At 62.1% G+C, this 45,254-nt stretch carries 35 protein-coding genes and 5 pseudogenes; 18 read left to right on the top strand and 22 right to left on the bottom strand.

What is annotated here, in order from left to right; genetic code table 11:
• Positions 1 to 306: 306 nt before the first annotated feature.
• From B5520_RS22870 to B5520_RS21030, 5 genes are all read right to left on the bottom strand, one after another.
• Positions 307 to 576, bottom strand: a complete 270-nt coding sequence (locus B5520_RS22870) for a hypothetical protein (RefSeq protein ID WP_079599011.1) — start codon at positions 574 to 576, stop codon at positions 307 to 309.
• 305 nt (positions 577 to 881) lie between these two features.
• Positions 882 to 1,862, bottom strand: a complete 981-nt coding sequence (locus B5520_RS21045; RefSeq protein WP_079599010.1) for a zinc-binding dehydrogenase — start codon at positions 1,860 to 1,862, stop codon at positions 882 to 884.
• Positions 1,863 to 2,048: 186 nt separating this feature from the next.
• Complete coding sequence (locus B5520_RS21040) at positions 2,049 to 2,321, bottom strand: hypothetical protein (protein ID WP_079599009.1); 273 nt, start codon at positions 2,319 to 2,321, stop codon at positions 2,049 to 2,051.
• 264 nt (positions 2,322 to 2,585) lie between these two features.
• Positions 2,586 to 3,701, bottom strand: a complete 1,116-nt coding sequence (locus B5520_RS21035; protein ID WP_079599008.1) for an NAD(P)-dependent alcohol dehydrogenase — start codon at positions 3,699 to 3,701, stop codon at positions 2,586 to 2,588.
• Between the two features lie 38 nt (positions 3,702 to 3,739).
• On the bottom strand, positions 3,740 to 5,200 hold the full coding sequence (locus tag B5520_RS21030) for an aldehyde dehydrogenase (protein WP_079599007.1): 1,461 nt from the start codon (positions 5,198 to 5,200) through the stop codon (positions 3,740 to 3,742).
• A 1,149-nt stretch (positions 5,201 to 6,349) separates the two neighbouring features.
• On the opposite strand from B5520_RS21030, the gene B5520_RS22865 reads away from it, so the two are divergent.
• The 12 genes from B5520_RS22865 (at position 6,350) to B5520_RS20970 (ending at position 20,938) form a co-directional block, all read left to right on the top strand.
• Positions 6,350 to 6,574 (top strand): hypothetical protein, encoded by a 225-nt coding sequence (locus tag B5520_RS22865; protein WP_176156946.1) that lies wholly within the window; start codon positions 6,350 to 6,352, stop codon positions 6,572 to 6,574.
• Positions 6,571 to 7,128 (top strand): hypothetical protein, encoded by a 558-nt coding sequence (locus tag B5520_RS22860; protein WP_176156945.1) that lies wholly within the window; start codon positions 6,571 to 6,573, stop codon positions 7,126 to 7,128. The genes B5520_RS22865 and B5520_RS22860 overlap by 4 nt, the downstream gene beginning before the upstream one ends.
• A 116-nt stretch (positions 7,129 to 7,244) precedes the next feature.
• Entirely contained in the window at positions 7,245 to 7,931 is a 687-nt protein-coding gene (locus B5520_RS21020) for a TetR/AcrR family transcriptional regulator (RefSeq protein ID WP_079599006.1), read from the top strand.
• A gap of 659 nt (positions 7,932 to 8,590) precedes the next feature.
• Positions 8,591 to 10,426, top strand: a complete 1,836-nt coding sequence (locus tag B5520_RS21015) for a flavin-containing monooxygenase (protein ID WP_079599005.1) — start codon at positions 8,591 to 8,593, stop codon at positions 10,424 to 10,426.
• Between the two features lie 236 nt (positions 10,427 to 10,662).
• The gene (locus B5520_RS21010; protein ID WP_079599004.1) at positions 10,663 to 11,055 is read left to right on the top strand and encodes a nuclear transport factor 2 family protein; all 393 of its coding nucleotides are present in this window, start codon (positions 10,663 to 10,665) and stop codon (positions 11,053 to 11,055) included.
• Between the two features lie 55 nt (positions 11,056 to 11,110).
• On the top strand, positions 11,111 to 12,094 hold the full coding sequence (locus B5520_RS21005; protein WP_079599003.1) for an alpha/beta hydrolase: 984 nt from the start codon (positions 11,111 to 11,113) through the stop codon (positions 12,092 to 12,094).
• Positions 12,095 to 12,460: 366 nt separating this feature from the next.
• The gene (locus B5520_RS21000) at positions 12,461 to 14,029 is read left to right on the top strand and encodes a class I adenylate-forming enzyme family protein (RefSeq protein ID WP_217700359.1); all 1,569 of its coding nucleotides are present in this window, start codon (positions 12,461 to 12,463) and stop codon (positions 14,027 to 14,029) included.
• Positions 14,030 to 14,356: 327 nt separating this feature from the next.
• Positions 14,357 to 15,943 (top strand): carboxyl transferase domain-containing protein, encoded by a 1,587-nt coding sequence (locus tag B5520_RS20995; protein WP_254865661.1) that lies wholly within the window; start codon positions 14,357 to 14,359, stop codon positions 15,941 to 15,943.
• Positions 15,944 to 15,978: 35 nt separating this feature from the next.
• Positions 15,979 to 18,075 carry an acetyl/propionyl/methylcrotonyl-CoA carboxylase subunit alpha gene (locus B5520_RS20990; RefSeq protein ID WP_102974182.1) on the top strand — a complete coding sequence of 699 codons (2,097 nt, stop codon included), beginning with the start codon at positions 15,979 to 15,981 and terminating at the stop codon, positions 18,073 to 18,075.
• 4 nt (positions 18,076 to 18,079) lie between these two features.
• Positions 18,080 to 18,592 carry a MaoC family dehydratase gene (locus tag B5520_RS20985; protein ID WP_079599001.1) on the top strand — a complete coding sequence of 171 codons (513 nt, stop codon included), beginning with the start codon at positions 18,080 to 18,082 and terminating at the stop codon, positions 18,590 to 18,592.
• A gap of 17 nt (positions 18,593 to 18,609) precedes the next feature.
• Positions 18,610 to 19,446, top strand: coding sequence for an HpcH/HpaI aldolase/citrate lyase family protein (locus B5520_RS20980; protein WP_079599016.1), 837 nt, complete (start codon positions 18,610 to 18,612; stop codon positions 19,444 to 19,446).
• Positions 19,447 to 19,885: 439 nt separating this feature from the next.
• Positions 19,886 to 20,938, top strand: coding sequence for an MBL fold metallo-hydrolase (locus B5520_RS20970; protein WP_176156944.1), 1,053 nt, complete (start codon positions 19,886 to 19,888; stop codon positions 20,936 to 20,938).
• Positions 20,939 to 21,350: 412 nt separating this feature from the next.
• Here B5520_RS20970 and B5520_RS20965 read toward each other — a convergent pair.
• The 6 genes and pseudogenes from B5520_RS20965 to B5520_RS20950 all read right to left on the bottom strand — a co-directional run.
• Positions 21,351 to 21,637: pseudogene (locus tag B5520_RS20965) on the bottom strand (helix-turn-helix domain-containing protein); the annotation flags it as partial.
• 402 nt (positions 21,638 to 22,039) lie between these two features.
• Entirely contained in the window at positions 22,040 to 22,375 is a 336-nt protein-coding gene (locus B5520_RS23320) for a hypothetical protein (protein WP_368483734.1), read from the bottom strand.
• Between the two features lie 88 nt (positions 22,376 to 22,463).
• A complete protein-coding gene (locus B5520_RS23200) occupies positions 22,464 to 22,586 on the bottom strand; it encodes a hypothetical protein (RefSeq protein ID WP_258006652.1) in 123 nt (40 codons plus the stop codon).
• Between the two features lie 235 nt (positions 22,587 to 22,821).
• Positions 22,822 to 22,989, bottom strand: a complete 168-nt coding sequence (locus B5520_RS22855; RefSeq protein ID WP_176156943.1) for a hypothetical protein — start codon at positions 22,987 to 22,989, stop codon at positions 22,822 to 22,824.
• Positions 22,990 to 23,722: 733 nt separating this feature from the next.
• Positions 23,723 to 25,126, bottom strand: a complete 1,404-nt coding sequence (gene pntB / locus B5520_RS20955) for a Re/Si-specific NAD(P)(+) transhydrogenase subunit beta (RefSeq protein WP_079599014.1) — start codon at positions 25,124 to 25,126, stop codon at positions 23,723 to 23,725.
• A 71-nt stretch (positions 25,127 to 25,197) separates the two neighbouring features.
• Positions 25,198 to 26,754 carry a Re/Si-specific NAD(P)(+) transhydrogenase subunit alpha gene (locus B5520_RS20950; RefSeq protein ID WP_079598998.1) on the bottom strand — a complete coding sequence of 519 codons (1,557 nt, stop codon included), beginning with the start codon at positions 26,752 to 26,754 and terminating at the stop codon, positions 25,198 to 25,200.
• Positions 26,755 to 28,445: 1,691 nt separating this feature from the next.
• Here B5520_RS20950 and B5520_RS20940 point away from each other — a divergent pair.
• Positions 28,446 to 30,026, top strand: coding sequence for an AMP-binding protein (locus B5520_RS20940; protein WP_217700357.1), 1,581 nt, complete (start codon positions 28,446 to 28,448; stop codon positions 30,024 to 30,026).
• Between the two features lie 1,254 nt (positions 30,027 to 31,280).
• On the opposite strand, the gene B5520_RS23130 is transcribed toward B5520_RS20940, so the two are convergent.
• The 9 genes and pseudogenes from B5520_RS23130 to B5520_RS20905 form a co-directional block, all read right to left on the bottom strand.
• A complete protein-coding gene (locus tag B5520_RS23130) occupies positions 31,281 to 31,523 on the bottom strand; it encodes a CoA transferase (protein WP_258006653.1) in 243 nt (80 codons plus the stop codon).
• Between the two features lie 35 nt (positions 31,524 to 31,558).
• Positions 31,559 to 31,738 (bottom strand): annotated as a pseudogene (locus B5520_RS23315) (CoA transferase); the annotation flags it as partial.
• Positions 31,696 to 31,938 (bottom strand): annotated as a pseudogene (locus tag B5520_RS23310) (hypothetical protein); the annotation flags it as partial. The pseudogenes B5520_RS23310 and B5520_RS23315, both read right to left, overlap by 43 nt.
• Positions 31,844 to 32,269, bottom strand: coding sequence for a CoA transferase (locus tag B5520_RS23305; protein ID WP_180987472.1), 426 nt, complete (start codon positions 32,267 to 32,269; stop codon positions 31,844 to 31,846). The pseudogene B5520_RS23310 and the gene B5520_RS23305, both read right to left, overlap by 95 nt.
• A gap of 368 nt (positions 32,270 to 32,637) precedes the next feature.
• On the bottom strand, positions 32,638 to 32,853 hold the full coding sequence (locus B5520_RS20925) for a CoA transferase (protein ID WP_079598994.1): 216 nt from the start codon (positions 32,851 to 32,853) through the stop codon (positions 32,638 to 32,640).
• A complete protein-coding gene (locus B5520_RS20920; protein ID WP_079598993.1) occupies positions 32,850 to 33,707 on the bottom strand; it encodes a MaoC family dehydratase in 858 nt (285 codons plus the stop codon). Before B5520_RS20920 ends, B5520_RS20925 begins: the two co-directional genes overlap by 4 nt.
• A 157-nt stretch (positions 33,708 to 33,864) precedes the next feature.
• The gene (locus B5520_RS20915) at positions 33,865 to 35,298 is read right to left on the bottom strand and encodes an MFS transporter (RefSeq protein ID WP_176156941.1); all 1,434 of its coding nucleotides are present in this window, start codon (positions 35,296 to 35,298) and stop codon (positions 33,865 to 33,867) included.
• Positions 35,299 to 35,389: 91 nt separating this feature from the next.
• On the bottom strand, positions 35,390 to 36,562 hold the full coding sequence (locus tag B5520_RS20910; RefSeq protein WP_217700356.1) for a thiolase C-terminal domain-containing protein: 1,173 nt from the start codon (positions 36,560 to 36,562) through the stop codon (positions 35,390 to 35,392).
• Positions 36,562 to 36,963, bottom strand: coding sequence for a Zn-ribbon domain-containing OB-fold protein (locus tag B5520_RS20905; protein WP_079598990.1), 402 nt, complete (start codon positions 36,961 to 36,963; stop codon positions 36,562 to 36,564). The genes B5520_RS20910 and B5520_RS20905 overlap by 1 nt, the downstream gene beginning before the upstream one ends.
• A 321-nt stretch (positions 36,964 to 37,284) precedes the next feature.
• On the opposite strand from B5520_RS20905, the gene B5520_RS20900 reads away from it, so the two are divergent.
• The 4 genes and pseudogenes from B5520_RS20900 (at position 37,285) to B5520_RS20885 (ending at position 40,166) form a co-directional block, all read left to right on the top strand.
• On the top strand, positions 37,285 to 37,899 hold the full coding sequence (locus tag B5520_RS20900; protein WP_079598989.1) for a TetR/AcrR family transcriptional regulator: 615 nt from the start codon (positions 37,285 to 37,287) through the stop codon (positions 37,897 to 37,899).
• Between the two features lie 254 nt (positions 37,900 to 38,153).
• A complete protein-coding gene (locus B5520_RS20895) occupies positions 38,154 to 39,074 on the top strand; it encodes an SDR family oxidoreductase (protein ID WP_079598988.1) in 921 nt (306 codons plus the stop codon).
• 256 nt (positions 39,075 to 39,330) lie between these two features.
• Positions 39,331 to 39,408 (top strand): annotated as a pseudogene (locus tag B5520_RS23300) (MBL fold metallo-hydrolase); the annotation flags it as partial.
• The gene (locus tag B5520_RS20885; protein ID WP_368483733.1) at positions 39,405 to 40,166 is read left to right on the top strand and encodes a nitroreductase; all 762 of its coding nucleotides are present in this window, start codon (positions 39,405 to 39,407) and stop codon (positions 40,164 to 40,166) included. The pseudogene B5520_RS23300 and the gene B5520_RS20885, both read left to right, overlap by 4 nt.
• Before the next feature lie 1,154 nt (positions 40,167 to 41,320).
• Here B5520_RS20885 and B5520_RS20880 read toward each other — a convergent pair.
• Positions 41,321 to 42,013 (bottom strand): annotated as a pseudogene (locus tag B5520_RS20880) (PrpF domain-containing protein); the annotation flags it as partial.
• 22 nt (positions 42,014 to 42,035) lie between these two features.
• Positions 42,036 to 42,947: an NAD(P)-dependent oxidoreductase gene (locus tag B5520_RS20875; RefSeq protein WP_079598985.1), complete on the bottom strand. Its 912-nt coding sequence runs from the start codon at positions 42,945 to 42,947 to the stop codon at positions 42,036 to 42,038.
• Positions 42,948 to 43,091: 144 nt separating this feature from the next.
• Between B5520_RS20875 and B5520_RS20870 the strand changes: the two genes are divergently transcribed.
• Entirely contained in the window at positions 43,092 to 44,462 is a 1,371-nt protein-coding gene (locus tag B5520_RS20870) for an MFS transporter (RefSeq protein WP_079598984.1), read from the top strand.
• Positions 44,463 to 45,254 lie beyond the last annotated feature (792 nt).

Below are 45,254 nucleotides of genomic sequence, written 5' to 3'. Positions count from 1 at the left end.
AAAGCCCACCAATTCCTCCAACTCGCCCTCGACACCGACCCCGCCTACCGACTCGCCCGCCTCAGCGACCAAATGATCGGCTCAGGCCTGGTCGCAGGCTGGAACATGAACAAGAACACCGCATACAAAACACTGCCCTACGACCTCCCGTAAGCCACTTCGGACTGGCCGCGTTGGCGCAGGTTAACAGAAGGTCCACTGTGGGCTCTTCAAAACTGCCAAGGGAGTACCTATGAAAAGGGGTCTTCGGGACTAGTTCAGTCGTCGAAGCGCAGGGAATCGCCGGGCGTTACGCCCAGGTGAGTCCTACCTGCAGGAGAACGCGCGGAGAACGGCCAGCGGGTCGTCGCGTTCACCTGACCGGTCTTCGGCGCCGGCGACCCGGTATACAGGGGCGTGGACATCCCGCCTCGCTTTTTCAAGGTCGCCGCTTTCCTCCACCAGGGCGCGCTGGCGGCCACCGGCTACGTCGTGGACCAGACACCCCAGCTGGATGACCTGCCGGAGATCCCTCCGCCAGGAGTCAGCGATGACGCTCCCCGCGCTCGGGCCGTGCCGGACCTTCCAGGTATCCATCAGGGTCGTTGCCCTGCTCCCTGGCTTGGGCCAGGAACTGCTGCGCTAACTCTTGCTAATCCACAGTGACTCTTCACCGCAAGCGGCTTTCAATGCCTTCCTCTCCCGCTGACAGCGATGTTTTGAAAGTCGTCTTGCCCGAGAGTACGCGCAACATGGAGACGGCCGACTGGTACCTGGCGTCGGTGGTGTGTTCGTTTAGGCATCTGTGGAAGGGAAGCTAATTGACTAGGGGCGTGGTGACCAGGTTTCGCCCCCCCAGGATCTTTCAGGATGATGTGCTCAGCACACAGCGATCGTGCCACTCATGTGATGTCAGGATTGACCCTTACAACGAGGCGTCCGGTTATCCTGCCTTCTGACAGCATGTCCACAGCGTCCGGTACTTGGTGAAACGCGACTTCGGTTATGACGTTGTCGATGGCTCCTGTTGAGATCAACTCAAGGACCCGTTGGAGGTCCTCCTTGCTCCCCCCGAGTGATCCAACGAGACTGACGTTCTTGAGGATCAACGCGTTCGTGGAGATGGTCGCCTCGGTCTTGCCAAGTCCAACCAGAACCACACGGCCGCCCGGGCGAACCACTGCGACGGCATCGGCGGTGGTCTGGCCGACCCCCGCGAAGTCGAGCACGACCTCGGGCTCGAATGGTTCGAGTTCTGTGACGGCGGCGTGAACGGACGTGGCTCCGAGTTCGAGTGCCCGCTGCCTGGCGGCTTGGTTGATATCCACGGCATGGACTACGCCACCCAAGTATCGGGCTATCTGGACGGCGTTCAGCCCGAGGCCACCCGTGCCAATGACCCCGACGACGGTGCCTTGGGTGATCCCGCCGGTCGTCACGACTGCGTGGTAAGCGGTCGTGACCGAGTCTGTGGCAGCCGCACCCTGCACCATGGAAACATTGTCCGGCAACTTCACCAGTTCAATGTCATCGGCGACAGCGTGCTGTTCGAACCCACCATTTCGGGACAGCCCAGGGGCGATCGGGCCTCTGAAGCCCACCGGATGCGAAATCAGGGCGACGGCGACGCGATCACCAATCTCGAAATCAGTAACCTCCGCGCCGAGCTCGCTGATGACGCCCGCGACTTCGTGCCCCAGGACAATGGGTCGCTGCGAAATCCAAGCGGCGCCGGAACCATCGATGATCCCGAGGTCTGAGTGACAGAGCCCAGCTGCCGCCACGTCAACGACTACCTGCCGAGGCCCGGGCTGGGGGTCCCCCACGTCAACCAGGCTTAGAGGCTGCTGGAACTCGCTAAATAACCATCCCTTGTTCGTCATGGCTGTTTGCTTCCTTAGTTTTAGTTCGTGGCTATTTCGCCGCTAGTTCACCCAGAAGGAGTCGGCAGCATCGAGCAGGTCCAGGTCCAGGTGACGGACCCTATGTAGTGCAGATCCGCTTAGGTAACTGTCGTTCGGTGGATTTTGGACTTGAACATCGAGCGTTTCGTGGCGAACTGCTTTGCCTCACTGTGTTTCTGCGCTTATTCCGTGCAGGGCGGATGACGTCATGCGGTAAGCAACCTCGCCCTCCAGCTGCTGGGGTTCAACCCAGACTTCATAGCCTTCTGCCTTGTCAACAAAAGTCCTGCCGTCGAATCCATCGGCAGAAAGCCATATGGCAGAAGAATCTGGCATGGCGTCGTCAACGAATCCACGTCTGAGACTACGTTTGCCCTTTCGAACTTCCACAAAGGCGCCAACCAACTGGTTCCAATCCTCGTGGCGGTAACTAGGCATCAGAGGTCTCCTTTTGTTCAGCGCAGGTGCACTGCCGCAGCTTGGGTTTGTGAATCTGGCTGTCGTAGCTTCTTGTAGATGTAGTGCGACAACACCCGAAACCTGGGTATTGCTACAGCGGGAATCTGCAGGTGAGCGTCTGCACTACCTCTTCAGGGTGCCTCGGTCTCGGAAAGCTGCACGAGGCACCCTGACGACTGCGTCCGTGCGGCACCTTGCCTGTTTTTTGGGCAAGGGCCTCCGGCTGCTCAGCCCGGCTTGCTGTTAGGCGCCGGGTAGAAGTACCGGTTTGACGATCTCTCCGGCGAGGACACGCTCCTCGGCGGAATTGATTTCCGAGAGTGGAAGGGTGGTGATGAGCCGGTCGAAGGGGAACTTGCCGGCCTGCCATAGCGTGATGAGGCGAGGAATGAACGTCTGCGGGTTCACGTCGCCTTCGAGAATGCCGGTGAGTGTCCGGCCAGCCGTCAACGCCAATGGTGCGATTGCCAGATCACCTTGCTGGACGCCTACCATACCCAGGGTGCCACGCAGTGCGAGGGCGTCAAGAGTGGCCGCGATGACGTGGGGCAGGCCGGTGGTGTCCAGTCCGTAGCGGACGCCGGCAGGGGCAATTGCGCGGATTTGCTCAGTGAGATTTCCGGTACCGGCTGTGATGGTATGCGTGGCGCCAAGTTCCCGCGCGAGGTCGAGTCGCACAGGGTTAAGGTCCACGGCGATGATCGGATGAGCGCCGGCGACTTTGGCTGCCATAATGGCGGACAGCCCGACGGCGCCGACTCCGACTACGACGATGCCTTCTCCCGTACGAACATCCAAGACTTCGAGAACGGAGCCCGCGCCGGTCTGCACCCCACATCCGAGGGGTCCGAGCAGCTCCAGGGGAAGGTCCTTGTCTACCACGACGACGTTTTTTGCGTCTACGAGTGAGTGCGTGGCAAACGACGATTGACCGAACCAGCGGCTCGCCACCACGCTTCCCGTGTCGTCGGTGAGCGGAGTGGATCCGTCGATTCCGTGGCCGCCCAGGTTCCGGGCCAGGAACGTGTCGCAATATGCCGGGTGGGCGTCGCGACAGTTGTGGCACTTTCCGCAGGAGTCAAAGCTCAACACCACATGGTCTCCGACGGCGACCGTGGTTACCCCCGCGCCCACCGCCTCAATGACGCCGGCTCCTTCATGGCCCAGCACGATGGGGGGCGTGCCAAACGCAATTGGGGGAGTGTCACCGGCTCCAGCGCGCGGCAAGACATCTGTGTGGCAGTGACCGGCGCCAACAATACGGACCAAAACCTGATCCAGTGCCGGGTCGGCCAGCTCAAGTTCTTCGATGTCCAACGGTTTGTCTTCACTGCGAAGTACGGCTGCGTGAATTTTCATGCTCTACCTGATTGTCTTTCTATTAGGGGGATGAAGTGTCAGACCGTGGTGTCACTTGCGGGGAGATAAATGGACTTGGTCTGCTGGTAAGCGGCCAATCCCTCCGGTCCAAGCTCGCGACCAAGCCCGCTTCCTTTGATACCGCCGAACGGGGAGCATATGTCTAGGACATAATTGTTGATCCCGATGCTGCCGGTCTTCACACGACGTGCGACATCCAGTCCGCGCTGCTGATCGCTGGTCCATACCGTACCGCCGAGGCCAAAGTCCGAGTCGTTGGCTATCTTGACCGCCTCGTCTACGTCGCCGTAGGGAATCACCGCCAGTACGGGACCGAATATTTCCTCACGGGCGATGGTGTGGGAGTTGTTTACGTTGTCAAAAATGGTGGGCTCAACGAACCACCCCGAATCCAGGCCGGCCGGCCTGCCTCCGCCGGTGGTGATACGGCCACCGTCTGCAACGCCTCGCTCAATATACTTTTGAACCCGCTGCTGCTGCGTAGCCGTGGCCAGCGGGCCAATCTGGGTGGCCGGGTCCAGTGCGTTGCCGACGGTTAGTGAACGGGCGAAGTCGGTGAGTATGTCCACCGTCTCGCTATAGCGGCTCCTAGGCGCGAGTACGCGTGTGCCCAGGAAACAGGTTTGGCCGTTATTCATTAGAGTGGCGTCAAAGAACTGCTCCAGCGAGGATGCAAGGTCGGCGTCATCGAGGATGATCGACGCCGATTTGCCGCCGAGTTCAAGGGTGACCGGACGGATAAGCCGTCCGCAAGTCTCGCCGATGGCACGTCCGGCGGCAGTCGATCCGGTGAAGGAGACTTTATCGATACCCGGGTGCGCAACGAGGTAGGCGCCTATCTCGCGGCCACCGGGCACAATGTTGATTACACCCGCAGGGATATCGGATTCGGCAATGGCCTCAGCAAGCACGTATGAGTCCAGAACGGTCTCGGGTGAGGGCTTGAGGACAACGGTGCACCCTGCAGCAAGCAACGGGGCAAGCTTGAAAAAGGTCAACGACTGAGGGAAGTTCCAAGGCACAATCGCGGCGACAACCCCGATGGGTTCACGGCGCACCAGGGTGGTCCCGCCGACAAAGCTGCTCCGGCGTTCCTCCGCGGGCTGCGCCGCCGCAAGGTCCGCGTAGTAACGCAACAAGAGGGCCGGAAAGACTGCTTCGGTAGCCGAGGAGACCGAAATCGGCATACCGTTCTGAGTACTGACCGCTTGGGCAGTGGCACCGCCCCGCGCCTCGAGGGCGTCAGCAAGGGAGTAGATCGCCTTCGCCCGATCTTCCGCAGTCCACGCCGACCACTCGGAACTATCGAATGCACGCCGTGCTGCCTGGACCGCAGCGTCAACGTCCGGCTCAGCCGCTTCTGGGACTGAAGTTACGATATCGCCGGTGCTCGCCTCGATGATGTTGATTCGCCGCGGCGTGGACGGAGCGGCCCAATCATTATCAATAAAAAACCCGGCTGGTGCGGTGGTGGTCATGGTGGCTCCTGGAATGTCGTGTGGAAATGATGATGTGGAGAGGATTCTGCGGCAATGAGACCAAGGGTCAGAAGTGGCGACAGGCTGGAGTATCTCTCGGGAATCTAGGCCGCTTAAGGCTGGCGCTTACCGGCGGGCCATCGAAAGACAACTTGGGACTGATATCGAACTCCTTCGTTCGGTCAGTGGAATGACGAGCGGCCGAGCGAGAAGGTGATGCCGTGAATGTTCTTCCCCGCCCCGATTGGGGCCCAAAAACTCGACGCTGCGTCAATTACCATAGACAAGATGTCATAAAGTGGCGGGAAACACAATAGGCAGACCAATGCGATGCCTTCGCCAATCGTGCCAGCCGCAGAGCGCTGATATTGGCGGATGGATACGTTCGGGCATAATGACAACCTGTTGAAAAGCGAAGACGCTATGTCTTGATGTTGCTTGGCTCACATTCCACGGAAACACGACGGGCACCTCCCACTCCTGCCCGGATACCGGGCGGACGCAGAAGATTGCTGTTCCATCCGAGTCGATCGTGCCGGCCGAATCGACGCATATCGGTGCGTTCCCATGAGTTCTGACCTGGGCCGTTGTCCTGGCCGTTGAGGAAACGCCGAGGGGTCCCGGCAAGCGACACCCTGCACCATCCGCATAGCGCTTACTCCCCTGCCCCGCGTCAATCACTACAGGAGCACACATGTACCTCCGGCCTGGACCTCACGGTCTCAGCCACCGACTGTGGGGATGGAAAGGGAGCTTTCGCGGACCTGTCGCGGGTGAATCCCTGGCCATGATTCCGGCATTGATCCTCAACCTTTCCGGCAGGATCAGCCGCCGGGCTGCGCTCCTGAAGGCGTTTCAATCGACCCGGCCCAAAGCTCCGATGACTTGGCCGCCCTCACCTGGATTCAGCGATCCCTGGAAGATGTTGTGAAGCTACCTCACTGGGCTCGGGAGCAGACTGCCGTCGTTCTGGCGTTCGGCGGTCCTGCCCCTTCTTCAGCCGGCAGCCTGGTTCCCTGGGTTCCGCCGGGATCGCAGGGATTTGGCCTTGGTTTGATCACGCCGGCGGGCTGCCGCTCGTCCCTCCACGCCAAGACATCTGCGTGTCCCAAAGTACTGACCACCGCAGCGCCCTCAGAGTAAGGATTAATGACCATGCACACAACAACCCGTTGTCTCGTCGTCGCCGTTCACACCCGAAAAGAACTAGACGCCGCCCTGGATGAAGCGGTGCATCTCCTGAAACCGGCGGCGAGGGCTGAACAGGTCGGTATCTTGGTGACCCGGCTCGCCCCGGGCCGCTATGAAGCGCGCCTGGACAGCGACGTTCCACGCGGTGTGACACTCGAAAGGTGGGAGACCGAGCTGCGATGAACGGACGGCAGAGCGGTCTCTCCGGCGCACCGGCCGGCAGCCTGTTTAACCTGATCTGCCCCGCCGCCCGCGGGGACGGCTGTTCCCTGCGCAGGGCGACTCTGGACGCAGGCTCGAGGTACGGGTTGAAAGAGTCTCTGACAGAATGCGAAACTGACGTCTTCCTGTCCCTCGCCCTTGGCCACCGCATCGCTGTCAGGGATCCTGAAACCGGGGCCTTGTGGACCGGGCGCGTTGACATGACGTTTCCCGAAAACGGATTCGTCTGGGTGACCACGGACGTCGGTGAGCGGAAGTTGCTCGATATCGGCGTGCACACAATCTGGGCGGCCCTGAATTTCTGCACGAACTGTTACTGCAGCCCGTGGATAGCTACGGGAAAGACCCAGGATCCCTTGGAAGCTAAGGAACGTCTCTCCCAGGCTGTTGCCTCATTTATGACAGCCAGGCCTGCTGCCGTGGACCGGCTCATACTTCTCAAAGACATTACTGTCCAGCAAAGATGGTGCAACAGGGAGCGGGATAACCCGGTTTGGCTCGCGGCCGGGAGGTGAACCTGAACTGCCGGCCGTCGCCGCATAAAGGCCCGGGTTTGGCCAGCGCTACCCCCCGTGGAGGATGGGTCCGGAGTATCGCAGTGAATCAACACCGCGTAGGGAATAATGGACACATGACCTCCGTACCGCTTACCCCTGTGGCAGGAGATCGCCGCGCCCAATTAAGCAAGGGTGAACGGCAACGACGCGCCATTCTTGACGCACTGCCTCCCCTACTGAGTAAGCAGCCATTGTCCTCGCTGTCGGTCAGCGATATTACGAAGGCGGCCGGGCTGAGCCGCTCAGGTTTTTACTTCTACTTTGATACTAAAGAAACTGCGCTCACGGTGGCCGTCGCGGATGTCTGGTCGGAGCTCAAGTCACGCAGCGGTATTTGGCGGCCAGCTTTACAGGGTGATTCCTTGCACGACCACGTGCGGCGTTCGCTCTCCACCACGGCTGAGGTGTGGCGTAATCACGCAGAGCTCCTCATCGCCTTTACACAAGTCCGCGACATCGACCCTTCCATGGAAGCCATGTGGGCTGAGTCCATGCAGGAGTTCACAACGCAGCTTTCCGAGTACATCCGTCTCGAGTGCGATCTGGGTCGAGCGGAGCCAGTAAGTAGCGACTATGAGGATCTTGCCGGGACGCTTCTCCATGCCACCGCCGACGCCTTTTACCGAGCAGTACGCGCCGGGTCAGATCAGCAGGAGATGAATCGACACGTCGATCTGCTCACTCGAATGTTCCTGGCCGCAATATGGGGTCCGCGCAGCGGACTCTGGCCGGCCGTTGGTCAGGCGCCCGCTCCTCGCTAGCCCAACCTATGTGAAGGCCCGCCCCTGCCAAGGCTGCAACCCCTGGCCTGATGGGCGTCTTCCCGAAACCCCTGCGGTATACCCTCCCACCGTTCGTCAGGAGCGGCACACTCCTCCTGTCCGCCTAGCACGCCAGGCACGCACGCCAGGATGGCAATTACCTCGGACCTGCCATCCTGCGTCCTTCCGGGACGCCACGCAGACCCGCCGGCTCCCCCGCTGCCCGGGACACCTGCCAGTTGCGGCTTTGACGGCCCGCTGAAACGTTCCCTGACTCGCGTACACGCATTCAGGGGGTGCCGGGTCTCGCACAACGCCGTTATGTCGGAGTTGTGCGGGAACAAAACCTTCAACCACCTCCCGCGATCGACGGCAGGGAATTCTCGGTTGAAGCAACCCCTTGTGATGCAGGCAACAATATGACATCCTGTCGAAGGAACCTGACAATCTGTCGATTATGGATCTGCAATGCAGCAGCTGCCACCCCGCCTTAACCGGCGGACTTCGATCAGAGGGTTGGGCAACACCCCTAGCCGGTCGGCGGGGCCGCCGTCACCACTGGTCGTCCCGCCCACATCGCCACTACCGAATACCGGCAAGGGCAGACGCGCTTACGCCTCTTGGGACGGCCCGTCCCCCTCTTCTGCCAAAGGATTATCATGACTGTTGACCTCCCCATCTCCGGAACCCCGGTCGCTGTCGGCTTCGACCCAAACGAAGTCCGTCAGCGGTATGCCGTCGAGCGGGACGCCCGCCTCAAACAGGAAACCTTGGCCCAGTTCCAGGGCTTGTCCGACACAAGGGAACTCGAGGATCTCGATCCGTACTCATCCCCGATTCAACGCGATGCCATTGTCGAGGAACTCGAAGTTGTCGTGCTCGGTGGCGGTTTTGGTGGCCTGCTGGCTGGTACTCATCTCACAAAAAACGACATCACGGACTTCCGCATCATTGAGCAGGGGGGGGACTTCGGCGGTACGTGGTATTGGAATCGTTACCCGGGCGTCCAGTGCGACGTCGAATCGTACATTTACATGCCCCTCCTCGAAGAGACCGGCTACATCCCTTCCAAGCGCTACGCTGACGGCGCCGAGATTTTTGAACACGCGCAGCGCATTGGCAGGCACTACGATCTCTACCGCGCCGCGCTGTTCCAAACAACTGTCACGGAAACCCGCTGGATCGAGGATGCCAAGCGCTGGGAGGTGCGGACCAACCGGGGCGACGTGCTGCGTAGCCGGTTCCTCCTGCGCGCCAACGGACCTTTCAACAAGCCCCAGCTCCCCCGCGTTCCAGGGATCGGTGAGTTTAAGGGCAAGATCTTCCACACGAGCCGGTGGGATTACGACTACACGGGAGGCAGCCCCAAGGGTGACCTCGTGAACCTCCGCGACAAGCGCGTTGCGATTGTCGGAACTGGTGCGACCGCAATCCAGGCCGTGCCGTACCTGGCTCAGGAGGCGAAGGAGCTGTTCGTTGTCCAGCGCACTCCGAGCGTGGTCGGGCCCCGTAACAACCGACCCACCGACCCGGAGTGGGTGAAGTCACTGAAGCCCGGTTGGCAAGACGTCCGACATGACAACTTCCTTGCCTGGCTGCACGGCCACCCACGTGAAGAGGACCTCGTCGATGACATCTGGTCGCGTCTGTTTCCTACGCTCAGAGGGCACCACCTTGTCGACGTGCCTGCGACGGAGCTACCTGTTGAAGACCAGATGGCGCTGGCCGAAATTTCCGATATGCAGATGGTGCAGGAGATCCACGCCCACATCGAGTCCAAGGTCAGTGACCCCGAAACCGCTGAGGCGTTGAAGCCCTGGTTCGGTTACGTCTGCAAGCGTCCAACCTTCAATGACGAGTATCTGGACGCTTTCAATCTTCCTTCGGTTAAGCTCGTTGCCGCAAGGACCGGCATCGAGGCGATTACAGAGACAGGCATTGTCGTCGCAGGCACGCACTACGACGTGGACTGCATCATCTTCGCCACCGGATTTGAAACGGGCAGCTCCGCCGCGGACCAATACGGATACGACGTCATTGGCCGGGACGAACTGTCAATGCGGGCACACTTCGCTGACGGTGCTAAGACATTGCACGGCTTTTTTTCGCACGGCTTCCCGAACTTCATCGAGCTTGGCATGAGTCAGAACGCCTACCTGGTCAACTACACATATATGTTGGACCGGAAGGCCCGGCATGCTGCACGCATCATCGCCCACGCACGGGCTACCGGCGTCTCCACCGTCGAGCCAGACCTGAATGCCCAGGACGTTTGGGTAGAAAAGACCCGCCAAACAGCGGCCCCTCGCATGGCCTACCTGGCGGCTTGCACCCCCGGCTACTATAGCGGGCAAGGCGACATCTCACATGGATTCTGGAACGACGTCCACAGCGTCAGCGAAATCGATTTCTGGAACATGATCGAAGACTGGTGGAATTCCGGCACATTCGACGGCCTTCTCCTCGAAAAAGACACAGTCTCCGTCTCCAGCTAGGGACACGTCAACTAGGGCGCAGGTGCGAACGGGACCGCCCCTGACACCCGCCCCCTTCCGGCAGGAGGTCCTGCCGCCGATGCACGTCCGTGAGTTCCTGGACCCGATTGCTGTATTCAACGCCTTCCGCGAAGAGAAGCACACGGCTGCCATAGACCCTTTTGCCGCCTGACCTAATCACCCACTGAACCGCCGGGTGTGTGAAGAAGCACACCCGGCCCCTGCAAGGAGACAACATGACCACAGCCCTTGAACTGCTTCCGTACATGTCCTACCCCGCAGTCCTGGACCATCTTGCCGACGATGTGGAATGGCACCTTCCGGTGAGCCTTTGGGAAGGCGTTGGCGGGGCACACGTCGGACGCGAGAACGTCGAGGCGATGCTCAAAAAAGTGATGACCGAGTTTTACGATCCGGAACAGATGACGCCGGAGATCCTTGCCGCGTTCGGTACTGAGACGCACGCCAGCATGGTCTTCACGATGAACGCCATCACCCGGTGGGGCCAGCAGTACCGCAACAGCTACTCGATCGTCATCGAGGCTGCTGAGGGCAAGATCACTAAGGTCCTCGAGGTCTTCGACACGAAGAATCTATTCGACACGATGGACAACAGCAAGCTGGGCTGACAAGCCAGTCCTGACCGCGGGACCCTGTGTCCGCCAACCGATGAGGAGAACTATTATGCCCACCAACCACACCAGCGCCCCGCTCGACTCCGACGCCCAGGCGGTCGCCGATATGTTCGCTGTTGCCCTTCCGGCTGGCCTGTCCGGATTGGGCGTCGAAGGCGTCCGGGCGTTTGCTGCACAAACAGAAGCACAAACGCCGCCGGCCCCGGAGGTCAACCAGGTGACCGAACACGCAGCACCCGGCCCCCACGGAGACGTGCGGGTACGGCTCTACCGGCCCGATTCGAAGCTCCCGGTGCCAGTCCTGCTTTACATTCACGGCGGCGGCTGGACGATGGGGTCCATCGACGGGGGGGTCGACTACCTCTGCCGCGACATCGTGCGGACGAACAACATTGCCGTGGCGTCCGTCGATTACAGACTGGCACCCGAGCACAAATTCCCGGTCCCGTTTGAGGACTGCCAAGCAGCCTTGGCCTGGCTCCGTGGCAATGCGGGGGAACTGGGCCTGGATTCGGCGCTGATTGCAATAGGCGGTGACAGCGCAGGCGGCAACATCTCAGCTGCTATCACACATTCAGACCGCGGCCACGACAAGCCCCTGGTTGCCCAAGTGCTGCTATGTCCCGCCACGGAGTACGCAGTTGAGCGGACCTCCTGGATCCAACATGCCAACGCGCCTGTGTTGACTGCCGCCGACACCCTCTGGTTTTGGGACCAATACCTAAGCACGGAAGCCGACAGGATCGACCCCCGGGCCACCCCGGCAAACGCGGAGTCATTCGCCGACCTCCCCCAGGCCCTCGTCATCGTCGCCGGACATGACCCGCTGCGCGACGACGGGCTTCACTACGCGGAACTCCTCAACAGCGCCGGAACGTCTGTGGAGGTCGCCCAGTTCGACGGGTCATTCCACGACTTCTTCGTCCTGCCCGCGCTGGCAGCGTATGCAGGCGCCCGCGACACAATCACCGGGTTCCTCGATAGAGCGCTGGTTACCCGCAACGCGTTAGCAACGGAAGGTGCCACTTCCTAAGCCGTCTCCCTTAGGCCGCCGTCTCGACCTGGCACCCAAAGTACGAGCAAGGCCCAGTGTGGTCGGTCCCGTAGCCAACCGGCTGCGGGTCCGGCCGGGACGAAGACCACCAGCAGCCCAACCATCTCTGAACCACCGTTTGCAGCTCACTGAGCCGAGCATCAGGAGTGCAGGGCTCAGAAGATGCCGGGCGCTGGTGGCGCAGGAATACAACCTCCAGCGACGTAGCTCGGACGCGGGGTACAAATGCTGTTGTATATCATTCGGCATTCTGTAGCCACCCACCGCCGGTGACGCGGGTGAGGAATCACCTATTAGAACGGGGATGCGTTAAACAACGCCCCATTACAACGAAGGAGTTGTGCCATGACTTCCACGAGCACGACGCAAGAGCGTATGTTCCCGCCGCTTGATGGGCTTGGCCAGATGCTTCCTCGCCTTGCGAAGCGGTGGCCAGACAAGACCGCGCTGGTAACCGATGAACGTCAGCACACTTTCGCGCAGCTTGATAGCGAGTCCAGCAATGTGGCGGTAGGTCTCCTCCGTCGCGGGATTGATCCCGGTGATCGTGTCGCAATTTTTGCCCCGAATCGCTGGGAATGGATAGTGGCTTACCACGCCGTGCTGAAGATCGGTGCGGTTGTGAACCCGCTCAACGTAATGCTCACCGGCGAAGAGGTGAATTTTGTCCTCAAGGACTCTGGGGCCAAAGCCCTGATCGCCTCGGGCGACCGGCTCGAAGCCGTCAGTGCCGCCCTGGATGACGTTGACACACTTGCCCTCGTAGTCACCTTCGAAACTGGTGTGAAAGACGCGGTGTCGTTCTCTGTCCTGCTCGCGGAAGACGGGTCGCAGTTTTCGCCCTACCCGGTGGACTCCGACGCCCTTGCGTGCATCGCATACACATCAGGGACAACGGGCCGGCCGAAGGGGGCCATGCAGTCGCATCGGTCGCTTGTCCTCAACTGTGCTTACACTGCCGCGATGCATGGTCGCAGTGCAGACGACGTTGTAGTTTCGGCCCTTCCTGCGGCTCATGTTTACGGCAATGTTGTCATCAATGGCACACTCATGGCGGGCGGCCAGGTTGTGCTGATGAAGCGTTTTGATGCCTCCCTCGCCCTGATGCACATTCAAGAGCACCGCGCGACGATGTTCGAAGGCGTGCCCGCGATGTACGCGATGATGTTAGCGGACGCTGCCCTGGAAAAAGCCGACATCGCATCTCTGACCCGTAGCACTGTGGGGGGGCAGACCATCGCCACCAGCGTCATTGACGCATGGGAACTCCGGAGCGGGGCACCCCTGCTCGAGCTTTGGGGAATGACCGAAATATCTGGCTTGGGCGCCACCCACGCCTTGCATGCTCCCGGCCCACAGGGCTCAGTGGGTGTAGCCCTTCCCGGGGTGCAGCTCAAGGCCGTGCGGCCCGATGACCCCACGAGGGAGTGTTCACCGAATGAACCGGGCGAACTCATGGTCAGAGGCCCGATTGTCATGATGGGCTATTTCAACAACCCTGCCGCTACCGCAGAGACCATCGATGCCGACGGCTGGCTGCATACCGGAGATATCTCCATACACGACGGCGTGGGCCACTTCTATATCATCGACCGGCTCAAGGACATGATCGTCACAGGCGGGTATAACGTCTACCCGGCCGAAATCGAAAGAGTCCTGATAGGGCATCCGGCAGTGGCTATGGTCGGCGTGGGCCGGAGGCCCGACGAACTTAAGGGTGAAATCGCGCACGCCTACGTGGTTCCGGCCCCTGGCCAAAAAGCCGATACGGACGAGCTGATCGCCTACTGTCGCACTCGATTGGCAGCGTACAAAGTTCCGAAAAAAATACACTTGGTCGACCGCCTGCCGACGACATCGAGCGGGAAGATAATGCGCCGAAAGCTCGAAGCTACCCCCACCCCCGCAAGCTGACCAGTATCGAACCGCACCTCTAGCGCGGGCCACTCGGCCCGGAGGTGCGGAACCAGCGCGGAGAAAACGGGACCACCGGCCCTGGCCCCCACAGTTCACTGGACAGCCCCCGAACCGCTTAAAGAGCCGTCACGTCGTCGAAAACGGTAACTTCCATGCCTTTTCTCCGCACGCTCCATCGAGCTGCCCCGTAACCAAGTATTCAAGCACCGGCGACAGCCGAAGCGTAACGACCACACACGAGAGAGACAACGGGCTCGCTGAAAAGTTGTGGCAAGTTTCCCTGATTGGAGAAGAGAACAGGTGAGAACACAGACCGGCAGCCTCGTGTCGTCAGAAACGAGATGGCCTGAGAATGCCATCGCGCAACAAGCACTGGCCGAGGACTTGAGGCAACGGCTAGCCCGGACGGCCCTGGGAGGCCCGGAGAAATCAAGGGAGCGGCACGTTGCCCGCGGAAAGCTCCTGCCCCGGGACCGCATTGACTACCTGCTGGATGAAGGCAGCCCGTTCCTGGAGATTGCCCCCCTTGCGGCAAACGGGTTGTACAACGACGAGGCCCCTGGTGCGGGTGTTATCGCAGGAGTCGGTGTGGTACATGGCCGCCAGGTGTTGGTCATCTCCAATGACGCCACGGTCAAGGGTGGAACATACTTTCCGATGACGGTGAAGAAGCACCTCCGGGCGCAGGAGATCGCGCTGGAGAACCGGCTGCCCTGCATTTACCTCGTGGACTCCGGCGGGGCGTTTCTGCCCATGCAGGATGAGGTCTTCCCTGACAAGGAGCACTTCGGCCGCATCTTCTACAACCAGGCCAAAATGTCCGCAGCGGGTATCCCGCAGATCGCGTCAGTAATGGGGTCGTGCACCGCTGGCGGCGCTTACGTTCCGGCGATGAGTGATGAGACAGTGATCGTCCGCAACCAGGGCACCATCTTCCTGGGCGGTCCGCCACTGGTGAAAGCGGCCATCGGCGAAATCGTAACACCGGAGGAGCTCGGCGGCGGCGAGGTCCATTCAAAGATCTCCGGTGTCACGGACCATCTGGCCGAAAATGACGAGCACGCCCTGCAGATCATCCGGGACATCGTTTCCACCCTGCCGAAGCCCGCCGATCCCGTCTGGGAAGTGTCCGAGGTCGTGCTGCCACCTGTCGCAGACCCGCAGGAACTGTACGACGTGGTTCCGGTTGACGTGAACGAGCAGTACGATGTCCGCGAGGTGATCTCCCGCTTGGTGGACGGCAGCGAATTCCATGAGTTCAAGGCCAACTACGGCACCACCCTGGTCACCGGATTCGCCAGGCTGCACGGCCACCCCGTAGGGATCGTGGCCAACAACGGCGTGCTGTTCAGCGAGTCCGCCCTCAAGGGCGCGCATTTCATCGAACTCTGTGACCAGCGCGGCATCCCGCTGGTCTTCCTGCAGAACCTCTCCGGATTTATGGTCGGGAAGGACTATGAGCACGGCGGCATCGCCAAAAACGGCGCCAAGATGGTCACCGCTGTCGCCACCGTCCGGGTGCCCAAGCTGACCGTGGTGATCGGCGGATCCTTCGGCGCCGGGAACTACTCCATGTGCGGGCGGGCCTACTCGCCGCGGTTCCTGTGGATGTGGCCAGCATCCCGGATCTCCGTGATGGGCGGCAACCAGGCCTCCAGTGTGCTCGCCACGGTCAAACGCGACCAGTACGAGGCTGCCGGCGAGGAATGGTCTCCAGAAGATGAAGCGGCATTTAAGGCACCCGTGAAACAGCAGTTCGAGGACCAGGGCAGCCCGTACTACTCCACCGCCCGCCTCTGGGACGACGGAATCATCGACCCCGTTGACACGCGCCGAGTGCTGGGCATGGCGCTCGACGCTGTCTCCCGCACCCCGCTGCCGGAGACCTCCTTCGGCCTGTTCCGGATGTGACCGCCATGACCAAACCAGCGCAAGGAAGCACCGACATGACCACCAGAATCTTCGACACCGTGCTGGTCGCCAACCGCGGCGAAATCGCTTGCCGCGTTATCCGTACCTTGCGTCGTCTCGGAATAACATCCGTCGCCGTATACTCAGAGGCCGACGCTGACGCACGCCACGTTCGGGAGGCGGACGTCTCGATATGCATCGGACCCGCCGCTGCGGCGGAAAGTTACCTCAAGATTGATGCCTTGGTGGATGCCTGCCGCCGCACCGGGGCCCAGGCTGTGCACCCGGGCTATGGCTTCCTCTCGGAAAATGTTGAGTTCGCGCGTGCTTTGGTGGATGCAGGGATTGCCTTCATCGGTCCGGACGTCCATTCCATCAACATGATGGGGGACAAGATCCGCTCCAAGAACCACGTGGTCGCGCACGGCGTTCCCGTGGTTCCGGGCATCGCCGAACCCGGACTGAACAATGAGCAGCTGATCGAGGCTGCGGCCGGCATCGGCTTCCCGCTGCTGATCAAGCCCTCAGCCGGTGGTGGCGGCAAGGGCATGCACGTGGTGGAGCGGGCCGAGGATCTGCCGGCCACCCTGGAAACCGCCCGGCGCGTCGCCAAGAGCTCCTTCGGCGACGACACGCTGTTCCTGGAACGGCTGGTCCGCTCCCCCCGGCACATCGAGGTCCAGATCCTCGCCGACCGTCACGGCAACACCATCCACCTGGGCGAGCGTGAGTGCTCCCTGCAGCGCCGGCACCAGAAGGTCATCGAGGAAGCACCCGCGCCGCTGCTCCAGGGCTTGCCCAACGGCGCCGAAATCCGGGCACGGATCGGCGCGGCGGCGGTTGACGCCGCCTGTTCGGTGAACTATGTCGGCGCCGGCACCGTGGAGTTTCTGGTCTCCGACGAGGCCCCGGACGAGTTCTTCTTCATGGAAATGAACACCCGTCTCCAGGTGGAGCATCCCGTCACCGAAGAGGTCGTCCGCGTCAACGGCGAACGGCTGGACCTGGTCGAATGGCAGGTCCGGATCGCCGCAGGTGAGGTCCTCACCGTCGCCCAGTCCGACGTCAAGCTCGAAGGGCACGCGATCGAAGCGCGCGTCTACGCCGAAGACCCAGCTCATGGCTTCATGCCGTCCATCGGCCGGCTGCTGCAGATCCGGGAACCTTCCGGTCCCGGCGTCCGGGTGGACAGCTCCCTCACCCAGGACCTGGAGGTCTCACCGCACTATGACCCGATGGTCGCCAAGGTCATCGTGTGGAACACGGACCGCAAACAGGCACTCGACGTGCTGGACCGTGCCCTCGCCGACACGGTCCTGCTGGGTGTTAGGACAAACGTCGAATACCTGCGGCTGCTCATTGCCGACGAGGACGTCGCCGCAGGGCGCCTGGACACCACCCTGATCGACCGCAAAATCGCTTCCATGCCGTTCCGGACTTTCAGCGCAGAGGACCTTGCCCTCGTGGCCCACGCTTTGATGACCAGCCAGCCGGACGCTCCCGGTCCCTGGGGCACCGGGGACGGCTGGCGGGTCAGCGGCAATGTGCCGGCGTCGATCCATCTGGAAGTTTACGGCCAGACGCACACCGTCACCGTCAGCCGGGACGCGGAGGGCCGGACGTTCGGCATCGACGGTGAGCCGTTCCGCGTCAAGACCCTTGCCGATGGCTCAGCCTCAGTGAACGGCACCCGGCGGCGGGTGGCCGTCGCCGTCGCCGCCGACGGCACCGCGTGGCTCGGCATCGCCGGATGGAGCGGCGCTGCCCGGCGGCTCAGCCGGCAGGAGCGGCTCCAGCGCCGCCTCGCCTCCCTGGAACGCGACGCAGGCGCAGCCTCCCCAGAAGTCCGTTCGCCCATGCCCGGCACAGTTATCGCCGTCGCCGTCGTGGACCTGGAGCTCGTGGAGGCGGGGCAGCCGTTGCTGTCCATCGAGGCGATGAAGATGGAGCACCAGCTCACGGCTCCGGTCTCCGGCGTCGTGCGGTTGAGCCTGAAGGCGGGCGACCTGGTCAAAGCCGCGCAGATCGTGGCAACCGTGGAGTCGCTCTCTCTTGAGACCGGGGACGGCGACAGAGACCCTGTGACCGCCGAAACGGCGGCGACGCAACAGCTCGAAGAAGTGAAGGGATAATCCCATGGACACCACGGACACTAAACGCATCCAGCAGCGCGGTCTCTACCTTGATGAACTCCAGGAAGGCACGGTCTACGCCCACAGGCCCGGCCGCACCCTCACGGAAACGGACAATGTCCTTTTCACCTCGTTGACCATGAACAACCAGGGCCTGCACCTGGATGCTGCGTGGAGTGCCACCCAGCCCTTCGGCCAAAGGCTCATGAACTCCCTCTTCACCCTGGGCACCATGATCGGCCAGTCCGTGCCCCAGATGACGGAAGGAACCATCATCGGCCAGCTTGGCCTCACGGACGTCCGCTTCCCGCATCCGATGTTCCACGGCGACACCCTGTACACCGAAACGGAAGTGACAGAGGTCCGGCGGTCCGCCTCCCGCCCCGGCCAGGGAGTGGTGGGCATGAAGCACACCGGCCGCAACCAGGACGGTGTCGTAGTGGCGGAAGCAACACGCACCTGCCTGATGTGGACACGCGAGGCGCACGAAGTCACCGTATCAGCCGGACAGGAGTAGCCGTGGCAGCCTTTGAGATGGGCCCGGCGATCCTCTTCTGCCCCGCCGACCGCCCGGACCGCTACGGCAAGGCGATGGATCGGGCTGACGCAGTCATCTTGGACCTCGAGGACGCCGTGGCCCCCGGGGACCGGGAACAGGCACGGCAAACCCTCATTGCGAACCCCATGGACCCGGACCGGACCATCGTCAGGATCAACCCGGCGGACACCGACGACTTCGCAATGGACCTGCACGCACTCCAGCAGACCCGCTACAGGTACGTCATGCTGGCCAAGACCGAGGAGCCAGAGTCGCTGGCACAGCTGGCCAACTACTCGCTGGTGGCCCTGTGTGAAACAGCCAGAGGCATCATCAACGCGCCGTGCATTGCGGCAGCACCCAATGTGGCGGCCCTCATGTGGGGTGCGGAAGACCTGGTCGCCTCACTGGGCGGCACGTCCAGCCGCCGGCCCGACGGCCGGTACCGGGACGTGGCCCTGCACGCCCGGTCGCACGTGCTGCTCGCCGCAAGCGCGGCCGGGAAAGCGGCACTGGACTCTGTCTACCTGGACATTGCCGACCTGACCGGGCTCAAAGCCGAATCCGACGATGCTGTCGCCTCCGGCTTCGCAGCCAAGGCGTCCATCCATCCCGGCCAGATGCCCATCATTCGCGAGTCCTTCATCCCGGCTCCTGCCGAGGTGGAGCAGGCCCGGCGGATGCTCGCCGCCGCCGGGCAGTCAGGCGGGGTATTCACCTTCGAAGGACGGATGGTGGACGAACCCGTCCTGCGGCACGCCCGCACGACACTCGCCCGCGCCAAGCACATAGCGAGGCCCGGGACTGCGAAGGTAGGGACGTCCTCGGCATGAGCGTCCGCCTCGTTCATGGAAAAATCCGCAGAACATCCAGGATGAAAGGGACAACCAGCTGACCATTCCGAAAGCTAGCTTTCAGGATGGTCAACGACCCGAAGAGGCGATGGGAACTCGGCACGTCGAACAAGCCCTGGAGCAGTCCAGCGACTTCTCCCGCCAAATTCAAGAACTGGTCACCGAATACCTCCGTGTATCCGCGAACCAAAAAAGTTCCTGTACAACGTTTCGAGACGCGGATTGGTCTAACAGCGTAGACATTGGCCTCCCCGATTCGCGTATGCCCCGCCCGCAAACTGTGCCCGCTTAAGCCGTGGCTCAACCGCTACTGTTGCACCACCGTCACGATAACTCGGGTATGCAGAATGCACAGACGACATTCAGGATCCGGCTAAGCCCAGTCACACACCCATTTTTGCTGTTTGAAAGGAAACTCATGAGCCTGCCGCCGATTACCCTCACCGGCCACGCCCAGAAGGAAGCGTGGCAGAACAGGGTGCTGCCGCCTGTGGAGCAGCTCGGCGCGGAGGTGTGGTCCATTCCCGTCCCCTTCCCGGACAATCCCATGCGCTATACCCTGAGTTATCTACTCTTGGGCGACGGTGACGCCGTCCTGATCGATCCGGGCTGGGACAGCGATGCCGGCCTGGAGCATTTGGCTGCTGGACTGCGGCAGGCAGGTCTGGGCCTGAGGGACCTCACGGGCATCGTGGCCACCCATTTCCACTCGGACCATCTCGGCATGGCCGCCCGCCTGCGCGCGGCAACGGGAGCGTGGGTGGCCCTGGGGGAGAAGGAAGTGCGCCGGCTCAGTGCCGCCGGGGACGCTGACCTTGTCCTGCGCAACGACCGCGAGGAGCTGACGCTGTGGGGCGTGCCGGCGGACCGGCTGGCCGAGGTGGCCCTGAACCACCGGAGTCTGCTCCAACTGCAGAACCTCGCGGATCCGGACCTGCGGCTCACCGACGGCAGCCTGGTGCCCGCCAAAGGGCTGGAGCTACGGGTGGTCACCACCCCGGGGCATTCACCGGGGCACATATGCCTGGTCGATGAGCCGCACGGGATGATCTTCAGCGGGGACCACGTCCTGCCGCGCATCTCCCCGCACATCGCTCTGGAGCTGCCCGGGCCTGCCAACCCTTTGGCGGACTACTACGAGTCCCTGGACCTGATCGCGTTCGAGGACGCCATGGAGATCTGCCCGGCGCACGAGTACCGGTTCAGCGGCATGCAGCGCCGGGTCGCACAGCTCATCGAGCACAACCGGGAACGCTCCGCCGAGGTCCTGCGGGTGATGGAGGTGCACCGGCCACAAACCGTCTGGGACATCGCCCGGCACCTGACCTGGTCCCGGGGCTGGGAGTCCCTGCAGGCCTTCTCGCTGCGGCTGGCTGTCTCCGAAACAGCCAGCCACGTCGTGTACCTGCGCTCCAAGGACTACGACATCGACGTGCCCCTCACGGAACCACGGCCGGCTGTGCTTCGATGACGGCAACCTTCCGGGCCGGATCTGAATCCGAGCCGCCAGCCGCCCGATGAGACCACTGCGCCAGCTAGGTTGGTCCAGGATCTGATACCAAATGATCCAATACCTCCTCGCGGGATAGCGGCGACGAGCGGGTGAGTCCACCGCATTCAAAAATGCGGCCTTTGCGGTCTTGGCCATGCGTGCGGTCCACACAGTGGCTGTCATCAGGCACATCTCCCTCAGGCAGCGGAGGATCTTGGCATAACTCCCCCATCCGACGTCTTGGGGTCGCACGCTTCGCCCTGGTCACCAGAATCAGCTAAACCGCCAACCGGGCTGTGAAACAACCGGTATTCTTAACGAATAGTCACAACTAAGTCCTCTGCGCCCGGCGTATTTGGTCCAAAGCCGGTTGCAGCGCTCGCTCCTGCCTTCAGCTCTCTGTTCTGAGGTACTGGTACAAGGTTCCACGGCTGATACCGAATACCCGGGCCAGGCCGGTCTTCTTCTGCTCCCCCACCCCGGGCCGGCGCCGCAGCTCGGCGGCGTTCTCGGGCGAGAGCGCCCTCCGGCGTCCGCAGTAGGCGCCGCGGGCCTTGGCCAGGGTAACACCTTCGCGCTGGCGTTCCCCGATCGGGGTCCGTTCGAACTCAGCGAAGGTCCCCTGACCGAAAGCATCAGGTTCACCAAAGGGGAATCCTCCCCATTGAAGACCAAACCGGGTGTGACCGTCGATCTATTCTTATAAATGGGCCGCGAACGGTTCTCAGCACTGCTGGAGACCGCCGACATGTATCGCTACAACATTCGGTAGTTCTGGCCCAGTGGACTTTCCCCCGAGATGCCTCGCACAATCAATCTCCGCCTGGTAGCGTCTCCATCTCGGATTTTGGACGCTTCGGTGCCCGTAAAGACTGGATCGCAGCAGGCCATCTCCATTTCGCCCTGAGCAGTGTCCTGTCCCGGTGGGCATGCCTGAGGTGCCGAGACCTCCGCTGCCCCCCCACGGGCGGGCCTGCCAGGCCCTTGAGGCCGCCGAGCAGGAACTCGACGCCCCGGCCGAGCTGCTGCGTATGTTTGTGACCGCCGGCCGGACGGCGGCCAGGAGCATGCGGATCAGCCTTACCGCGGCAGCGCCCACCCAGCCGGGCATGCTTTGCCAACGGACCTGGCCGTGGTGACCGCATGCCCTGACGGTGCCGGCTGGCCTGGCAATGGTCGTCGGCGAGGGGCGGCATCTGGTTGGTGACCCTGAAGTTCTGGAGTTCGAATGCCGAACGGTTCGAACCCGCCTGCACAACCGGAAGTCACGTTGTGCGTGCCACCATAGACGGAGTGGGTTGCAACCACTCCGAGCTCCTCACGCGATACCCCGATCGCGTCAGCGGAGATTGCAGGATGTAACCGGGCGGACATAGGGCCTGCAAGGTCGCGGCCGTCGAGCGAGTGAGAGAGCAGGACCGCGTCGGGCTGTAAATGGTCAGCGGCGGCAACCAGGGGTCGACAGATGCGACACCAAGTGCCGTCGCATCAGGATTCTCGGCAATCAGCACGCGATCCCCATGTCGTGGGCGACCGGAATGTTGAGGGTCCTGTTGTTGGCCAGTTCGTTTTCGATCATGACCTTGATGGAGTTGCGGGGGCCAATCAGCTGCGGGAGCCAGGACACCCCGGCCCCACCCGGGGACCAGGCCCAGGTACGCCTCGGGCAAAGCGATACCGTTCGCCGCGGACGAGACAGTGCGGTATTCGGCGGCAAGGGCGATTTCAAGGCCGCCTCCAATTGCTGCGCCGTTACTAACATGAAGGTCCGTACGGCCATCGCGGCCAAGGCACCAAAGACCTCGTGGCCAAGGACGGCAATCTCCTGTGCCGAGCCTGCCTCCTGAGGTCGCGCGTGGCGGTCAGATCCGCGCCGGCGACACATCTCCTGCCCTGGCCGGTAATACCACCCCGACGAATTCTCCCGCCGTCGCGCGGTAGCGGACATTTCGAAGGAGGGTGCCGAGTTCGTTCAATGACTCGTGGCTGAAGGTCACCGGCCTGCGGTCGCGGTCAATCAGAGTGATCAACGCGAACGCACCTACTCCCGGGATTGGACGTCTTCGAGACGAATATGACGTGCTCACGCTGCCGCCTTCAGCGCCGGAATTTAATGTCCTCACGGTGCGGCCTTATGGATTCACGCTTTGCGTTGTCGGCCGCTGCAGAGGGCAACGATGCCGCCCCCGGGCGCACAAAGACACAGGGTGTTCTGCTATTAGGCTTCGTGAGATTCCTTTTCTGGAAAAGTACGAAAAATATGAACACAAGTGACGGCATGACGGTTCTTTAGTTACCGGGGCTTCCGCCCGCTCAGTTAGTAGCCGTGCCATGCCCTGTCACGATAAAGCGGTGAGGCGCCTTGACTCGTTGCGATAGTTGATGATCCGGGTGACCATCGGCGCCCCACCGCGGCTTTATGGATGCCGGGGAATAGGTCACAGCTAACGCTGCCCCGGTTGCTTTCTTGGCTGTTCGGACTCATTCACTGCGATTCACTCTCGGGGAAACTGACCGCTGGCTGAGATACCACTCCAACAGTTCGCCATACCGGCGCTCCAGGGAGCTGCAGTGCTCGTGGTTCTTCTGGAGGCCTGAATGGCACGCCGGATCAGGACTTTGTGGCCCTGGGAGGGGACCCGGTGTAGCGGGATGGTTTCCACCCGTTTCGTCTTCTTAAGCGGTCAGTGCATGCATGAACCCCGCCGGCCTGGGCCGGAAAGTGCTGCAGATTATGACGGGGGCATTTAGAGGTGTGGTCCCTTAGAAGGCTTTGAGGATGTCTTCGACGCGTTGTTTGGCGTCGCCGAAGAGCATTTGGGAGTTGTCCCGGAAGAACAGAGGGTTCTGTACACCGGCGTACCCTGTAGCCATGGAGCGTTTGAACACGATGACGTTCTCTGCTTCCCAGACTTTAAGGACGGGCATGCCGGCGATCGGGCTGCCGGGGTCTTCGGCTGCTGCGGGGTTGACTGTGTCGTTCGCCCCGATCACGAGGACGACGGAGGTGTCTCCGAGGTCGTCGTTGATTTCGTCCATTTCCAGGACGATGTCGTATGGGACTTTGGCTTCGGCGAGGAGGACGTTCATGTGCCCTGGGAGGCGGCCGGCGACGGGGTGGATGCCGAACCTGACGTTCACGCCCTTTTCACGGAGCTGGTGGGCGAGTTCGGCCACGGGGTACTGGGCCTGGGCGACGGCCATGCCGTAGCCGGGGGTGATGACCACGGACGAGGCGTTGGTGAGCATTTCCGCTGTGGCTTCGGCGGTGATTTCGCGGTGCTCGCCCTGGTCCGTGTCTCCTTTGCTGGCGGGGGCGGCGATGCCGAACCCGCCGGCGATCACGGAGATGAAGGACCGGTTCATTGCTTTGCACATGATGTAGGACAGGTAGGCGCCCGAGGAGCCGACCAGGGCTCCGGTGATGATGAGCAGGTCGTTGTTGAGTAGGAAGCCGGCCGCGGCGGCGGCCCAGCCGGAGTAGCTGTTGAGCATGGAGACGACGACGGGCATGTCGCCGCCGCCGATGGAGGCGACCAGGTGCCAGCCCAGCCCCAGGGCAAGGACGGTGACGACGATGAGCAGCCAGAGCTGGGAGTCGTTGACGTACCAGACGGTCAGGGCGATGAACGCGGCGAGGGCGCCGAGGTTGATGGCGTTTTTGCCCGGCAGCATCAGGGGTGAGGATTTCATCCGGGCGGAGAGTTTCAGGAACGCCACGATCGAGCCGGTGAACGTCACGGCGCCGATGAACACCCCGATGAAGACCTCGGCGTGGTGGATCGCCGTCAGGTCCGAAGACAAGGCGGGGGCTTCGAGGTGTCCGTTCCAGCCCACCAGGACCGCGGCGAGGCCCACGAAGCTGTGCAGCAGGGCGATGAGTTCGGGCATGCCGGTCATTTCGACCACCCGGGCGCGCCAGAGCCCGATGGCCCCGCCGACGGCGACCGCGGCGACCAGCAGGCCCAGGCCGGTGAGGGCGTGGCCGGTGCCCCAGGCGTCCTGCAGGGTCAGCCAGATGGTGGCGGCGAGGGCGATGACCATGCCGGTGATGCCGTAGACGACCCCGGCGCGTGCTTTCTCGTGCTTGCTCAGCCCGGCAAGGCTGAGAATGAACAGCAGGGCCGCGACGATGTAAGCCGCCCCCGCGATGGAGTCGGCGGTCAACGGACCGGAGACGGTATCAGTCACGGTAAAGCTCCTCGTAAGTGTTGCTGCTGCTGTTGCGGTGACGGCGCTCATGAACGGGCCTTCCCGGCGGAGAACATGGCGAGCATCCGCCGGGTGACAGCGAAGCCGCCGAAAATGTTGATGCTGGCCAGCAGGACCGCGACGGCGGCGAGGACCTGCATCACGATGTTCTCGGAGGTGACCTGCAGCAGCGCACCGACGACGATGATTCCGGAGATCGCGTTCGTCACGGACATCAGCGGCGTGTGCAGGGCGTGGTGGACTTTCCCGATCACATAGAAGCCGACCACGATCGAGAGCATCAGCACCGTGAAGTGCTGCGGCAACGGCGCCGGGGCGACCGCGTTGATCCCGAACAGCACCGCGATACCCGCCGCGAAGAGCCCTGCCTTGCCGGCCGTGCTGACGCCCTGTTTCGTCTTCGGTGCAGGGTTTTCGGCGGCCGTTCCGGCGTCGGTCGTCACTGCTGGTGCGGCGGAGACCTGGACCGGGGGCGGGGGCCAGGTCTTCTCGCCCTCGCGCACCACCGTCACTGACCGCTGGACAACGTCGTCGAAATCGATCCGAAGCTGACCGTCCTTGTCCGGGGTGAGGAGCTTGAGGAGGTTGACCATGTTCGTCCCGTACAGCTGGGAGGCCTGGGCCGGGAGCCGTGCCGGCAGATCCGTGTAGCCCAGGATCACCACCCCGTTATCAGTGACAATGCGTTCCCCGGCGACGGAGCCTTCGACGTTTCCGCCCTGGCCCGCTGCCATGTCCACGATCACGCTGCCGGCCTTCATGCTTGCCACGTCCTCGGCGGTGAGCAGCTTCGGCGCCGGGCGTCCCGGGATCAGGGCGGTGGTGATGATGATGTCCACATCCGCTGCCTGCTCGGAGTAGATTTCCGCGGCCCTGGCGTTGTAAGCCTCGGACGTGGCCTTCGCGTATCCGTCCGTGGACTTCATCTCTTCGGCGACTTCGACCTTGAGGTAGGTACCGCCAATGGATTTCACCTGGTCGGCGACCTCCGGCCGCGGGTCCGTCGCCCGGACAATAGCGCCCAGGCTGCTCGCAGCGCCGATCGCCGCCAATCCGGCGACGCCCGCGCCCGCGACCAGGACCTTCGCCGGCGGGACCTTGCCCGCCGCGGTGACCTGTCCCGTGAAAAACCGGCCGAACTCGTGCGCGGCCTCGATCACGGCACGGTACCCGGCAATGTTCGCCATCGAACTAAGCACATCCATCGACTGGGCCCGCGAGATCCGCGGCACCGCATCCAACGCCAGCGCCGTGATCGGACGCGCCGCCAACGCTTCCACCAACTCAGGCCGCAATCCCGGGCTCAACGACCCGATCAGCGTGGCACCCTCGGTGAGACGGGCGATCTCATCCTCAGTGGGCGGATTGATCCGCAACACCACCTCGCTGCCCCAAGCCTCATCAGCGCCCACAACCAGGGCCCCCGCTTCGGCGTAAGCCTCATCACGGAAGGAGGCCCCCTCGCCTGCGCCCTTCTCGACCACAATCTCGTAGCCCAACCCCAACAACTGCTTCACGGTGACAGGCGTCGCCGCCACCCGTGTTTCGCGGCCCAACTCGGCCACAATGCCAATACGCGTCACGTTTACTCTCTTTCTCCAACAGCTTGCTCGCACAGCAGCCGAGGCGTGATGTGGGGAAACCCAAAATCTTCTTCAAGAAACAAGACAGGGAACCATTGGCGCTTGAGTCACTGTTTCGGCGGCCTAGACCAACGCCGGCTGGGGCAGCAGTTTTAGCAGCCGCAGCACTCCAAGCCCAGAGGGTGGTCCCCGAGCGGGCCAATAACCTCACTGGCTGCTAAAAACACGGTTCTCTGGGCCCGCAAATTTACCGGTAAGCCCGTCTTGGTGACACGTCCTGCGTTAAAGTGTATACACAAATGGACTAAGAACCGACCCATAGGCCGAAATATTTCTTTTGAGGCGGTGTTTGTATACATTGAGGCCTGATGAACCTTTCATTTTATGGAAGGGACCGAATGCGTGCCGTGAACGGGCGTATGTATCCCTGCTTGACGACACTCTCGAGTGGCGCCTGCCGCCCGGAACGGTGCTGGCTGAGGTCGAGCTGTCCGAGCGACGCGTTACCGGGGGCGAGGTGTGGTCGCAACGGAGATATCGCTTGATTAAGCCGACGAGCTCTTTTGAACTTGGGGAAGCTCTTGAGCGCAAAGCTGCCTCCCTAGCGGCGCACGCGTTGATGCACTTATTTTTTCCAGCCGGCTTTTCTTCTGCTGTGCAGCTTGTTCAGGCCAAAGACCATGCCAGACGCACTACTACTCTTTGGACAAGCATCTAGATGACGCGATGGATAAGGCTGTCAACAACTCCTATTTACTCCAGTCGCGCGAAGAGCTTGCGCGTCCATTTGGTTCCAGCGCCTGCAGGTCTCCCCCGGCACCTGTCCAAATGAGTGGCCCGCTTTCGGGCGGAGGGCGAGGCCGAGCTGGAGAGCGCTCGCCCCGGCCCCATCACTTACCGAACCGGACATCACAGCGGACGGAGCGTCACAACGTCGCGCTGCGGGTGAGCAGGCGGCGGGTCCGCCCGGATCCATTAACATCCGGGGTTGCCGCAGGCGACGGCGTCGAAGGTCCTCAACCGCTACCGGGTGCCTCTGCTTTGGCATATCGACCTGAACACCTGGATGGGGTGCGAAAGGCCAAACCGCTGCGCTACGAACTCGAGTGGCCCGCCGATCTGATGCACGTGCACGTGAAGCAAGTCGGCCGGATCCCAGAGGGCGGCGGACCCCGCACCTGGGCTGGGTGAAGGGCAACAAGAACGGGTGCGGGGCCGCCTACGCCTACCTGGACTCCGCGATCTGTGACCACTCCAGGGTGGCCTGCTCCGAGATCCACGCCGCCTACGCGAAGCACTATTCCGTCGAGGTTCTAAACTTGCTGACTGCCCGATCCGGGCCTCGAAAGGCGGGGTGGAGGACCAGGTGAAAGCCGCCAAAGCCGACCTCGAGCCCTAAGACCCGAAACCTGCTGCCGGAATATGACTCGTTCGCCGGGCTGGAACTGCCTGCGGGCAGTTCATGACCCTGGTCAACGCTCGCAAACACCGCACCACCCGCCGCCGCCTGGACGACATGCTCACCAAGACCCCACTGTTTTGCACCGCCTCCCGGACGCAGGACACCGCGGCCCATTGAGCGCCGTCGGCTGACGACAGTCGCCTATCGACAGCCGCATGCGATATGATGGACGAGATGTTTGATAAGGCCTGCTGGAAATTCAATGGAGAACGGAGGCAAAAGAATGACAATGAAGAACTTGGTGCACTCCGCGCAAGTAAATGAGGGCGCCCGCGGGGCGTACGAGTGGGCTCGGAAGGACCCCAACCGAATTGCACTCATTACGAAAGACGTGGCGGTTTCCTACGGGGAGCTGATCGACCGCTCCAATATGATTAGCCACCATCTTAGAGACCTCGCCTTAAGACCGGGCGACGTGGTGTCGGCCGTCGTGAGGAATGGGCGTGAATTCTGGGAAGTCTCTTTAGCGGCTCAACAGATCGGTCTGTACTTCCTGCCCATCAATTGGCACCTTCAGCCACACGAGCTCGAGTACATACTCCGCGACAGCGACGCCAAAGTATTGATCGCGAGCCCAGAAGATGCACGGAGGCTGTCAGTTCTGGAAACGTTGCCGCTTGATCGCTACTCGATCGGAGCGGCGATCCCCGGTTGGCACCAGTATCAAGATCTCGGCGATGGATATCCGGACAGCCCTCCTGAAGATGCTCGTGCAGGAAACTACCTTTACTACACGTCTGGTACCACCGGTAAGCCGAAGGGCGTCAAGCGCCAAATGTTCGATGCGTCGCCTTCGGCAATGGCACGGAATTTCACCGATATGGTGATCGTGCGAGGAACGCTGTCGGAAACCGGGGCTCATCTCGTCTGCTCGCCCTTGTACCATTCGGGTCCGGGTGGCGTCGCCACCGGTTCACTGCACCTCGGTCACACTCTCGTCCTGCACGAGGAATTCAATGCCGAGTTGGTCCTACGAGACATAGAGAAATATCACGTTACCGATACACACATGGTGCCGACCCATTTTCACCGTCTACTTGCGCTCTCCAAGGAGGTGAGGGATCGCTATGATCACTCCAGCCTACAAGTTGTAAATCATGCTGGAGCCCCGTGTCCACCAAGTCTAAAGCGCCGAATGATCGAATGGTGGGGCCCTGTCATCTGGGAGTACTTCGGCTCCACCGAGGGCATGGTGCAGGCTAGAGTTTCCTCGGCTGAATGGCTTCAAAAGCCGGGAACGGTAGGAAAGCCTGCAGCCAACACGGTCGTAATCCTCGACGACAACCAAGCTGAGGTGGAGCCTGGTGTCGATGGGCTGATCTACGTCAAGTCAACGCTTCCGTTTGAATACCTGGGTGATCCCGGCAAAACGGCGACGAGTAGGCACGGCGAATACGTCACGGTCGGCGATTTCGGCCATCTAGATTCCGATGGCTATCTATACGTGCAAGATCGGCGAAGCGACCTTATTATCTCGGGTGGCGTAAACGTCTATCCAGCCGAAGTCGAGGCGGCGTTCATGTCTCACCCCCGCGTTGACGATATCGGAGTCTTCGGAGCGCCCGACGACGAGTGGGGCCAACGAGTGGTCGCGGTCATCAAACTTACGGATGGGCCAGAACCTAGTTCTGAGCTGAGACAAGAGTTGATCGAATTCTCAAAGAAATCTCTTGCCTCGTATAAGCGGCCTAAGCAATACATTTTTGTAGCCGACTTCCCACGCAATGCCGCGGGCAAGGCTTCGCGGGCTTCACTCAGGCAAACCTATGAGCCTCAATTGGCTACCAGCGCTCACTTAAGGCGCCCTTAATCAGGGCAGGAGTGCAGCGTTGCCCAGCCGCCTCATCCGCATGATGGGTCTCGGAGGCCATGAGCTGCATACTATGAGCATGTTCTACGACGACACTATGCTCCACTTCGAGAACGAGGACGAGCTGCGTAAGGTCGGGATGAGCAAGGAACACCGCGTCGACCCGAAGACCTAAGTCGGGATCCTCGTGGACCGGGAGGGTTTCCTGGAGGTGCACCTGTTCTAGAGGAAAAAGCCCGAGGCTACTCCGCCCACATAGTCGTCATCACCGACGCCGAAATGCTCTCCGCGAGGAACCTGATCGCCCTTGAGGACGCCGGGTTCGAGGCGCCGGGGGCAAGTAGCGTCGACTGTCGCACCTGCCCGTGGTTGACACGATACTGGTTAGCATCCCCCACTCGAAGGCGAGTGTCGAATCGATTGTTTCGGTGGTGATGAGCAGGTATTTCACTTTGTCGGGGCCGACCGATGATCCTTTGCGGTCGGGCGGGAAGAAGAATCAGCAGGGGACGAAGCCGGCTGCCTCGTCCCCTGCTTTGGTTCATCGATATGAGATGGGTAGGATATGCGCGACTTTGTCGCCACTAATTACGGCTTGGCAGCTAATCAGGGAATTGATCTCTTCGGCAGCCAGACCTGCCTCTTTGAGGACTTTGCGTGAATGCTCCCCCGCACCGGGAGGAATCATTGGACCAGGTCGTTGAGTTCTGCTGAACCCGGCGTAGCGGCCCGTCTGCATCAAGCTATGCCCGTCGTCACTTATGCTGACATGGTACATCTCTGCGTCGAGAAGACGTTGGTCGCGAAGAACGTCTGACATTCCTCGCTGTGGTAGCTGGAATCCCTGCTATCGAGAGCTGGGCGATCGCTTCAGGGGACGTCATCGCTCGTATCCTGCCGGTCAAATCCTCTGGGCGTTCGGACGCCCGCAGGATCGCCACCTGACGAAAACGCGCAGTTGTTTCCCCCATGATTCGCCCTGCATCCAGGTAGATCCAGCCGTCGGCGGTGTGATAGAAGGACTGGACCGGTCCGAGACCTCTCGGGGTCTTCATGTGCCACCCGCGCCGGCATGCGGTCGGCGAACCGCACCATGTCTCCCATTTGGAGGAAGACCGAGGTCGCCGCAAGCGAATCCCACGTCCGCTGGCCCTCACCCGTCATTTGACGGTGATACAACGCGATCACGCAGTCGAGGGCGCTTAGTGCTGCGGTTGCGACATCATTGATCGCAATGGTGTTTGCGATCGGTCATCATCCGCGCCCCAGGCAGATCATGCCGCTCTCGGCCTGATTGACCATGTTCACCCCACGACGAGCGGACAGCGGCCCGCCCTCACCATAGCCAGTGAGCGTTTGAGTGATGATGTCAGGCTTATGCTGCCGTAGCTTCTCGTAGACGACGCCGAGCTTCGCCGCCACCCCCCGACGCATCGCCTCGATGACAATGTCACATGTCGCGGCAATGCGGTGGAATGCACTTCGCCCTTCCTCCAGGGAGAGGTCAATGCGACGCTGCGCATCTCACGATTGAACGCATAGCCCGAGACACGGAATGGGTCGCCGGTGAGCGGCTCGGCGGTTGGAAAATCCGCCCCAAGCTGGCTCAACAGCATCCCCGCATAAGGAGACGCGACGAACGTGCCTATGTTCACGATGCGGAATCCAATCAAAGGCCCTGGAACGTAGCGAGGAGGCAGCGGGTCTGACATCGGATTGGTCGCCCAGGGTGCGATGCCGTTTGCTCGCCCGGGGACGGAGCGCGCGTACGTACTTTTCCGGACGATCTGGTCAGAACGATCGGGATACCAAGCAGTTCAACGTGTCCCCCGATAGGGTGCTGAAGGTCGGTATCCATGCCTATTGCCCGAATCTGCTCCCTGTTGAACCAATCCTTCCGAGAGTTCACTGGGGCCGCAGGGAATGCCCACGGCGGTGATCAGATCAAGCAGCTCGGGTCGACTGCGGCTGGCAAATGCACCCGTGATTAGCTCACTGCACCACGGCAGGTTTTCCGGGAGTGCCGCTTTGGCCGTCACGCCCTGGATACGCGGGTCGATTAGGATCTCGTCGAGACCGAGAGACCGAAGAAGGTTGGTCTCGAACTTTGGGCCGAGAGCTCCCAGTGAGATCCATAGCCCATCAGCGCATTCGAAGTGCCGATAGGTGGGGTGCCGTCGCATCGGGCCGACAGTTGTCGGCGGGTCAGGAAGCTCCGGGTCGACGTGCAGCGAGTTGATCATTGCTTGCATGGCTACCTGGTTGCCCGAGACCGTAACCTGTTAGCCACGGCCTGAAATCGTGCGCTCCACCAGAGCCGATACGCCTGAGGCCGCCGCCCAAGTGCCGTGTGTATAGAGGAGGTGCGGACAGATCGACTTGATCGAGCCGCCGGTGACAGAGGGCTGCCGCATCGCCTGCCCAGTGGGCGCAGGAGCAACCAGTGCGATTCCCCTCCCAACCAGGGGGCCATAGTCAGGAAGATAGACGGGAAGCGATAAAACCGCCAACTCGTGATTCTGCTCCGCCGAGACTTCGGCCTCGGTGCCTCAGGCGGCCAGCGCGGCACCATCACCGAAGAAGCAGACGTCAGCTCCCCGCACACTTGCCGCTATTCAACCCCGGTCTTTCGGCTGCCCGGGATCCAGAAGAACGCTTCGCTTGTTGCGGTTCCACGAGCATAGCCAGGCCGATCAAGCGCGGAATCCAGCGAAGGTGCGTCCACCTTGATGACGTCGGCCCCGCAGTCTGCGAAGAACATCCCCGCCACCGGCCCAGCCACCCCCGTGCTGTAATCGAGGACGGGGAGACCCTTGAACGCAGTCATCGCAGCATTACCCTGCCGCGATCGATGACCACGTCACCGTCACTGTCCAGAGTGCGAAACTGGGCACCGCCCTCGGTCAGCCAGACCTGAATAGTCAAGGTCTCCCCCGGGGTGACGCTCTTGCTGAATCGTCCGTACATCGATCCAAAGCGTGCAGGATCACCACCAGCGACGGCGTGAAGCAGTCCCCGGGCGGTAAACCCGTACGTGCACATTCCGTGCAAGATCGGCGCATCGAAGCCTGCGCTCCTAGCGAAGGCGGGATCGCTGTGCAGAGGGTTTCGGTCGCCAGTGAGGCGGTAGATCAGCGCCTGTTCCCTGAGTGTCTTGTATACCACGGTGTTGTCAGGAGTGCGGGCAGGCAGTTGCCAGTCGTCTTTCGGCCCTCGCTCTCCGCCGAAGTTGCCCTCGCCGCGAAGGAACATTCCGGATCCGAGGCGGGCGACAAGCTCGTTCGTGGAGGAATCACGCACTTCCGTGGAAAAGGAAACGAGCGCACCCGTGCCCTTGTCGTAGACGCTGTCGATTTTAGCGACCGACACGACCGATCCCGATGGCTCCAGCTCCCGGAAGAGCTCGAAGCTCATCTCGGCATGAAGCATCTTGGTCATATCGACTGAGAAGCCGTCCGGCAACGGAGCGGTGGCCGCGACGCAGACAAACGACGGAAGGACGCGCTGGGCAACGTGAGAGTTCTCGGTCGTAAACTCGAGTTCCCTCGCAGGGTCGCCGCCGCCCGCACCGACGGCGACGGCGTAGAGAAGCGAGTCCTGTGACTTCCAGGATCGGGTGGTCGCTTCTCCCGTTTTGCCGACGTAGGACAAGTAGGACAGATCGGACATTTCTATAGTCATGATGAATGATTCCTTCCGCGATGAAGATGTAAGTGACAGCCGCCCGCAGTCCGGATACTTCCGCGGTCTAGGTGCGTCTCGTGCAAGCAGGGCGTTTACCGGGTGTGGTGGGTATGGCGTCTGTTGCCGCCTCTTCGGGCGGCGGCAGGCGGGACTCCTACCTGTCTGCCGCCTCGGGGAGCTGCTGTGCTGCAACGACCACCTGTTGGGCCGCAGTTTGCTTATCTTGCTTGAGAGTGAGGTGTGCGGTGCGGATTCCCATCACCGGACCGAACAGCGCCACGACAACCATTAGGGCGCAGATAACCGTCAGGTAGACGAAGACACCTTCGGTCGCGAAGGTCGCAATGATCACGCCGATGAGCAGGGAGTTGGCGATACCGCCGAGTCGACCGATGCCGTTCGAGAAACCGCTGCCCTGGCCACGGATTTCCACGGGGAAAATTTCTGGCATGTAGGTGAACACCGTCGTGGTGATGGCGTTTTGCACGAAACCTGCGCTGAATCCGAAGATGAGGAGTACGGGAACGTTATCGACGAAACCTATGACCATGTAAATCAGGCCGAGAATAATCGATGCCCCCAGGATGAGCCATTTGCGTTCGAAGCGGTCGATTACCGTAGAAGAAAGCAAGGCTCCGAGGAAGTTCGCGCACGAAAGCACTAGGAGGAAGCTGTATGCGTCTGCTATTGGATACCCGCGCTCGATCAGGATCACCGGGAACCAAGAATTTAGACCATAGTTGAGGACCGTCGCCAGGATGAACAGGCTGCTGCCCACGATGGTCCGGCCAATGACACGCTTGCGGAAGATGTCGAAAATGGATCCCGTCGCAGACGACTGGTGATCCTGGTATATGGGCGGCGGGAGCTGCTTTCCGGTCTCTTCCTCGTACTCCGCCTCAAATCGCGACATCTCGGCCTCTGCCTGCTCCAATCGGCCTTGCGCCGCCATCCAGCGGGGCGACTCGGGAAGCAGTTTGATGGCAAGCAACGCGACGATGAAGCCGCCGGACCCCACTAGGAAGATGACGTGCCAAAGGCCGGCGGGGATAACGACGCGAGCCAACAGTGCCATGAGCGGTACGCTGATTGCGGAAACTCCGTAGATGACCGCCATCATGCGCCCGCGCAGGGGCTTGGGGAACATCTCCGAGACCAGCACGAGGATGATACCGCTGGTCGCTCCGATGCCGATGCCGGTGACAACGCGGGCCCAGCCTAGCCATTCCGGTCCGGTGGCGAAGGCCGAGAGTAGCGAACCGGTGGAGAAGACGACAACAGCTGTGATCAGCGTGGGCTTGCGCCCTATGCGGTCTGCCACGCGGCCTGCGACGATGGCACCGATCGTCATACCGATGAATGTGGTGGACGTAAGGACCCCTACCGCCTCAAGGGACATGCCCCACTCGGCCCGTACCGCGGGCGCGACAAGCGCAAGCGTGCCTATATCGATCAAGTCGAAGGTGAAGAGCGCAATTAGGATGAAGATGTTTCGTCGATGGGTGCGGGTGAGCTTCGGCAGCCGGTCCATGCGGGCGCTTACTACTTGCGACGCGGTGTGATTCGCTCGCTGGGTTTCTGGGTTCATCTCTTTTGACTCCGTTGTCTTAATATCGACGATGTGTGCAAATCCGTTAAGGAGCGGACGCATTAGGCGCGGGGAAGTCCACGGATTCTTGTCAAGGACGTTGGTTCGAGAAAATGAGGCTTGCGCCGGAGGCAAAGTAGAATCCGACGCCCTGGACGAAGCTGGTCCGCACGTCCGGCACCTGGGCAGCGGCTTCACCACGGAGCTGTCGGATGGCCTCCTGGATGGCGAACATGCCGTACATGCCGGTGTGAGTATAGGCAAGACCACCACCGTTGGTATTCATGGGCAGTCTGCCTCCTGGAATCGTATGACCTTCAGCGATGAACGCCGCGGATTCCCCGCGAGCAACGAATCCCAGATCCTCCAGCCCGTACAGGGGCAGGTGGGCGAAGGCGTCATAGATCATCAGGTGATCGATGTCGGCATGGTCCAAGCCAGCGGTGGAGAATGCCTCGGCGCTGGAGCGTCGGAAGGCATGGAAGGAACCAGTCTCCGTCATTTGGGATACCAACGGAGCCTCGGTGGCTTCGCCGGAACCGAGCAGGTAGACGGCACGGTCGCCGACGGGCAGGTCTGCTGCACGTTCGGCCGAGGTGAGGATGAGGGCGCCGCCACCATCGGTGACGACGCAGCACATTTCCTTAGTGAAGGGGTAGGCGACCATGGGTGCGTTCATAACTTCGTCCCGGGTGATGATGTCGCGCTTGAGGGCGCGGGGATTCTTGGCAGACCATTCCCGCTGCGCCAGGACCACCGTGGCCAAATCGTCTGGGGACATGCCGCGCTCATGTAGGAACCGCAGGGCCGGCACGGTGAAGGTTGTGTAGGGAAATTCGGCCCCGTAGGGGAGCTCGAATTGTCCGACGAACGATTCCGGGGAACGTTCCCAGGCGTTCATCCCGATCCGGGAGCGGCCGGACTCGCCGTGAGTGATGAGTACAGTGGTGGCGGCCCCGGCGGCGATTGCCGCTGCTGCGTGGCGGACGAGCAGCATGAAGCTGCCGCCGCCGACCATGGTGCCGTCTACCCAACGGGGGTTGATGCCCAGATGATGGCTGACTTCCAAGGCCATAGGCCCGGCAGTGGCCACCCCGTCGATGTCGGCGATGGTGAGACCCGCGTCAGCCAAGGCGTTCAGCGCGGCGTCGGCGTGCAGGTCCAGCATGGACATGTGCGGCAGACTGCCGATTTCGGTGGTTTCGGCGGCTCCAATAACGGAGATGTTTCCACCGTGCATGGAGGTTGCGGTGTGGGACATCATTAAGCTCCTTCCGGGGCAAAGACCGGGACGGTTACGCCCTCGATCTGCACGAACTTCACATTCAGCGGCATGTCGAGGTTCAGCTGTGCGGGATCCGGTTCGATGTCAACGATGTTGGACATCAGCACCGGGCCTTCGGCCAGCTTGACCAGCGCGATTACCGGCGAGATGACGTCCCGGCCCGGCAGCGGACGGTGGTTGATGACGTAGGAGTGCAGCGTGGCTTTGCCGCTGGTCTGCCGCCACTCCACGTTCCGGGAGCCGGTGAAGGGCGAGAAGGAGCGTGGGTAAAAGAAGTACTGCCCGGTATCAAGGCAGTAGGGGAGGGTGAGACGCCCCTTTTTGACTTCGTTCCAGAAGTGCGCCGTTTCCGGTGTCGCTTTTGGCAAATTGAAGGTCATGGCTTTCTCCTTAATCAGCACTGTCCTGGCCTGCGGCGGAACTGCCGATGGCTGGTGTGGGATGGATGCTGCGTGCACTTCCAGGGCGGCGCTGTGTGAAGGGTGCGGCTTTCGGCCATGGGATGTCCCTTTCAGAAGGGTCGCCACGGAGCCGTCGGATGGCGAAAGTCGAAGTACTCCGATGGAAGACAGAGACTTAGCCAATGCAACAGGGGGCGGGAAGATCGATAGATATACAGACAACAATCGTCTGTATATTAGTTACGAAAATTATGGGAGACTCTGTGGGGGAAGTCAAGCCCTCACCGAAAGAGGTTTTCAGTGGCAACTAAGACCCAGGCGGAGGCTCAGCGGGGGCGCCCCGCAGATCCGAGCATTGAGGACCGTGTCAGCAGGGCTGCCATTGAGGTCTATTCGGAAGTTGGCTGGGGCGGATTCACGATCGACGCGGTGGCCTCGCGCGCCCAGGTTGGCAAGGCCGCCCTATACCGCCGCTGGACCAGCAAGCAGGACCTGCTTACCAGCGCGATGCGCACGATTTACCGGAACCAGCCCGGTATAAGAGATACCGGCGATGTGGTGACTGATCTTGAGCAGATGGCCGAGGGACTCATCGTCAACCTGCATTCGGCTCGCGGCATCGCGGAACTACGCCTGCAGATCGAGGCAAAGATTTATCCCGAGATTTTGGATCCGGCCATGGATCCCATCAGGGCGGACTGGATGCAGGATGCACGTGAATGCATTGCGCGTGCCGTGACACGCGGGCAGCTGCCCGTCGGCACATCGGCCGGGCTGTTGTTTGATGCCATCCGCGGCCCGATCATCAACCGCTTTCTCCTGACACCTAGTGACAAGGCAAGCCGACTGATGGATGACCGCCGGGAATTTTCCCGCCGGGTTGTTCGACTGGCACTGAAGGCCGCGGAGAGCTGAATCCAAGAAATTTCCCTTGACAGCGCGGCCTGCTCACCTTAAGCTCGCTTAACAGACGATATTCGTCTGTTAGTGTCGCTGCAAGCGACCCGAGTAGACCGAATTCCTCAACGACTTCACCCGCACGCCTGCGGGCCAACTGACCGCTGAAACCGCCGGCGACATTTTCACAGCGCCTGTGCCCTGACAGCGGACATCAGCCCGTCCACGCCAACCGCGTACTTATCCGCGGTATAAGAAACAGGAGAATTGCTATGAAAACACTAGAAGGCAAAGTCGCCATCATAACCGGCGGTGGACGGGGCATCGGGGCCTCGATTTCCCGGCTATTCGCAAAGCACGGCGCCTCCCTGGTTATCAATGATCTCGGCACCGGAACGGACGGCCAGGGCGGGGATGAAGGCCCAGCTCAGGACATCGTCCGGGAGATCACCGCAGCCGGCGGACAGGCCATCGCCGACGGCGGGGACATCGCCGACGTCACGACCGGCGAACGCCTGGTAAAAATAGCCATCCAACGGTTTGGAAAACTCGACATTGTCGTCAACGTCGCCGGAATCCTAAGGGACAGGATGATCTTCAACCTCAGCGAAGCCGACTGGGACGCAGTTATCCGTGTCCACCTCAAGGGCCATTACAGCACCATCCGGCCCGCGTCGGCCTATTTCCGGGAACAGCGGAACCCGGACGCCAACTACCGCATCATCAATTTCACTTCCGTTTCCGGACTTCAGGGATCGCCCGGGCAGCCAAATTATGGTGCCGCGAAAATGGGTATCGTCGGGCTTACCTATTCCCTGGCCCAAGGGCTGTCCCGTTATGGTGTCACCGCCAACGCCATCGCCCCCGGAGCGGCCACCCGGCTCACCGCCACTATTCCAGACGACAAGAAGATCGGCACCATCCAGGAGGAAACCAATGAAGGTTCCCCCGACAACATCGCCACCGTGGCCCTCTACCTGGCCAGTGACGAGTCCCAGTGGTTGACCGGACGCGTCGTTTCGGCCCAGGGCTACCAAGTCGGCCTCTACGCCAACCCGGAGGAAATCAGCACCTTTGAAGGCAACAAGCCCTGGTCCGTTGAGGACCTCGGACAGGCCATCGAATCCAATTTCCGACCGCTGGCGGAAGGGCTGCCGAGCAGCATCTTCGCCTCGCAAATAGCCGGAAAATGACACCGATTTCGGTAACGGGCACGCTGTAGCAGCACGCAGGGAAACCCGACCGTTTGCCGCGTGGGGAACAGGTACGGGAGCCCATCTGCTCAATTCCGGTACCGTTCCCTGGTAACCCTATGCGTTACACGCTTCCCTGCCTCATCACCGGAAGCGGCGGCGTCAACCTCGTCGATCCGGGGCGGCGCAGCGCGACCGGCCCCCAGCCACCTTCGGCACGTCCTGCACCTAGCCGGGTTCGAGGCAGCGTTCCGTTACCGGAATTGTGCTCACCCACCACCACCCGGACCACATTGGCCTCGCCGCTGATCTGGCCCGGGCATCCGGGGCATGAATCGCCATCGGAAAACGAAACCCGCCCGTTCCTGGCTGGAATGGATCAGGGAGCTCCAACGAGAGGTCTTCATGTCAACCAAACCATCAGCGCTCACGGATCTCATGAGATCTCGCCGCTCTCCCCGGGCTTTTCTGCCCACCCCGCTAGACCCGGCGACTATCAGGGGTGTTCTGCAGGATGCACAATTAGCGCCCTCAAACAGCAATACCCAGCCGTGGGTCGTGCATGTAGTGTCGGGAAAGGCGCGCGATACTCTTAGCGACAACCTACTCGCAGCGAATAAGGACGGCCGGCGGTCCCTCGACTTCATGCTCGACTACGGCGAGGGCGTTCACCGCCAACGGGCCCAACAGCACGCCGCAGTGCATCACGGCGTACGTGGTATCGACCGATCCGATCACGAAGGCCGAGCCGAAATCACCAGGGAGAACCTGCGATTCTTTGGCGCTCCACATGCCGCGCTCCTCTTCATGCCAATGCTCGGCGATGGAGTGCGCGCCGCGGGGGACGTCGGTATGTATGCCCAGAATTTCCTCCTGTCGCTGACCGCCCGCGGCTTCCACGGGATCCCGCAGGCAATCATCAGCTTCTATGCCGACACCGTTCGCGAGTCCCTCGGCGTCCCTGGTGACCTTAAGCTCCTGTTCGGCATTGCGTTTGGCACCGCAGACCCAGTATCACCCTTGAAGAGCCTTGACCTGGACAAAGTGCCTTATGAGCACAGTGTTGTGTTCCATGACGACCCATGCGTTTGACATCAGCAGTGCCCATTGCTGCCACTGAGACGCAAAACTCCATGTCCTTGCCAGGCGAGGACGCTCGGTACCCGAAAGCCGAGTTCATCGGCATGGATGTCTAGGTGTGGGCTGAACCAATGGCTGCTTGAGGGGCGGGTCCGGGTGTCTGGGCGTCCGGCGGGCCCGCTTCGTCGTTTCGGGGCTGGGCGGGACGGACGGTTTCCGGCCGCCGGCCCCTTACGAGTACGGCCGCAGAGGCCGGGCTCCCTTGCCGGCGGTGTCCGAAGGGCGCGGCCGCCCCCACGGGGCAATGCGATTACCAGGCGCCGTTCCGGACGGTCAGTCCGAGGCTGACGAGGCGATTGAGGTTCAGCGCGCCGCCCGGAGCCAGAACTAGGCATCGTATTTCGCCACAGCGTGATCGGGTGGAAGGCCGTGTCTGTCAGTGCCTACCCGCAGGCCGCCTTCCACCGCAGGCCGTAGGTCTACGCGTCGGCCGTCTCTCCCGGTCCGAGACCCCGTTCAGGGCCTGCAGCACCAGCACCGAGCCGATCACCGGCGCCGGCACCCAAGGCGGGCCCGCCCCGAACCGAACATGCCTCCATCATCGAATCCGGGAACAACCTGCCCCCGTGTCCAGCCAGGAACGCGAAAACGCTGCCCGGAGCCAACAGCTCCCCCGGCCAGCGCCTCGACATCCGACAGCGTCCGCTGTTCCCGCTCACGTCCTTGCATAAGAGCCTTACCCACCGGCCCGGCAAGTCCAGCAGGCACGCCTTGAACCTCCGGCATTACCCACGCAAATTGTTCAGCGGTCTCCTAGGGCGGCCTGAACCAGGTGCTAATGGACCCGGTACCGCTCCTTCACCGGGCCAGCTTTCCATCGGTGATGGTCCTATACAAGCGGTACTTGAACCACTGCAACTGCACGGGCCCGGCTAGAGGAATATTCTTGAGTCCCCGGAAGCGGCGTTCCTTCCGCCGGAGGAGATGACTCCGCAGTTCGAGCAGCCCGGCGGCTGCCTGGTTTCAAACGACGACCTGCCGGCAGCGCGTTCAAAGGCTTGTGGTCCTATTCCGGGTTGATTCCTAGACAAACTCATCCCAGCAGGCCACGGACCCACTTGTCTTCGACGACATGAACTCAATTCCAGCAACCACGAAGAGATTCTCTAACGCTTGGCAGCACCTTTTGTCGCCCTAAACGGCAAGCGGGGTGCAAAATCAGCCGGTTCGGCCATAACGGGGATGACGTCCATCGGGGACGGGAACGGTCGTTGGCTGGCATCCCGTTGCGCTACCCAGTAACTTCCGGGGTCGACCGGACAAATGGTAAGTGATCGCGACTTTTCCCGTGGTGGGCCCCGTTTGCCACACCCTCTACCGGCACGTCTTGGGGGCAGGATCCAGTATCTGGTCAGGATGGGTACACCGGAACCCGGGACCCCGGGGATGGCGTGGTCGCCGACGACACGCGCCCGTCCGTCCTGGATCTCAAGCTCGGCCTTGATGGCGACGCCCGTATTGGCGTTGTGCAGCCTGACGTGTCGCAGGCCGTCACCCGGGGCGACGAGACGCTCGTCGACCGCGAACGGTGCAACGGCGGTCTTGAGGTTGCCGCAGTTGACGCTGTAATCGACAATCGCTTCGTCGACGCCGACCTGGGCGAAGCGGTAGTGGACAGTGCCGCCGCGTTCCTCGACGATGACGGCCTTAGAGGTGCTCGAGTAGGTGCCGCCGAGCCCGTCGAACTGCAGAGGATCGGGGCTGCCCAGCAGCGCCAGCAGGACGGCGTCGCGGGCGGCCCGGGTCTCCGGGATGTCTCTCGCGTGCAGGAACACCCCTCTGCTCGTCCCACCCCGATGAGAGCGAACGGGACGCGTCGACTTATGCGTCGCGCTCCCACTCGCCGAGGGCGGGGTCGATCACGTGACTGACCGCAGTGTGGTACCGATTTGCCGCTCCGGCGTCGATCGTGCGTTCCAGCAGCTCGTAGGCCACCTTCGCCGAAGGGAGGTCGAGGCCGAGGCGATCGGCGAGATCGAGGCTGTAACCTACGTCCTTGAGCATGTACGCCGCCGAGAAGCGTCCTTCCTCGTGCTCATCCGGCAGGAGAGCGTCTCGACCGTGATGCTCGAGCGCGAAGCTCCCCGCCGATCCTTGCGCGAGCGCTTCGAATGCGACCGCCACCTCAGCCAGACCGCTGCGGCGGATGAGAGCGAGTGCCTCGGAGATCGCGACGACCGTCTCGAAGACGACCAGGTTGTTCGCCAGCTTCACCAGTGCGCCGGCGCCGTGACCGCCGCAGTGCATGATATCCGAGGCCATGCATCGCAGGAGCGGCTCGACTCGCCGGAACGAGGTCACCGGCCCCCCGGCCGTGATGCTCAACGTCCCGGCGATCGCAGCTTCACGGGTCCTGCTGACCGGCGCGTCGATGAAGTCGAGACCGCGTTCGGCGAGATCCGGGGCGAGCTCACCGGCCAGAGTCGCCGGCGACGTCGAGAGATCGACGACGACGGTGCCCTCTCGGCCCCGCTCGAGGATCCCACCGTCCTGGCGCACGACCCGCTCGACATGAGCTCCGCTGGGCAGCGAGAGGAAGATGACGTCACACGACGCAGCGAGCTCCGCGACGGAGTCTGCCCGTCTCGCTCCGAGCTGAACGGCTCGTTCGACCGCCTCGACGTCGAGATCGAGTACCCGCACCGTGCGGCCGCTCTTCGTGATGAGGTTCGCGCTCTGAGGACCTCCCATCACGCCGAGACCGATGAAGCCCACTTCTAGCTCGTCTGTCATAACCATCCTTTCTAGTCATCTACTAGATTACCCTTGCCGCCTGTCGACAGACTACAGTATCTTGATCTCAGCGGCCTAAGGTTGATCTTGAAGTCATCTATCTGTTGTGACCGACAGCCGCCACGAAATCGCAAAGGAGCGAACATGTCCGGACCAGTTTCTTCACCACAGGCTCAAGCCCGTCGGGTTAGCGTTGCCACGTTCATCGGCAGCGCCGTCGAGTGGTATGACTTCTTCATCTACGGCACTGCGGCCGCCCTAGTGCTCAACAAGGTGTTTTTTCCTGAGTTCGACGCCGCCGTGGGCACGATCCTCGCCTTCGTCACGTTCGCCATCGGCTGGCTCGCCCGGCCGATCGGGGGCCTGATCGCCGGCCACTTCGGAGACCGGCTCGGTCGGAAGCGGATGTTAGTCATCACGATGCTCGTGATGGGTATCGCCACGTTCGCCATCGGACTCCTGCCTACCTACGGGCAGATCGGAGTCGCCGCCTCGATCCTCCTTCTCCTGGCCAGGATCGCGCAGGGACTCGCGGTCGGAGGGGAGTACGGCGGCTCGGTCGTCATGGCATTGGAGACCGCCCCGAAAGGTCGCCGAGGACTGTGGGCGAGCATGCCCCAGGCGGGCATACCCGCAGGACTCGTGCTGGGCACTGGAGCATTCTTCGTCGTCGCGAGCCTGCCCCAGGCGGCCTTCCTGGAGTGGGGATGGCGGGTGCCGTTCCTGCTGAGCGCCGTGCTGGTGGGCGTGGGCCTCTTCGTCCGCCTGCGTATCGAGGAGAGCAGGACGTTCCAGCAGGTCGCCGGATCCGAGGATGACCCGAAGCGGATCCCCGCGGTGGAGGTGCTGAGGAACTACAAGGGGCGCATCGTCCTGCTCATGCTCGCACACATCGCCCCGAACTCGTTCTTCTACCTCAGTGCGACGTTCATCATCGCCTACGCGACCGGAACGGGCTCCTACACCAGCCAGCAGGCTCTCGCCGCCGTCGCGATAGCGGCCGCCCTTGAGATCTTCACCATCCCCCTGTTCGCGGCGCTGTCCGATCGAGTCGGGCGCAAACCCGTCTACATCGGTGGTCTCATCGGATTGGCGATCCTGGCTTTCCCGTTCTTCCTGCTGGTCAACACCGGATCGTTCGGCCTGCTCGTCCTGGCGCTCATCCTCGTCCTTAGCATCGCGCATGCGGCGGTGTTCGGTCCCCAAGCGAGCTTCTTCTCCGAGCTGTTCCCCACATCCGTCCGCTACACGGGTCTGTCGATGGGCTACCAGATCGCGGGAGCCCTGTTCGGCGGGCCGCTGCCCGCAATCGGCACCGCTCTGGTCGCCGTCCTGGCGGGCGCACCGTGGCTCTTCGCCGGCTACCTCGTGCTGACAGCACTCATTAGCATCGTCGGCGCCGCGGTCCTGCCGCAGAACCGGTCCGATGACGTCGACGCCCTCACCAAGCCCAGCCCGGGGGTCTCGGAGCGCGCGGCCCGACTCGACAAGGCGGCGCGCGGGATCGCGGGGTAACCGGCTCGACGGCGACATTCGCGAACCGCCCGGCTCTGCTCTCGCTCTTCACGCAGGCAGCGATCAACCCCGGGCGGCTCGCTCTCGCCTACTGGGCCCTCGAACTGGGGTTGGTCCCGGTCGAGGTGGGGCTGGTCGCGGCATCCTTCGCCGTGGTCCCCATCTTCACCGCGCTCCCGCTCGGCACCCCGGCAGGATCGCTGCGGTACGTGGGACTGCTGCCCGCATCGGCGGCGCTCTCCTCATTGCAGGGGCCGGTCATAGGTGCCGGCGCGCAAGGCGTGGCGCTGCTGGTTCCCAGTGCGTCCTCGGCGTCGGGGGGATCGCCACGCACTTCGGTGCCCAGGCCTGGATCACAAGGACCACCGAGAAGGGACGTTTCGAGAGCGCGTTCGGCCTGCCCTCGGCCTACATGGCGGTGGGCGAGGCAGCAGCCCCGGTCCTTGCAGTTGCCCTGCAAGGGCTGCCAGACTCCCCCCTTCGTCGCAGCGGCTGCTCGTTCTCGGCGCATTCGTGGTCTCCATCTCACGCCTTGCTCCCCTGCCCGAACGACGACTGAAGGGCAGCAAGACGACACCGGGGCTGCTGAGCCGGCCCGAAGCCGTGCGCCTGCTGGCCGTGGGGTCGCCCTGGTGACAGCCGCCGACGTCCTGATCGCCCACCTCCCGCCGTGGGCGAGACGCGGCATTGACCGATGGATGTCGATGCGTCTAGCCTTGAAGTCTGTCGACAGACTACACAGAAGGAAGGCATTGTGGCCTACTCCGCATCCATGATTATCGACGGCTCGGC

Origin of the sequence: Arthrobacter sp. P2b (assembly GCF_900168295.1) — a bacterium.
Taxonomy (GTDB): domain Bacteria; phylum Actinomycetota; class Actinomycetes; order Actinomycetales; family Micrococcaceae; genus Arthrobacter.
The sequence above is the reverse complement of the archived record's forward strand: the minus strand, read 5'-3'. Positions and strand labels throughout refer to the sequence as shown.

Coding starts and splice junctions, on each gene's coding strand:
- B5520_RS22870 (WP_079599011.1), bottom strand. CDS start 576: ATGGATACCTGGAAGGTCCGGCACGGCCCGAGCGCGGGGAGCGTCATC.
- B5520_RS21045 (WP_079599010.1), bottom strand. CDS start 1,862: ATGACGAACAAGGGATGGTTATTTAGCGAGTTCCAGCAGCCTCTAAGC.
- B5520_RS21040 (WP_079599009.1), bottom strand. CDS start 2,321: ATGCCTAGTTACCGCCACGAGGATTGGAACCAGTTGGTTGGCGCCTTT.
- B5520_RS21035 (WP_079599008.1), bottom strand. CDS start 3,701: ATGAAAATTCACGCAGCCGTACTTCGCAGTGAAGACAAACCGTTGGAC.
- B5520_RS21030 (WP_079599007.1), bottom strand. CDS start 5,200: ATGACCACCACCGCACCAGCCGGGTTTTTTATTGATAATGATTGGGCC.
- B5520_RS22865 (WP_176156946.1), top strand. CDS start 6,350: ATGACCATGCACACAACAACCCGTTGTCTCGTCGTCGCCGTTCACACC.
- B5520_RS22860 (WP_176156945.1), top strand. CDS start 6,571: ATGAACGGACGGCAGAGCGGTCTCTCCGGCGCACCGGCCGGCAGCCTG.
- B5520_RS21020 (WP_079599006.1), top strand. CDS start 7,245: ATGACCTCCGTACCGCTTACCCCTGTGGCAGGAGATCGCCGCGCCCAA.
- B5520_RS21015 (WP_079599005.1), top strand. CDS start 8,591: ATGACTGTTGACCTCCCCATCTCCGGAACCCCGGTCGCTGTCGGCTTC.
- B5520_RS21010 (WP_079599004.1), top strand. CDS start 10,663: ATGACCACAGCCCTTGAACTGCTTCCGTACATGTCCTACCCCGCAGTC.
- B5520_RS21005 (WP_079599003.1), top strand. CDS start 11,111: ATGCCCACCAACCACACCAGCGCCCCGCTCGACTCCGACGCCCAGGCG.
- B5520_RS21000 (WP_217700359.1), top strand. CDS start 12,461: ATGACTTCCACGAGCACGACGCAAGAGCGTATGTTCCCGCCGCTTGAT.
- B5520_RS20990 (WP_102974182.1), top strand. CDS start 15,979: ATGACCACCAGAATCTTCGACACCGTGCTGGTCGCCAACCGCGGCGAA.
- B5520_RS20985 (WP_079599001.1), top strand. CDS start 18,080: ATGGACACCACGGACACTAAACGCATCCAGCAGCGCGGTCTCTACCTT.
- B5520_RS20980 (WP_079599016.1), top strand. CDS start 18,610: ATGGGCCCGGCGATCCTCTTCTGCCCCGCCGACCGCCCGGACCGCTAC.
- B5520_RS20970 (WP_176156944.1), top strand. CDS start 19,886: ATGAGCCTGCCGCCGATTACCCTCACCGGCCACGCCCAGAAGGAAGCG.
- B5520_RS20940 (WP_217700357.1), top strand. CDS start 28,446: ATGAAGAACTTGGTGCACTCCGCGCAAGTAAATGAGGGCGCCCGCGGG.
- B5520_RS23305 (WP_180987472.1), bottom strand. CDS start 32,269: ATGATCAACTCGCTGCACGTCGACCCGGAGCTTCCTGACCCGCCGACA.
- B5520_RS20925 (WP_079598994.1), bottom strand. CDS start 32,853: ATGACTGCGTTCAAGGGTCTCCCCGTCCTCGATTACAGCACGGGGGTG.
- B5520_RS20920 (WP_079598993.1), bottom strand. CDS start 33,707: ATGACTATAGAAATGTCCGATCTGTCCTACTTGTCCTACGTCGGCAAA.
- B5520_RS20915 (WP_176156941.1), bottom strand. CDS start 35,298: ATGAACCCAGAAACCCAGCGAGCGAATCACACCGCGTCGCAAGTAGTA.
- B5520_RS20910 (WP_217700356.1), bottom strand. CDS start 36,562: ATGATGTCCCACACCGCAACCTCCATGCACGGTGGAAACATCTCCGTT.
- B5520_RS20905 (WP_079598990.1), bottom strand. CDS start 36,963: ATGACCTTCAATTTGCCAAAAGCGACACCGGAAACGGCGCACTTCTGG.
- B5520_RS20895 (WP_079598988.1), top strand. CDS start 38,154: ATGAAAACACTAGAAGGCAAAGTCGCCATCATAACCGGCGGTGGACGG.
- B5520_RS20885 (WP_368483733.1), top strand. CDS start 39,405: ATGAATCGCCATCGGAAAACGAAACCCGCCCGTTCCTGGCTGGAATGG.
- B5520_RS20875 (WP_079598985.1), bottom strand. CDS start 42,947: ATGACAGACGAGCTAGAAGTGGGCTTCATCGGTCTCGGCGTGATGGGA.
- B5520_RS20870 (WP_079598984.1), top strand. CDS start 43,092: ATGTCCGGACCAGTTTCTTCACCACAGGCTCAAGCCCGTCGGGTTAGC.